This window comes from Klebsiella sp. GB_Kp056 (assembly GCF_040064755.1).
Taxonomy (GTDB): Bacteria; Pseudomonadota; Gammaproteobacteria; order Enterobacterales; family Enterobacteriaceae; genus Klebsiella; species Klebsiella quasipneumoniae.
The window spans coordinates 1-57,671 of record NZ_JBEAJA010000044.1; the positions used below are offsets into that span (position 1 = coordinate 1).

General features: G+C 52.1%; 43 protein-coding genes and 2 pseudogenes. 16 read left to right on the forward strand and 29 right to left on the reverse strand.

Going from position 1 to position 57,671, the window contains the following annotated elements; translation table 11 throughout:
- The 17 genes from ABLV52_RS10420 to ABLV52_RS10500 all read right to left on the reverse strand — a co-directional run.
- Positions 1–73, reverse strand: a 73-nt coding sequence (locus tag ABLV52_RS10420) for a sugar phosphate nucleotidyltransferase (protein ID WP_142245722.1), incomplete at its 3' end; no start/stop codon positions are given.
- A gap of 242 nt (positions 74–315) precedes the next feature.
- A complete protein-coding gene (gene gndA, locus ABLV52_RS10425) occupies positions 316–1,722 on the reverse strand; it encodes an NADP-dependent phosphogluconate dehydrogenase (protein WP_000043543.1) in 1,407 nt (468 codons plus the stop codon).
- A 175-nt stretch (positions 1,723–1,897) separates the two neighbouring features.
- Positions 1,898–3,295 carry an undecaprenyl-phosphate glucose phosphotransferase gene (gene wcaJ / locus ABLV52_RS10430; RefSeq protein WP_064765262.1) on the reverse strand — a complete coding sequence of 466 codons (1,398 nt, stop codon included), beginning with the start codon at positions 3,293–3,295 and terminating at the stop codon, positions 1,898–1,900.
- An 80-nt stretch (positions 3,296–3,375) separates the two neighbouring features.
- Positions 3,376–4,398, reverse strand: a complete 1,023-nt coding sequence (locus ABLV52_RS10435; protein WP_064765263.1) for a glycosyltransferase — start codon at positions 4,396–4,398, stop codon at positions 3,376–3,378.
- A gap of 17 nt (positions 4,399–4,415) precedes the next feature.
- The gene (glf, locus tag ABLV52_RS10440) at positions 4,416–5,516 is read right to left on the reverse strand and encodes a UDP-galactopyranose mutase (RefSeq protein ID WP_106504661.1); all 1,101 of its coding nucleotides are present in this window, start codon (positions 5,514–5,516) and stop codon (positions 4,416–4,418) included.
- Between the two features lie 14 nt (positions 5,517–5,530).
- Complete coding sequence (locus ABLV52_RS10445; protein WP_064765264.1) at positions 5,531–6,334, reverse strand: DUF4422 domain-containing protein; 804 nt, start codon at positions 6,332–6,334, stop codon at positions 5,531–5,533.
- On the reverse strand, positions 6,327–7,352 hold the full coding sequence (locus ABLV52_RS10450; protein ID WP_348890341.1) for a glycosyltransferase: 1,026 nt from the start codon (positions 7,350–7,352) through the stop codon (positions 6,327–6,329). The genes ABLV52_RS10445 and ABLV52_RS10450 overlap by 8 nt, the downstream gene beginning before the upstream one ends.
- A gap of 23 nt (positions 7,353–7,375) precedes the next feature.
- The gene (locus ABLV52_RS10455) at positions 7,376–8,338 is read right to left on the reverse strand and encodes a glycosyltransferase family 2 protein (RefSeq protein ID WP_348890342.1); all 963 of its coding nucleotides are present in this window, start codon (positions 8,336–8,338) and stop codon (positions 7,376–7,378) included.
- A gap of 31 nt (positions 8,339–8,369) precedes the next feature.
- Positions 8,370–9,587: a hypothetical protein gene (locus tag ABLV52_RS10460; protein WP_106504659.1), complete on the reverse strand. Its 1,218-nt coding sequence runs from the start codon at positions 9,585–9,587 to the stop codon at positions 8,370–8,372.
- 31 nt (positions 9,588–9,618) lie between these two features.
- Positions 9,619–10,596: a hypothetical protein gene (locus ABLV52_RS10465; protein ID WP_064762412.1), complete on the reverse strand. Its 978-nt coding sequence runs from the start codon at positions 10,594–10,596 to the stop codon at positions 9,619–9,621.
- A 21-nt stretch (positions 10,597–10,617) separates the two neighbouring features.
- Positions 10,618–11,496, reverse strand: coding sequence for a polysaccharide pyruvyl transferase family protein (locus ABLV52_RS10470; RefSeq protein WP_348890343.1), 879 nt, complete (start codon positions 11,494–11,496; stop codon positions 10,618–10,620).
- 7 nt (positions 11,497–11,503) lie between these two features.
- Positions 11,504–13,024: a hypothetical protein gene (locus ABLV52_RS10475; protein WP_106504657.1), complete on the reverse strand. Its 1,521-nt coding sequence runs from the start codon at positions 13,022–13,024 to the stop codon at positions 11,504–11,506.
- Positions 13,025–13,045: 21 nt separating this feature from the next.
- On the reverse strand, positions 13,046–14,074 hold the full coding sequence (locus tag ABLV52_RS10480) for an alginate lyase family protein (protein ID WP_072240814.1): 1,029 nt from the start codon (positions 14,072–14,074) through the stop codon (positions 13,046–13,048).
- A gap of 107 nt (positions 14,075–14,181) precedes the next feature.
- Positions 14,182–16,356, reverse strand: coding sequence for a polysaccharide biosynthesis tyrosine autokinase (locus ABLV52_RS10485; protein WP_117132536.1), 2,175 nt, complete (start codon positions 16,354–16,356; stop codon positions 14,182–14,184).
- A gap of 17 nt (positions 16,357–16,373) precedes the next feature.
- Entirely contained in the window at positions 16,374–16,808 is a 435-nt protein-coding gene (locus ABLV52_RS10490) for a protein-tyrosine-phosphatase (RefSeq protein WP_057109526.1), read from the reverse strand.
- A gap of 1 nt (position 16,809) precedes the next feature.
- The gene (locus ABLV52_RS10495; protein WP_117132537.1) at positions 16,810–17,946 is read right to left on the reverse strand and encodes a polysaccharide export protein; all 1,137 of its coding nucleotides are present in this window, start codon (positions 17,944–17,946) and stop codon (positions 16,810–16,812) included.
- Between the two features lie 145 nt (positions 17,947–18,091).
- Entirely contained in the window at positions 18,092–19,525 is a 1,434-nt protein-coding gene (locus tag ABLV52_RS10500) for a capsule assembly Wzi family protein (protein WP_348890344.1), read from the reverse strand.
- 287 nt (positions 19,526–19,812) lie between these two features.
- Between ABLV52_RS10500 and ABLV52_RS10505 the strand changes: the two are divergent.
- Positions 19,813–19,939: pseudogene (locus ABLV52_RS10505) on the forward strand (hypothetical protein).
- A 541-nt stretch (positions 19,940–20,480) separates the two neighbouring features.
- Here ABLV52_RS10505 and ABLV52_RS10510 read toward each other — a convergent pair.
- The gene (locus ABLV52_RS10510) at positions 20,481–21,110 is read right to left on the reverse strand and encodes a phosphatase PAP2 family protein (protein ID WP_348890345.1); all 630 of its coding nucleotides are present in this window, start codon (positions 21,108–21,110) and stop codon (positions 20,481–20,483) included.
- Between the two features lie 360 nt (positions 21,111–21,470).
- A pseudogene (gene galF, locus ABLV52_RS10515) lies at positions 21,471–22,399 on the reverse strand (GalU regulator GalF).
- Between the two features lie 757 nt (positions 22,400–23,156).
- Here galF and ABLV52_RS10520 point away from each other — a divergent pair.
- A complete protein-coding gene (locus ABLV52_RS10520) occupies positions 23,157–24,740 on the forward strand; it encodes a TerC family protein (RefSeq protein ID WP_348890346.1) in 1,584 nt (527 codons plus the stop codon).
- Positions 24,741–24,971: 231 nt separating this feature from the next.
- Here ABLV52_RS10520 and asmA read toward each other — a convergent pair whose 3' ends face one another.
- The 4 genes from asmA to alkA form a co-directional block, all read right to left on the reverse strand.
- The gene (gene asmA, locus ABLV52_RS10525) at positions 24,972–26,819 is read right to left on the reverse strand and encodes an outer membrane assembly protein AsmA (protein WP_101995039.1); all 1,848 of its coding nucleotides are present in this window, start codon (positions 26,817–26,819) and stop codon (positions 24,972–24,974) included.
- Between the two features lie 30 nt (positions 26,820–26,849).
- Complete coding sequence (gene dcd, locus ABLV52_RS10530; protein ID WP_004151145.1) at positions 26,850–27,431, reverse strand: dCTP deaminase; 582 nt, start codon at positions 27,429–27,431, stop codon at positions 26,850–26,852.
- Positions 27,432–27,521: 90 nt separating this feature from the next.
- Entirely contained in the window at positions 27,522–28,163 is a 642-nt protein-coding gene (gene udk, locus ABLV52_RS10535; protein ID WP_002912442.1) for a uridine kinase, read from the reverse strand.
- Positions 28,164–28,277: 114 nt separating this feature from the next.
- Positions 28,278–29,126: a DNA-3-methyladenine glycosylase 2 gene (alkA, locus tag ABLV52_RS10540; RefSeq protein ID WP_348890347.1), complete on the reverse strand. Its 849-nt coding sequence runs from the start codon at positions 29,124–29,126 to the stop codon at positions 28,278–28,280.
- Positions 29,127–29,263: 137 nt separating this feature from the next.
- On the opposite strand from alkA, the gene yegD reads away from it, so the two are divergent.
- From yegD to ABLV52_RS10565, 5 genes are all read left to right on the forward strand, one after another.
- On the forward strand, positions 29,264–30,616 hold the full coding sequence (yegD, locus tag ABLV52_RS10545) for a molecular chaperone (RefSeq protein WP_023290387.1): 1,353 nt from the start codon (positions 29,264–29,266) through the stop codon (positions 30,614–30,616).
- A 289-nt stretch (positions 30,617–30,905) separates the two neighbouring features.
- Positions 30,906–32,762, forward strand: a complete 1,857-nt coding sequence (locus ABLV52_RS10550) for a sensor histidine kinase (RefSeq protein ID WP_348890359.1) — start codon at positions 30,906–30,908, stop codon at positions 32,760–32,762.
- A gap of 14 nt (positions 32,763–32,776) precedes the next feature.
- The gene (locus ABLV52_RS10555) at positions 32,777–33,481 is read left to right on the forward strand and encodes a response regulator transcription factor (RefSeq protein WP_109547121.1); all 705 of its coding nucleotides are present in this window, start codon (positions 32,777–32,779) and stop codon (positions 33,479–33,481) included.
- Between the two features lie 237 nt (positions 33,482–33,718).
- Positions 33,719–33,859 carry a small membrane protein gene (locus tag ABLV52_RS10560; RefSeq protein ID WP_032453469.1) on the forward strand — a complete coding sequence of 47 codons (141 nt, stop codon included), beginning with the start codon at positions 33,719–33,721 and terminating at the stop codon, positions 33,857–33,859.
- Between the two features lie 116 nt (positions 33,860–33,975).
- The gene (locus ABLV52_RS10565; RefSeq protein ID WP_348890348.1) at positions 33,976–34,587 is read left to right on the forward strand and encodes a transcriptional regulator; all 612 of its coding nucleotides are present in this window, start codon (positions 33,976–33,978) and stop codon (positions 34,585–34,587) included.
- A gap of 274 nt (positions 34,588–34,861) precedes the next feature.
- Here the strand turns inward: ABLV52_RS10565 and ABLV52_RS10570 are convergent, their stop codons facing one another.
- On the reverse strand, positions 34,862–36,136 hold the full coding sequence (locus ABLV52_RS10570) for a dicarboxylate/amino acid:cation symporter (RefSeq protein ID WP_032453470.1): 1,275 nt from the start codon (positions 36,134–36,136) through the stop codon (positions 34,862–34,864).
- A 300-nt stretch (positions 36,137–36,436) separates the two neighbouring features.
- On the opposite strand from ABLV52_RS10570, the gene ABLV52_RS10575 reads away from it, so the two are divergent.
- From ABLV52_RS10575 to yegS, 8 genes are all read left to right on the forward strand, one after another.
- On the forward strand, positions 36,437–37,675 hold the full coding sequence (locus ABLV52_RS10575; RefSeq protein ID WP_348890349.1) for an MdtA/MuxA family multidrug efflux RND transporter periplasmic adaptor subunit: 1,239 nt from the start codon (positions 36,437–36,439) through the stop codon (positions 37,673–37,675).
- On the forward strand, positions 37,675–40,797 hold the full coding sequence (locus ABLV52_RS10580; RefSeq protein ID WP_050533161.1) for an MdtB/MuxB family multidrug efflux RND transporter permease subunit: 3,123 nt from the start codon (positions 37,675–37,677) through the stop codon (positions 40,795–40,797). The genes ABLV52_RS10575 and ABLV52_RS10580 overlap by 1 nt, the downstream gene beginning before the upstream one ends.
- Entirely contained in the window at positions 40,798–43,875 is a 3,078-nt protein-coding gene (mdtC, locus tag ABLV52_RS10585) for a multidrug efflux RND transporter permease subunit MdtC (protein ID WP_032453476.1), read from the forward strand.
- 1 nt (position 43,876) lies between these two features.
- Positions 43,877–45,292 (forward strand): MFS transporter, encoded by a 1,416-nt coding sequence (locus tag ABLV52_RS10590; RefSeq protein ID WP_086076036.1) that lies wholly within the window; start codon positions 43,877–43,879, stop codon positions 45,290–45,292.
- A complete protein-coding gene (gene baeS / locus ABLV52_RS10595; RefSeq protein WP_348890350.1) occupies positions 45,289–46,785 on the forward strand; it encodes a two-component system sensor histidine kinase BaeS in 1,497 nt (498 codons plus the stop codon). Before ABLV52_RS10590 ends, baeS begins: the two co-directional genes overlap by 4 nt.
- Positions 46,782–47,504: a two-component system response regulator BaeR gene (gene baeR / locus ABLV52_RS10600; RefSeq protein ID WP_023290397.1), complete on the forward strand. Its 723-nt coding sequence runs from the start codon at positions 46,782–46,784 to the stop codon at positions 47,502–47,504. The genes baeS and baeR overlap by 4 nt, the downstream gene beginning before the upstream one ends.
- Positions 47,505–47,824: 320 nt before the next feature.
- Entirely contained in the window at positions 47,825–49,186 is a 1,362-nt protein-coding gene (yegQ, locus tag ABLV52_RS10605; RefSeq protein ID WP_048983268.1) for a tRNA 5-hydroxyuridine modification protein YegQ, read from the forward strand.
- Between the two features lie 242 nt (positions 49,187–49,428).
- A complete protein-coding gene (gene yegS, locus ABLV52_RS10610; protein WP_072413722.1) occupies positions 49,429–50,325 on the forward strand; it encodes a lipid kinase YegS in 897 nt (298 codons plus the stop codon).
- A gap of 275 nt (positions 50,326–50,600) precedes the next feature.
- Here the strand turns inward: yegS and ABLV52_RS10615 are convergent, their stop codons facing one another.
- From ABLV52_RS10615 to dalD, 4 genes are all read right to left on the reverse strand, one after another.
- Positions 50,601–51,263, reverse strand: a complete 663-nt coding sequence (locus ABLV52_RS10615) for an HAD-IA family hydrolase (protein ID WP_348890351.1) — start codon at positions 51,261–51,263, stop codon at positions 50,601–50,603.
- A gap of 48 nt (positions 51,264–51,311) precedes the next feature.
- Complete coding sequence (dalT, locus tag ABLV52_RS10620; protein WP_032453479.1) at positions 51,312–52,589, reverse strand: D-arabinitol transporter; 1,278 nt, start codon at positions 52,587–52,589, stop codon at positions 51,312–51,314.
- Positions 52,590–52,658: 69 nt separating this feature from the next.
- Complete coding sequence (gene xylB, locus ABLV52_RS10625; RefSeq protein WP_348890352.1) at positions 52,659–54,122, reverse strand: xylulokinase; 1,464 nt, start codon at positions 54,120–54,122, stop codon at positions 52,659–52,661.
- A 9-nt stretch (positions 54,123–54,131) separates the two neighbouring features.
- Positions 54,132–55,499 carry a D-arabinitol 4-dehydrogenase gene (gene dalD / locus ABLV52_RS10630; protein ID WP_348890353.1) on the reverse strand — a complete coding sequence of 456 codons (1,368 nt, stop codon included), beginning with the start codon at positions 55,497–55,499 and terminating at the stop codon, positions 54,132–54,134.
- A 206-nt stretch (positions 55,500–55,705) separates the two neighbouring features.
- Between dalD and ABLV52_RS10635 the strand changes: the two genes are divergently transcribed.
- The gene (locus ABLV52_RS10635; protein WP_237902537.1) at positions 55,706–56,647 is read left to right on the forward strand and encodes a sugar-binding domain-containing protein; all 942 of its coding nucleotides are present in this window, start codon (positions 55,706–55,708) and stop codon (positions 56,645–56,647) included.
- A 21-nt stretch (positions 56,648–56,668) separates the two neighbouring features.
- Here ABLV52_RS10635 and ABLV52_RS10640 read toward each other — a convergent pair whose 3' ends face one another.
- Entirely contained in the window at positions 56,669–57,670 is a 1,002-nt protein-coding gene (locus ABLV52_RS10640; RefSeq protein ID WP_023290405.1) for a LacI family DNA-binding transcriptional regulator, read from the reverse strand.
- Position 57,671: the final 1 nt, after the last annotated feature.

A 57,671-nucleotide genomic window follows, 5' to 3' on the forward strand; every position in this document is an offset into this window, starting at 1 on the left:
TCGGGTAAAGCTCGCGAGACATCGGCCAGAGACGACTGCCGGTACCACCAGCCATGATCACAGGAAGCAACATATTAATATCCTTTAATTAAAACCCTGTTATTAAACACCCAGATATATTCTGAGGCCAGAAGCAGCTTATTATAGGTGTACAAAAGTATAAATATGGCAAATTCTTAAAAGATAAGCATTTGGTTTATTAGAGCTGGATAAATAACGCAGGCGTGCAAATAAGATGACTTTGATCAGATTATTGTAGAATAAGTAACAATAGATAACAGTCAGGCCAAATGGCCTGACTGTGGCATATAAAGATTATTCCAACCACTCGGTATGGAATACACCTTCTTTATCAGTACGCTTATAGGTGTGCGCACCAAAGTAATCACGCTGAGCCTGAATCAGGTTAGCGGGCAGAACTGCGGAACGGTAGCTGTCGTAGTAGGCAATTGCAGCAGAGAAAGTCGGTACCGGAATACCATTCTGTACGGCATACGCCACTACATCACGCAGCGCCTGCTGATAGTCATCAGCGATCTGTTTGAAGTACGGCGCCAGCAGGAGGTTAGCAATGCCCGCGTTTTGCGCATAAGCATCGGTGATCTTCTGCAGGAACTGCGCACGAATGATGCAGCCAGCGCGGAAAATCTTAGCGATCTCGCCGTAGTTCAGATCCCAGTTGTATTCATCAGAAGCAGCTCGCAGCTGGGAGAAGCCCTGAGCATAGGAAACGATTTTACCGAGGTACAACGCGCGACGCACTTTTTCGATAAATTCCGCTTTATCGCCGGCCGGTTGAGCCTGCGGACCACTCAGCACTTTCGAAGCAGCTACACGCTGGTCTTTAAGCGAAGAGATGTAACGAGCAAATACGGACTCGGTGATCAGAGACAGAGGTTCGCCGAGATCCAGTGAGCTTTGACTGGTCCACTTACCGGTACCTTTGTTTGCAGCTTCATCAAGAATGACATCAACGAGGTACTTACCTTCTTCATCCTTCTTGGTGAAGATATCTTTGGTAATATCGATCAGGTAGCTGCTCAGTTCACCTTCGTTCCATTCGGTGAAGGTTTGTGCCAGCTCTTCATTGGAGAGCGCCAGACCGCCTTTCAACAGCGCATAGGCTTCGGCAATCAGCTGCATATCACCATACTCGATGCCGTTATGAACCATCTTCACATAATGACCAGCGCCATCAGCACCGATATAGGTGACACAAGGCTCACCGTCTTCAGCAACCGCCGCGATCTGTTTCAGAATCGGAGCAACAAGTTCATAGGCTTCTTTTTGGCCACCAGGCATGATGGAAGGCCCTTTCAGAGCCCCCTCTTCACCACCGGAAACACCGGTGCCGATAAAGTTAAAACCTTCGGCAGACAGTTCACGGTTACGACGGATGGTGTCCTGGAAGAAGGTGTTGCCGCCATCAATGATGATGTCGCCTTTGTCGAGGTAAGGCTTCAGGGAATCGATGGCGCTGTCGGTGCCAGCCCCGGCCTTCACCATCAACAGGATACGACGTGGTGTTTCGAGGGATTCAACAAACTCTTGTACTGTGTAGTAAGGAACCAGCTTCTTGCCTGGATTTTCGGCAATCACTTCTTCGGTCTTTTCACGGGAGCGGTTGAAAACGGAGACGGTATAACCACGGCTTTCGATGTTGAGCGCTAGGTTGCGCCCCATCACGGCCATACCGACAACCCCGATCTGTTGCTTGGACATTACATACTCCTGTCAGGTGTGGTCACTGCGACATATTCGCAGCTTAAATGCGATGATAATGTTAGCTTAAAGAGAGTCTGTATGATAGCGAAAACAAGTTAGAAACATGAATGTAACAAGCGAAATAACCATACATTAAATGGACGAATAGAAAAACAAAGTAAAGAGCATTATGCTAATAAGCCGACTTATTGACAAATCCTTTAAAGATTGTGAGAAATATTATTTTCAAGTCAAGCCAAACACTCCATCCTCTAATGTATAAAAGGTCATATTCAATCCTCTTCTCCATTTTCTCAAGTGTATCGGTTTCGCCGCGCCATCCATTTATTTGAGCTAGACCAGTAATTCCTGGTTTCACCTTGTGCCTTAACATATATCCTTGAATAAGAGATCTGTATTGTTCATTATGAGCGACAGCATGAGGACGCGGGCCAACCACTGACATTTGTCCAAATAACACGTTGAAAAATTGCGGTAGCTCATCAAGCGAAGTGCTACGTAGAAATTTACCAACTTTTGTCACCCTAACATCATCTTTTTTGGCTTGAATTACTTTATCATCATTCTCCATGACCTTCATTGTTCTGAATTTCCAAACCCGTATTGGTTTACCATCCATTCCATATCTGATTTGACGAAAAATAACTGGACCAGGGGAAGTAAATTTTACAATACATGCTATTAACAACAAAACAGGGGAAATCAAGGTTAGAATAATCAAAGAAACAATGATATCTTCCAGCCTCTTGAAGATCATATTAATACCGTTTAAGGGTGTGTCAAACAATGGAACGACAGGGACACCGTTAATCTCTTCAGTACGTGATTGTAATATATTAAAGGTAAATATATCGGGTATGAGAAGGACAGAACAAGTTGTATCAGTTAGTTGACTTACTACAGTCTTTATAATCGCCTCATCTTTCATATTTAGGGCAATATAGACACGATCAATTTTTCCCTCTTTAGCATCCGAAATCAACTTTGAGAAATCACCACAATAAGGTATGTCATCACTATTTCCCAGAACAGTATCATCATAAATACCTTTAACGACAAAACCTAACCAAGGCTCTTCAACAAACCCTTTCAACAAACCTATTCCAGCAGGAGTTGATCCAGCCACTGCAACAACTCGAGTGTTATATCCTAATTTCCGTAGGAGGCCGGCACTTAATCGAATACCAGTCCGGCATAATACAAAGCCAAAAGTAACTAATAAATACCATTCAAGAAATATTTTGAAAGGATAAGTGAAATCAGGTATAAAAGAAAACAAACCCACAGTAAAAAGTAAGCTTAAAGACCAATTCTTTATTATAAGTATCAATTCCGCTGATATTTTAACCCCACGCCAAGATCTGTAAAAATCTGTAATCCCACCGATCATTTGAAAAACAACCAATACAGCCAAAGCTAGCAAGCTATATTTATAATCGAATAATAAATCATTATAGATACAAACGACATATAAGCTTACAAATAAAATTGTAATATCCGAAAATCGCTGCACCATAGATATTAGAGAGGCATTAGCATTTGCTCTAGCCCTGTGAGAAAAAGTAAGCATAATATATTCACTCTTATAGAATATGAATTACCGCTTTATTAAAACATAAAGATAGAAAATTAAGATAAAATAGGATGGAATCATTGTTTAATTTTGTAAATTAATTTCAAGGCGCCATACAATCTTAATTTTAACAATATAACAAATACTTTCTCTGATGCAGTTAAGTAAGAGAAATCCACTCTTTTGAGCGCACCAGCATATGGTTGTCTAGACATCAAATTACTCAGCGTATCGGTTTCTCTTTGTTTTGTAAAATCAGCATGACAAAAATAATACAATAAATAAGAATTTATACTGGTTAAAGTTTTAGCATCTAAAGCTTTTTTATATCGTTCATTTCCACTCATGCATTTCTCTATAAAGCATTCGACTTCTTCAAAATATCTTTCAAAATGATTTATTATTTTTTTATTGTATTTAAAGCTAGCAGAATTATTTTCCATCCTATAATTGTATTTATTATCCCCAGTGTAAACAATGTGATTTGCATAATAGTAAGCATAGAGACAAAAAATATTATCTTGCATCCTAACCATACCAGGTACGAATTTCAGTTTATATTTATTTATAAAGTCATGTTTAAATAACTTCCCCCAAGGAACACCAGGACCTATTAACTGTGGGTAATAGCCAGCAATAACTTTGCTTACGAGCTGCCCGAGTAGTAAATTTTTATTTTCAATATGTCCTATTGAATTATCAGGAAGGAATTTATTTTCTCGCTTTTCCCCATTAGAAAAAACATTACAATCACATATAACAATCTCAGTGTTTGATGAAATATTATTATACAATGATGATAAATAATCAGGTTCAAGCCAATCATCAGGGTCGACAAAAGCAATCCATTCACCACGAGCAATAGCAAGCCCGCTATTACGGGCTACAGAAACACCACTATTAGGTTGATCGATAACAATAATTCTATTATCGGTATGTGAAAACTTTGTGCATACCTCCAGACAATTATTGGTCGAACCATCATTAACCAATATAATTTCTATATCATCTAAAGTCTGGCGGCAAACCGATTGGATACAATTTTCAAGATATTCTTCTTTTATATTGTATATCGGTAAAATAACACTGATGATCGGCATATTCAACTCCCTATTGCCTATTTAATATTTTTATTTGCACAACTTAATGCTTCAGCAATTACATTATGCATATCGAAATATTTATACATTCCTAAGCGCCCGCCAAAAATAACTTTATCTTCTTGCTGTGATAACAACACATATTTCTGATATAAGTCATTATTCTTATTATCGTTGATTGGATAATAAGGTTCATCACCTTTACACCAATCAGATGGATATTCATAGGTAATAATTGTATTTTCTTGCTCACCAAACTCAAAATGCTTATGCTCAATAATCCTCGTGTATGGTATTTTATATTCTGTATAATTTACTACAGCATTTCCTTGGAAATTATCAATGTCTAGTTCTTTGGTTTCAAATTTAAGACTTCTATATTCCAGTGTTCCATAGCAATAATCATAATACTGATCAATCATTCCGGTGAATATAATCTTATCAGCTATTGATAAATAATATTCTTTTCTTTCAAAAAAATCGGTATCCAGGAGAACTTCAATACCATCTAGCATTTTATCAACAATCTGAGTATACCCGCCGACAGGTATCCCTTGGTATTTATCGCGAAAGTAATTATTATCATACGTAAAACGAACAGGTAATCTTTTTATAATAAATGCGGGAATCTCCGTGGCTTGTCTTCCCCATTGTTTTTCAGTATATCCCTTTATGAGCTTCTCATAAATATCCCGACCAACAAGTGAAATAGCCTGTTCTTCTAAATTTTGAGGGTTGGTAATATTTTCATTAATTACCTGTTCTGCAATTTTTTCTTTCGCTTGTTCTGGTGTAACCACTCCCCATAATTTATTGAAAGTGTTCATGTTGAATGGAAGATTATAAATTTCATTTTCGAACTTTGCTATAGGGGAATTAGTATATCTATTAAATTCAGCGAACTGTTGAACATAGTCCCAAATGAACTTATCATTTGTATGAAAGATATGTGCACCATATTTATGGACATTGATACCATTTACTTCTTCAGTGTAAATATTACCAGCAATATGGGAGCGTTTATCAATGACAAGACATTTTTTCCCTTTCTTTTTTGCTTCATATGCGAACGTAGCACCAAAAAGTCCTGCACCAACGATTATGTAGTCATATTTCATGTCTTACTCCTCATTTAAAAACTGCCTTCGTATTTTTTATTAGAGAATTTTGCTCTTAAAAAAGACATTCCCTTTTTCAACCAATTTATTTTATCCATATGGATATGGTTGAGTTCTTTGATTTTCAAACTAGGATTTTTAAGCTTATAATTATCCAGCCAAACATTAAAAAGTATTTCGCTTACTCTACCATAAAACCGTCTGTGAAAGGTGGTTAGCGAAGTTGAATCTATCAATGCTTCCAATTCAAGCAAAATAGGGAAAAGCCACCTACAATACTCATCCACCAAATCTTTTCGCATGATAAACATATTAAACATGTAACCAGACGTTTTATTTACAATTTTATCATATGAATCAATATAATCAGGATAATTTGACTTTATAATATTCCTTGTATAATCCAAGTGTTCTTTATAATGTGTGTGCTTATAATGGGAATAAAGAGTCTCAATGTAATACTTCCTCTTCTTAGGAACTAAAACATCATAGCGAGGTATTAAACTTAATAATTCAAGTTCGGTTAGAATGTTTTCGAATTTATTTTTTGAATTCTTTTTTGAATTCGAAAAATGTCGCCTGTAATGTACGAGTCCAATGTAATCTTCAGATAAATTTTTCCAAGCCCAATATAACCCAGTGAGTTCACAATATGATGCATTTTTGAAGGAAATATTATCTCCGGTATCATCACCATTAATTCCTAAATCTTTTTTATCTACCTTGCCAACATGCAGTGGTAGGTAAATTTTATCATTCGGGAAATGATATTGCTTATGCGTTGCAATTATTATCTTTGCACTTACATTGTTACCCATGTTTTAATTTCTCTTCGATTGATGAATTGATCAGGCCAGAAATATTACTCGCAAAGTCATCCCAAGAATGCTTATGAACAAAAATTTGAACTGCTTTTTTATTAATCTCAGAAAATCGCTTTTTGATATCTGGAAGCTCATCTAAATTATCATAAACGAAGCAAATCCCATCATTTGCAAGATCCTTGAACGCCCCTTTAGAAGGACCAATAATGTTAGCCCCTAACGAAAGACTATCCATCAGTGCGCCTGAACTTGAAACAGAAGATGATGTATATGGAAATAATACAAATTGTGATGCACTAATTTGTTCAGCTAACTCGTGGAACTCAATTTTACGGTTTTCGAAAATTGTATTTTTGGATGTATATTTCTTTATTTCCTCTTCATATATTTTATTCTTACACAAACCGACAATTTTGATACGCCAACCTTCAGTAATTGTTTTATTGTGATTACAAAATTGTAAAAATTCCAAAACTCCTTTATAAGGTTCTATAGAGCCCCATATAAGAAAATCGAATTTATTAGATGTATGAACCGATTTTTTGTTTTCTAACATAATTGGTTCTATCGGATGATGTAAAAAGTAGATCTTAGCTTTAGTAAATTGAGAAATATAATCCTGTGCTTCAGATGAATGCACCAAAATCAAGTCTGAATACTTACACATCAGATTGTTTATTTTATTCGTGAGAACATTTTCTCCTTTATGAGGGTGAATGTTATGAAGTACCCACACAATGCATACATGACGCAAAACTAATATCTTCAGTATTATCTTAAATAAAACATACTGTAAGTAAGCTAACTTTTTAAAAGCTATATTATCCACCCAGTTTAAAATAACTACATCACTTGAAAAAGAAGCAAAAAATAAATCCAATAATCCAACAACATTTGCAGGTTTAGAATTCACTGTATAATATTTACTAAGACTATTTATAAAATTTTTTGAGTAAGGGTTATTAACACCCTTTGTTTTACGAAATAGCGGGGGGTAAAAATAAGCCTTCATTGTAAATTCTCAATAAGTTAAATTTAGAAATATTCGCTTGCTTTTATTTTTTTATAAGCCAAAATACATAAATAGATATACTCCTGCAAACTCACATTATATTTTTTCCTTTCCTTAGACCAATGTATTGCGTCTTTTATAAAACTACCTTTTCTTATTCCGCTGTAAGAAATTGTCTCAATAATCTTCTTCTTCTTGAATTTATTTAGCTTGGACTTAATTTCTTCAAATAACACTGTATCTGTAGTGGTTCTTGGTTTGTAATTTTCAAGAAACGACTGGTACCATGCGTATTCGTTTAGTACAGCTTTCAGTTTTAACTGAACAGAGCCTGATGATGTTATATTAATAGCACTTCTTCGATAATGTAATAAGGGACTGTTCGTGTGAACAATTCCTTTCTCAGTCATTGCAATATAACTTGTTATATCATCCGATGCCCAAGCCAGTTTGTTTTTATAAAAACCATTATTATTATCTAAAAATTGTTTTTTATAAACAAAATCTGATATAAATTGATTTCTGAATCCATGTAGACGATGCCACATATTCTCAATAACGCTTTCATTACTAGGTAATTTTTGAGTCAATGTTGTAGGAATTGACTTCTCATTAATAATCAAACTTCGGCAATGGTAGACATTCATATCTGGATGCGAAGAGATTATATCATTGAATTCAGATAGGTAATCTTGATCTAGTTTATCATCGTCACCCATAAGTATAAAATATTCACCATTTGCATACGAAAGACATTTATTCCAATTATCAATTACATTTTCAGCACCACAATTTTTTTCATTTTTATAATATCGAATACGTGTATCATTATAATTAGATATTATTGAATCCAAATTTTCTGGAGATGCATCGTTAACAATAATAAGCTCAAAGTCCTTAAAGGTTTGACTAAGGATACTATCAATGCATTCTTTTAAGAAAGAGGCTTTATAGGCAGGAATACCTATAGTAAATTTTGGATTCATTTAGTAATAACTCCTATAATAACTTAAATGGCTAATTAATTTGTTTTTCGATAAATTTCTTCTGAAGATTACATCTTTCTAAGACATATAAACAAATGCAAAGTGGAAGTACGTCTTGGAAAACCCATGACGCAGTAACATTTGCTAATGCTAGATAAATTACGAAAAGCTTCGCATACATGTATTCTTTATCCACATTTTGAAATGCTGCTCTAGTGAATATAATAAGATATAAAAGAATCCCAGAAATACCAAAACGTACGAAGATCTCAGCGTAACCAACATCACTCATGAAATAAGCAAATTGCTCGCGAATGTTAATTTCTTTCAAACCATAAGAGGAGGTGAAATGAGGAACGCCATTACCAAAAATATCCGTGATAATATTTTTAGAGTAATGAGTAAGAAAATATTCATACTCAAGTAGACGGATATTTTTATCCCCGGTGCTTTGCGAAGACGCTTGCTCTGTTGATAAATTCACCATCTTCCCTATGATTGAATCTTCATTTACCTTAATAAAACTATCACTGAATAAAAGGAATATTGCCCCTAAACACAATACAAATAACGCGATTTTACTTCTTCTAAGAATATAAATCGAGGATACTAAGAAAGAAAAAATTATAATTTGTCGTGTGACTTGGAATATGATAAATACAAAAAGCACTCCAAATAAAAGCGCCCATTTATTTTTTTTTGTTTCAATATATTTACTTACTGCAACAAAAAAACCCAAAATCAAAAATCCACGTCCTGGCAAAGCTAACCTAAATATCCCTCTGCTGTTGTCCATTGTAGTTTCAGCGTCAATAGCATATATAATTTGAGGTGCCTTATGCATTCCATAAAGCCAAAGGAGTATGAAGATAATACAGTAGAACCAGATGAGTCTCTCTATAGTAGCAATATCAGGTTTTTCCTTCATTAGTAAGAAGAAAAAAACAACACCAAAATAGGTTGCGCTTGATCTATAGCTCAAAATAATATCTTGTCCCCAAAATAAAAGTGCGCATGCTATAGATATCCACATTGTTATAAACAAAAATCTTAGTGGGACCTCGTATTTTGAATTCTTTTTTATCCGGAATAAATTAGGAAAAACATAAATTATCACAAAAGTTAATATTATAAAATACAATAACTTAGCGACTTGTTTATCTATCCAAATTATATTAAAAAGTTGATAAAGACAAACAGGAAAAGCAAATATTAGTATTAGCCCTAGTGTTCTTTTATTCAGAGTCATTCTTTTCTGCCAGATAATAGTGTTTATGATGTTACCAATAGCATCCTTTTTCTATTGAATCAAAACCTTTGATTTTTGATTGTTGCTGTGGTCTCACCCACGCATCATTATAGTATTTGGATATATAGGGTAAATCATCCCATCTTTTCCCCTTTATTCCGAACAATATTTGAGTCCAACCAGCTAAGTGAATTGCCTGCTTTCCCATTCCTTTAATAAAGGCCGCGAGGGGCATACCATAAGCACCGCATCCTATTAAAGCGATATCAAATTCTATCGTTCGAATATCAGTTTGCATTTTATCTAGCGCTTCCATCCATGACAAATATTCAGTTTGTTGCCCTAACATAGAGACAACAGGCTTATATGTGATAAGATCAAAGTCAGGTAAAACCTCTTTATCTTTCCATAATAACTCTTTTTTTCCGTATTGACTTTTAATCTCCGCATCAAAGGGATGAATAACTAATACTTTCTTCCCCTTAAGAGCTGCTGTCCACGGCTTATCATATAAAAAAGGTGCGTAGTATCCGTCTAAATTTACTCTCACTATATTTTTAGAATAAAAATCGGAGAAAAAATTTTCTTTTTCAATGTAACTTCCTAATACATCAATGTTTTTTATAGCATCTAAATTTATCTGATAAAATTCAGATAGTTTTTCGTTATCGTTAGGAAAAAAACCAGCATTATTGCAAAGCGCATCAAGTTTTATTGGCCACCACAAATTTGGTATTTTCCCTTTAATGAATAAAAGTTTATCTGATAAATTATATTTTTTTTTGTGTTGCAATTGATGTGAAACTAAAGCATTCAATTCAATAGTGCCAAATTTAGATACCATCAGAGGTTTGTTGCTTCGAATTAATTCATAAATAAATTCATTAGCTTCGCCATCTCGTTTCGTTACGTAATTTTCAAAAACTTGAGTAACTGGAGAAAGTCCATTAGCTTTGAAGTATATTTTACGCATAACAAGCAAGATTAAACGTTCAAGATTACTATACATGTTCACGCTCATTTATAAAAATTACTGATAATAGGGTAAGACATCAAAAGGGGCTACTTCAAGTAATCTCTTCTGCATATATTTAAGATCAATGGTTGGAAGATGTATATCTTTATGTAATTCAAAAAAATCAACATGATTTTCAACAATTTCATCAAAATTAGTGAACCCGTTATATAATTTAATACCTACCGAATCAAAATAATCCTTGAATTTGAAACCATCTGTATCTATATCGTTATGTTTAATCCAAATAGTTGGAATTCCATATGCGTGACCAACAATAACTCCATGTAAAGAAGTAGAAATTATTTGTTCGCAAGACAACATTTGATTCAATACATCTTCAATATTGGACGTTTTAAGATCTATCACATGTACTTTTTTATTTGAGCCGTACATCTGCTTAAAAAAGGCGTAATCTTTAAGATGAGGAATGATGCCAAGCGCATACTTTTTAGTTATTTTTTTTTGTGGGTATACTATAGGTAATAGTAATGCTGGGTCACCCCAAACATCGCAATATTCGAAGCCTTCTGAATGTAGTTTTTCCGCCGAATATCTCCCTCTTACAGCATATAGAATACCGCCTTTTGCTCGCTCATGTTGATTCATATAACCTGTACCCCAAATATGGAATCTTGGACGTGAACGATTTAGCAAAGAACCTATGCCTAATACCACATTTTCATTCTCATCAAATGCTCTTAATCGGTTAAAATCATATGCTTTAAATTTGAGAATGGACTTTATAAACAGTTTAAATTCCTTTTTATAATTAGGCTTTTCAAAGTTCCTATATACGACCTTTTTACCTGTTAATTTTTCTAATAAATATGGATTAAGTGCATCGCCGAAATTATCAATATAGCACCAATGTACTTTAATACTTTCCTTCATAAAACCCTCATGCTATTTTTTTGTTAAGTAAATTTAAAATGTATTTTTTTTCTTCAGCATTCAAACCAAAGAAATAAATCGTAACAATGGTTGATATAACACATGACGAGCATGTGATTAAAAATATAATAACTTCTTTCAACCCAACGCTGTTACAATAAAAACGAATAATTAACGGAGTGATACTACTTAATATCGAAATTATTATACTATTGAATAAAACTTTATTTAAATAAGAGGTAATTTTAACACCTAACAATACCTGAAACATAATAAGTCTTATTAAGACACATATAACCGAAAGAAAGCTGGTTACCACAACTGTAATTTCTGGTGATAACCCTAGCTTTAACAATACAAATGAAATAGGCACAGCTAACAGTAAGACCACCCCAACTGAAATTTGATACGCTTTTATTCTTCCTGTAGCCTGAATTGCTGATGTCACTGTACCTGATATTGTTTCAATAAGTATATTAATAATCACTAATTGCGTAAACACAACAGCATGCGGTGGTACTTTTATTAACCAAAGTTTGAGCAGTGTCTCAGTTTGTAACAAGACAGGCAAAGCAATAAAGAACATAAAATAATAAGTAATTCTTGAGCTTAAAAAAACCAACTTCTCTAGTTCGCTTTTTTTGTTAGCAGCATGATATTTTATTATTTGTGGTGCTGATGCCATTTGTATGTTGCCTACAAAAGCAGTAACTTGAGTTTTAATTTGAAAGGCGATTCCACGAGCAGCATTCACCACAGGACCAAAAAATATATTTAGCAAAATATTTATACCTTGGTCCAAACCAATATTTGCCAAGGTTGTAAAGGAATTCCATCCTGCATAAGAAGATAGTTCAGTATATATTTTCTTATCTTTTACTATTATGAATTTGGATTCGTTAAAGTTTCTTCTACAATATAAATAATAGACAATAGTAATAATGAACACTACAAGTAACATTATTACAGAATATAATTTCAGCTTATCCCACTCTAAAAAGGAGAGTAAGAAAACTCCACCAAGCTTTAAAAAAGCTTCAATTATACTTGTTGTGGCGAAAAAACTCATTTTCTCATGAGCAATAATTAGTGAATTATATGGTATTCTAATTATCGTGAATATAAAAGATATTATTGATGCATGATAGACAAATAACGCGGCATCAATCCTTTCAACCGGGATGTTCATTTTATTACGGATGAACCACAACCCTACCGTCTCTGCTAATACACTTATTAATATACAAAAGAAAACATATATTGTTAATGTTACAGAAAAAAGCTGTTTTAACCTATCAGAATTATTGCGTCCAATCTCATAAGAAAAAAAACGTTGAGAAGCGCCCGCCATAGTATTACTGATAAAAGCGAACATCAAAACAATGCCACCAACAACATTATAAATACCAAAATCGCTTACACCAAGGGTATTAAGCACAACTCTCGATGTATATAAACTCACAAAAAGCATAACTAACATTCTGACATACAGCATGCCAGCGTTACGCATAACTTTATTATTACTCATAAACAACCTTAGAAATAGATATTATAAAGTTTTACATGAGACCGCTAATGGTTCAGGCATTGCTTTTAACTTTTTTGCTAATGGAAGATAATTTTCATCTAAGGCTGAAGCCACCCAAAATAATGATGCAGCCCGAACAGGATTAAAGGCTCCCTTGAAATCTTTCATTCCAATAGATCGTCTAACTTTATCAAATTCAGACTTGGTATTATTGAATTCATTATGTGTTTTTAGTCCATTCATGTATGGAACTAACCAATCAATCCCTTTTTTTAGCGATGAACCACTAGGGCTTACATACCCAAACCAATCATACCCATTATTTTTTGCCACTATGGCAGCCTGGGAAAGCGGAAGGAGATCAAAAACAGCATAACTTATTGCATCTCTCTCTGAAAAATCATACACCTCACCACTAGGCTTTATATTTTTTAAAATTTGCTCTTGGAAAATTTCTGTTGCCTTAGAAAATAACTCTTTATCATTAGTTGCACTGGCAAGCATAGTTATTATTTTTATCCGATGGCTTTGCCAGTTGTCCGGGGTTAACCCCTTTACTGAATTTCCCTTTCGAATTATATAATTGATATAATCATTAGCCCATTCTTTAAAAAAAGATGTTACCATTTTGTTTTCGTTTTCATTCAACTTCGGTTTAATAATCGTATATGTGTCAATTAACGCATCAAATGGGGTCTCATCAATAGGGTTTAATGATGGTTTATACTTTTCTAGCCAAGCTAAAAGATATTTTTTAGAAAATAGCAAATACTTTTCATCGTTACTCTCACTCCATAACAATGCCGCATTACGCATCATTTTAAATTGATTATAAGCATCAAACGCCTTAATAACATTAGGTTGCCCTGGCAAGGAGTGTTCAATATGAACTATGGCCATTGCATTCGGTTTGTTATTAATATTTATTACTTGTGATATATTACCTAGATATGTTCTTGCTTGTTCTGGTATGACAAAACATTTTTGAGCAGCACTTGTACTGTTTATATGACAGGTTAGAGCTAACAATACCGGGGCTACCATTTTCATACTTTTAAAAATCATCGATCTGTTTTCACCCCATATGAAATTAACTGATATGATACAACAAAGAAGCTGGTATACCCGATATATCAGCTTCTTTTATTTCTCAATCGTTACTTTTTATCATCTTTATTATAAGAATAGCCGTAATAACTATAGCCGTAGCTATAATAACTGCTGGCTTTCTTCACAACACCATTCATAATGCAACCTTTTACTTTTACTCCACTTTGCTCAAATCGCTTAACGCTTACTTCTATTTCTTTTGGTGTATTCATTTCAAATCGTGCAACTAATAGAGTAGTGCCAGAGTAATTACCAATTATTGCTGCATCGGTAACGGCAAGTATTGGTGGCGTATCGATAATGACTAGATCATATTCATTATTAGCCCATTCCAATAATTTTCCAAATCTCTCATGCATGAGCAGCTCGGCTGGATTCGGTGGGATATTTCCCCTTGAGATAAAATCAAATCCGGCAACTGGAAGTTTTTTTATAGCTTTTGTAATCTCAGTTTTTCCCGCAAGTAAATCAGAAAGTCCATTGTCATTTGATACTTCAAAAAGCTTGTGCGTATATCCTTTACGTAAATCGGCATCAATAAACAATACTCTCTTATTGCTTTGTGCGATTATCGCTGAAAGATTGGTGCTGACAAACGTTTTCCCCGCATTTGGGCTTGCACCTGAAATCATCAATATATTATTTCTTGCTTCCATCATTGCGAAATGTAAACTAGTCCGCAAACCACGGATCGCTTCTATTGCAAGATCTGCCGGGTTTTCGATCGCTAGTAAACCATCGCGATATTCATTAACGCCTTTACTTTTATTTCTTTTAAAACTTTGATTCGATTTTTTAGAAAAAGTTTCCGATACTGGAATGCTCGCGTAAACGTTCACACCTAAGTCCTCAAGTTGTTCAGGCGATTCAATCCCTCTCCTTAAGAAAACTTGAAGAATGACTATTGCTACTGAAACCCCTCCACCAAGAATTATACCTAACAATACAATGATAATTTTTTTAGGCTTTATTGGTTTCGGTTCAGTAACAGCATTATCAATGATTCTAACGTTACCTATTGCACTAGATTTTGCGATATTTAACTCTTGCTGACGGTTTAGCAATTGCATGTAGACTGCACGACCAGACTCAACATCTCTACTTAAACGTAGAATTTCCTGCTGAGTTTCCGGCATCGCGGTTACTCGTTTATTTAATTTTGCCTTTTCATCTTGTAAAGTTTTTCTTTTTTCCATCAATGCCTTATAGGTAGGATGCTCCTTTGTATATAGCTGAGAAATTTCTGATTCTCGAAATGTTAACTCGTTCAGTTGGTTATCAACATTTACGATCTGGTCTAAAACAGATTTAGCTTCTAGCGAGAGATCTACTGAATCATTTTGCCTTCTAAACAAATTTAATTTATCTTCGGCTGCATCTAACTCACTTCGAACTTGAGGAAGCTGTCGATTTAAAAAATCTAAACTTTTTTCATCTTGTGCAGCTTGGCGTGATATATTTTGTGCAAGATAGTTATTTGTTATACTGTCAATGATTTTTTCTATCAGCTTTGGATTATCTCCTGTTAGAGAAAGAGTAAGGATTCCCGTATCTTTTCCTTGATCAGCAACAGTTAATATATCTTGCAAATCAGAAATAGCTTTCAGTTTAGAAACATATGATACCGAAAAAATTGTTCCTTTAGGTGCGGTTATGCTATCAACTTTTATCGAAATATCTTTCGCATCGACGAGTTCGCCAACTACACCATCAATTGAAAACGAATCTGATTTGAGTGAATAGTGCATATCATCTTTGACGATAAGTTTTATTTCAGGATTATCATCATCAGTTACCGGTAAATATAACCTAGAAATATTAACCTCTGAAGGTTTTTCTCCAGTTAGCCGGGCCCAACCTCTACCAAATATAGGGAAATAATCCTGTTTAACTCTTGTTTGTAAATTTAAATCATCTACTGTTTTCCCTAATATCATTCTTGACTGTAAAAGAGCAATCTCTGGTGCAGATTGTGGCTGGCTGTCAGGTAACATCTGACTTAAATTACTTAATATTGCATTCGCTTGTTTCTGTTCAACTTGGACTAAAGCATCTGCCTGATATATTGGGGTGGCAAATAAAGCATATACTAATGCTAACAAAGTAAATAGTGCTGTTACGGAAATAATTAGTTTTCGATGATCAATGAGTTCGCCAACTAATCGCCCTAAATCAATTTCATCAGAGTCTTTTTTCATACTTTTATTAATCACAGATGACATGCATTAATTCCTAATGATTAAACGTCCAACTTTCTTACCCAAAGTTGACCCGCTTCTTCAATTAATTGGAAGACAGACTTGAAAGCTTCGTCGCTTTTTCGGTATGGATCAGGAATATCACGTTGATTTAGCCAATGACCAAAAAGCATTGTCTTACCTCTAGCCTCAGGTGATATTTGACCGATTTTTTCAAGATGATATTTTTCCATTACAAGAATCAAATCATATTGTCTACCTAAAGAGGACGTATATTGACGCCCTTTATGGTCCGCAAGTGAGATCCCATGTTCAGCTGCTACTTTTATAGCACTATAATCTGCCTCATGATCAACTAACGCACTAGTTCCAGCTGATTCTATCCTTTTATTAGGAAGCAGTTTTTGTAAATACCGTTCACCTATAGGAGAGCGGCATATATTACCCGTACATACCACTAATATAGACTCAAACATATTATGGCCAATCCTTAATAAATTTCGCAGTTTCCGTCATGTCATGAACACCAGTAATAGTCGGTACAAGCTGAGAAATTACGCGATTCCAACGTACCAAAGGAGCAGTCGTGACATAAACGATATCGTATGGCTGTAATTGAAATTCGGTTCCCAGTACCATTGCCGAAGCATCTTGCGCGTTAAGCTGATAGATATTAGCTATTTTACCTTGCTTATCACCCTTCAACTGACGAATGACAAATACACCAGTTGCGTCACTAAATGCCTGCGACATACCTTCGGCATTTCCTAAAGCTTCAGCTACAGTCATACCACTGCGGTCCATTTTTAAAGTGCTTTGTTTGCCCACTTCACCCATGACAAATACTTTCAAATCATCATTGCGTGGTACAAATAGTATATCCCCTGGATACAGTAAATGATTCTGGGTCAAGTCCCCCTTCTGCATTAATGCATACAATGAGACTTTTGTATCTTTACCGTTATGAGTTAATACAACATTTCGCCAATCGGCATCTGGAGCCAGCCCTCCAGCGTTATTAATCGCGTCCATAACTGTAAGCGGAATATTCGTTATTGGCTGCTGTCCAGATTTTGCAACTTCACCAGTAACATAGGCTTTTTGTGAACGAAATGCAGCAACACTAACATCCACCTGAGGACTTTCAATATAGGTGGTCAACCGGCTTGCGATATCCTGGCGTACCTGGCTCAGTGTTTTCCCCGCCACCTGCACCTTACCGATATATGGGTAGAAAATGGTGCCATCCGAGTTGACCCAGTTACCAGTGTCGCTGGCGCTACGGTATTGCCCTGCAGGCGTTGTCAGCTCCGGGTGATCCCAAACAGTAACCATCAATACATCGCCAACACCAATGCGATATTCATAACTGCGCAGTAAATTATCCAATTGTGGGTTTGGACGAGCAAGAACGGTCTCTGGGCGAAGCTGATCGATCAGCCCCGGAGTCATAGGATACACATTGACCAGTTTATCCAGATCGTAGTCACTGTCCGGAAGCTCAACCACATTCTTACGCAGGCTATTTAATCCTTGTCCTGGAATAATGGTACAACCCGATAAAAACCCAATTGCCAACGCTAATGCCGAAAATCTAACAAGTTTTTTCTTCATAATGTCACATCATCAGTAAAACAAGATTTGCCAATTCCTGAGCAGCTGTCATCGCCGTTGCTTCCGTGCCGGCTTTTGGAGAGAAAAAAGCTGACTGCATCCTGCAGCGCTACCACTCCCTCTCCCCTGTTTTCAGCATTCAGCCTTATAAACTAAACGGTATCTCTATCCCTGCACTGGCCCCAACGTCGTCGCTGTCACTGTTGTTAGCGTTGGTGTACCACAGGGAGGTATTCAGACGTACCGACTGATAAACGTCTCCACTCCAACCAAGCTGAACACCTTTAAGCGTGTCAGAATGAGGAAATGCTTTGTTAATTGTTTGCTCTTTAGGATTGACTTTGGCATAAACCAGACGTGTGCTCCAGCGTTGGTTATCCTCAGTAATCAGTTCAACCTTGCCAGCGAACAATTGACCATCCCCCCCCATCGCATCACCCAGCGGATACCCTTGTTGGTAGTAACCGTCTTTATAGATGTGGTGGGTATAGCTGTAATTGGTCCGGCTCATATTTGTACGCGTATCATGCGCTTCCAGGTACCAGTTTACGGCATCTTTTCCCCAGCCGTGGTGCCCTTCAATCCCGCCGAGGAACATATTTGCCGATGGCAGGTAACCAGCCTCATCTTCACCGATCATTTGCCCGTAGAAACTGACCGGCCAGCCGAGAGTTGGTTCGAGTTTAAATTTAAAATCAAATCCTGCCAGCTGGTTCCCCGGCTCATTATCGGTACCGGTATTATCCTGCCCAGTAAAACCATCCCAGAAGCTGCTAAAGGATTGCGGTCGCCCTTCCCCTCCCCACTGCATTATCCGCGATGCGCCTAATTCCAATGACTGGAACGGCGTAAAGGTGAAACGACCGCCGATAATTTTAGTGTGTGGGACAGCAGTGTACTGATTCATTTGGCTGGCAGAGATCTGGTACTGCCATGGGCCCACCCAGCGCAGCCACCATGTTTCCGGCGCCGCCTGCTCTGCCCGCTGCATCAGGAAGCCGGTCATCGGCCGCATGGCATCCCCGCGGATCAGGCTGCCTTCATACCCCGGACCCCACCACTGCGGCACCTGGCCAAAGGAGAGCCACTGGTTCCAGAATTTCACCGCGCCATAGGCGCCGTTGGCGTTGAAGCGCGATCCGTTGCTGATACGCTCTCCCCCTTCGACGTTGCCCTGGAGGTGGACATCCCACCACTCGCCGCTGTTATTGAACGCCAGACCTAACGAGTTATCTGCCGGCTGCGTCTGACCAAACCCCTGCGGGGTGCCCGGCTGGTCGGTCGAGGTGTAGCCGGTGACCCGGAAATCGGCTTTTAAAGCAGACAGTCTCTGGTTGATACGAGCCAGAACCACTTGCTCAGAAGAATAGGACGGTTTGGCCTTTTTTAGCGCCCGGGCGATCTCTTCCTGACTCAGCGGCCAAGTCGACAGGCTCAGATGGATGACCCCGCGATCGGAAAGCCAGGCAAGGTCGTTACGCAGATCGTTATCATTTACCACTAACCCGGCCGCGAAAGCCTGGGCTCCCAGTGAGGAAAGTAAACCCAGCGTCACGGCAATGCGCGCAATTTTTATCATTGTACAAGATCCATTTTCAGCCCCGCTGTCGTATCTCAATGAGAATGAGGGGAATAGCAAGATAGAAAGCGCTCGCGGCACCAGCTGACTTCACTGTGCAACACCGGCGAGGCAAGTACAGTTACCCTAAGCTGCTCGTAACCATTATCACATCCACCCAGCTCACAATGTAGGCGAATTTCACCCTACAGGCTATCGATGAGATGGGAAAATTAATGTCCAGGTGATATCAGCAGCCGCTCCTGACCAACTTCTGAGGATATCCGTGGAAAATGGATAGATAGCTGATGAGGGTATTCATCATGACAGGGTCGATTTTTACAGCAATTGAACAGGAGCTATTGTACAGCAGCAAACGGCTTCAGCGACGCTACCGCCCCTGGCTTAACAGCTACCAGCGCACTGACTACCTGAACGACTTATTTTATCGACCTGCGGATGAATAATTGGTCAGGCCTTTATTTTTGCGGCGTTAAGTCTACGGGATTTCGGTCACAATTGGGAGTCTTAGTGCCGAATATCTGCCAATTAATCCTATCCGCTGTTTTATTGGCGAAAAATAGGGGTTCGCCAATAAGATTATTTACTGCTCTCACCTATCGAACATCTACACGACATCACTGCGCCGACACATGCACAGCTAACCATCTGAAAAAAAGACATTTTTTCATGACAATTGTGTCATTCTAAAATCAGATGATGTCGTCATAGTCAACTACAATTTCTAATAGTTTCCAGTGTCTGGATATACATTAAATCTGCAAAAGGTACTTTCTTAACGCCTTTAAGAAACGTCTTATCACGGCTATATCCAGGCAAATATGCAATAGCAATGTAGTAGCACTTCATTATTTCATAAATATGAATTATCAATTGCCCGGCATATAGTAGATTATTTTCTTATTTGACTAATTAACCAGCGAAAACTTAATTTCCCCTGTAAAACAAATGGCAATTACCAGGCCTGCTTGTGCAGATCGTTGCGGGTAAAGGGCTTGTCCAACGGACCAATTGTAGTGGCGATCTGCCCCAGCAGGGACTGGGTCGGCGCTTTATTGCCGCTATGCAACAGGATAAGCGGGACCATCACCAAACATGCAAGTCCTCCCCAGGGAATATACATATATTCGGAATGATTAGTGCGCTTTTGTAGTAGTAAGAATAGTGCGCTGCCGGCAGCACCCAGCAGCAGGCCAGCGATCACTTCCGAGACGGAATGCGCATGGATGACCAGCCGTGAATACCCCACCACTGCGGCTAAAACATAGCCTGTGGCGACCGCTGCTCTTTGCACACCCGCGGAGAAACGGGCGCTAAGCAGCCCTAAGAAGATAGGCCAGAAGGCTGCGGAGAGCGCTGAGTGGCCGCTGAAGCCGGTGTAATCCAGCTCGCGAATACCCAGTCCCCAGCCCATAAAGGCCAGTTTGGAGGCGCAGACGATGGCGCCGGTGATGCCGAACAGCAAACTCCACTGCCACGCCAGCAACCGCGACGTTTTACGCAGCATCAGGACAATAAACAGCGCCGCTGCGCTGGGCAGCAAAACGGTGCTATCGCCAAAAAATGAGATGAGTTGCCAGTTCATATACCTGTGATCCTTCGATGATGTCCACTGCCGTGCTCAGGGATTATCCATAATGTCTGTACCAGCTCGCATGCCAATTCATTTCACATTTTTATGCATGCAAGTGAGATGTTTAAAGCGGAAACATGATCGCAGTCAAGTTTTATTTTTGGCTGACGTTGACCGCTTTCCCTGCACTTTAGGAATTGTCGCACTAAGTGACTATTCATAAAGCATTATTGCCGCTACTCCGACCATTGCACCACAGAGGCCAGAGACAAACTACCAGAAGTCTCCGAAGCCATACGTTTCTTTACAATCGTTATAACATTCACGTTATGAATAAATTCTGCATAACGTTATGAGCGGCAGGACGGATGTTCAGAGCCTGCCGCTCAGTCTCAGGCTGGCGCTCAGGCCAGCAGTTTTTTAATGCTTTCGCGGAATTTGGTGCCTTCTTTCAGGTTACGCATTCCGTAGGTGACGAAGGCCTGCATATAGCCCATTTTCTTACCGCAGTCATAGCTTTCACCAGTCATCAGCATCGCGTCGACGGACTGCTTCTTCGCCAGCTCGGCAATGGCGTCGGTCAGCTGGATACGCCCCCAGGCGCCCGGCTCGGTGCGCTCCAGTTCGGCCCAGATATCTGCCGACAGTACGTAGCGGCCCACCGCCATCAGGTCGGAGTCCAGAGTCTGCGGTTCGTCCGGTTTTTCAATAAACTCGACGATACGTGCGACCTGCCCTTCCGCCACCATCGGCTCTTTGGTCTGGATCACGGAGTATTCGGAGAGATCCCCCGGCATGCGTTTCGCCAGCACCTGGCTGCGGCCGGTCTCGTTAAAGCGGGCGACCATGGCGGCGAGGTTATAGCGCAGCGGGTCAGCGGTGCCGCCATCGAGAATGATATCCGGCAGCACCACCACAAACGGGTTATCCCCGACGACCGGGCGGGCGCAGAGGATGGAGTGACCCAGACCCAGCGGCTGCGCCTGGCGCACGTTCATGATGGTTACGCCCGGCGGGCAAATGGCCTGGACTTCCGCCAACAGCTGGCGCTTCACGCGTTGCTCAAGCAGGGCTTCCAGCTCGTAGGAGGTATCAAAGTGGTTTTCCACCGCGTTCTTCGAGGAGTGCGTCACCAGAACAATCTCTTTGATCCCGGCGGCGACGATTTCGTCAACAATGTACTGAATCATTGGCTTATCAACGATCGGCAGCATCTCCTTTGGAATTGCCTTTGTGGCCGGCAGCATATGCATGCCTAGTCCTGCGACCGGAATAACCGCTTTCAAATTCGCCATATTCATCTTCACCTGTTTGGTTGCAAAACACACGGTTTTGCAAAATTGTACATGTCACAAATCCATTGAAACTGATAATACACGGATACTGCCCGGGCATCTGCCCGCCAAATTCTTAAATTCACTGTCACGTAAAAGAATACACATAACTCCCTTTTACCAACAGTTAGAAGTGAGAATAATCTTATTCTCGATCAGGTTATTCAGCGGCGCGTTTCTCTGCGCCGTGCAAAGTGGCCGAAATCCCCGTCCACAGGGCGCGCCAGCACGCCAGGGCTGCCGTGCCGCACCTATGCCCGCAAAGAATAGGTATAGATAATAAATTTATCCATGCAATATATTTCAGCATTTACCGCTGGACAGGTCGCTATACAAGCCATAATCGGCGGAATAAAACCAGGAGCCGCCCTATTCTGCGCCCCCTTTATGAGCTGAATTATGCCGATTTTGCGAGGAATTTCGCTCTTCCCCCATGGCGTGGGCATCACCTCTCGCTGCGATGAGCGGTGGCACAGCGCCGCTTTTGCGCCCTGGCGGAAACCCAGCGGCAGACGTTCTGATATTGGCCCGCTTATTCCAGACAACCGCCATAGTGTTATTTTTTCACTGTTCTTTACCGGAACATAATTCTTATCGGTTCGCTTAATCTGCTGGAAATATATCCACCCATGGCAGGGCGTTATCCGCGTCGTTATTGCATTTTATACCCATCTTATCCATGATCGGGGTAACACATACCGCAGTCGTACAGGTTTTAATACATATGGAATGGATTGCCGATCCGTCAATCTGGGCAGGTCTCGTCACGCTGGTGGTTATCGAACTGGTGTTGGGTATCGATAACCTGGTTTTCATCGCTATCCTCGCCGAAAAGCTGCCGCCCGCCCAGCGCGACCGCGCTCGTATCACCGGTCTGCTGCTGGCAATGGTCATGCGTCTGCTGCTGCTGGCCTCTATCTCCTGGCTGGTGACCCTGACCAAACCGCTGATTGTTTTTCACGACTTCAGCTTCAGCGCCCGCGATTTAATTATGCTGTTCGGCGGCTTATTCCTGCTGTTTAAAGCTACAGTCGAACTCAACGAACGGCTGGAGGGGAAGGACAGCGATAATCCCACCCAGCGCAGAGGGGCGAAATTCTGGGCCGTGGTGGCGCAGATCGTGGTGCTCGACGCTATCTTCTCGCTCGACTCGGTGATCACCGCGGTCGGCATGGTCGACCACCTGGCGGTGATGATGGCCGCGGTGATCATCGCCATCAGCCTGATGCTGATGGCCAGCAAGGCGCTGACGCGCTTCGTTAACAGCCACCCGACCATTGTCATCCTCTGTCTGAGCTTCCTGCTGATGATCGGCTTCAGTCTGATTGCTGAAGGCTTCAGCTTTATTATCCCGAAAGGCTATTTATATGCGGCAATTGGCTTCTCGGTGATGATTGAAGCCCTTAACCAGCTGGCGCTGTTTAACCGCCGTCGCTTTCTCTCCGCCAATATGACGCTGCGTCAGCGCACTACCGAGGCGGTAATGAATCTTTTGAGCGGGCAGAAAGAAAAAGCTGAACTGGATGCTGACACGGCGTCGCTGGTCGCCGATCAGGATCATCATCCGCTGTTTAATCCGCAGGAACGGTTGATGATTGAGCGGGTGCTGAACCTGAATCAGCGCACCGTCAGCAGTATTATGACCTCCCGCCATGATATCGAGCGCATCGATCTCAGCGCGCCGGAGGAAGAGATCCGCAGCCTGGTGGAAAAAAATCAGCACACCCGCCTGGTGGTCACCGGCGGAAAGGATAATGAAGACCTGCTGGGGGTGGTGCATGTTATCGACCTGCTCCAGCAGTCCCTGCGCCAGGAGCCGCTGGATCTGCAGGCGCTGGTGCGCCAGCCGCTGGTCTTTCCGGAGGGGTTACCGCTCCTCTCCGCCCTTGAGCAGTTTCGTCAGGCCCGTACCCATTTTGCCTTTGTGGTGGATGAGTTTGGCTCCGTCGAGGGGATTGTGACCCTGAGCGACGTGATGGAGACCATTGCCGGCAATCTGCCCAACGAGGTGGAGGAGATCGACGCCCGGCACGATATTCAGCACCATCCGGACGGTTCGTGGACGGTTAACGGCCATATGCCGCTGGAGGATCTGGTGCAGTATGTTCCGCTGCCGCTGGATGATAAACGTGAGTACCACACTGTTGCCGGTCTGCTGATGGAGTATCTGCAGCATGTGCCGCAGGTGGGAGAAACCATTGAGATTGACGGTTATACCCTACGCACGCTGCAGGTCGACAGCCATCGGGTGCAAAAGGTGCAGATCGTTCCGCCGGCAAAGCAGGATGAGCTGGATTATGAGGTGTAATCGTCAGGCATAAAACGGCCCGGGGTATCCCGGGCGGTGAGACGGCTAATCAAACCCATGCCTGATGGCGCTTCGCTTATCAGGCCTATGGGATGGCGACACAAACCGGGGGATTCCCCCTACCGCACAACCCAGGCGGGGTCAGGCGTAGCCGCCGCCCGGCATCAATGTGACATCACACTTTGACGACACGCTCACAGCCCGGTAGTCCCGGGCTGCTGGTCTGGACGATTACAGCTTATCGAGCAGCTTTTTAGCGTCTTTGCTCTCTTTGCTGCCTTTATTACGTTCGACCCAGTCGTTGAGGCGCTGCTTCGCTTCATCCTGCAGCTGTTTACGCAGGATCTGGTCCACCTGCAGGCTGTAGCTCAGCGACTGCCAGTCGCCGTAGATGCGCAGCGGGATGGCGGTCTGCTTCAGGCGGTCGATAAGCTTGCCCTCACCTTTCCAGCCGCCGAGCACGCGCACGTTAAAGCGCATATCGCAGTTCTCTTTCTGCAGATCGAGCTGTCCTTCGCCGGTCATCGCCATCACGTCGGACTGCCCCTGCACGCGGTTCAGCGTCACCAGCCCGTTATCCAGCGTCAGCTGGCTGCTCACGGCATCCAGCCGGGTGGCGTTGTCGTAATTTTCCTGTGCCCGGACGTTGGTGCTGCGCTCCACGGCCTGCTGCACCAGCTGCTGGAAGTTAAGCCCTTCGGTACGGGTATCCGTCATCTGGATCTGCGCCTGGCCCTGCCAGCGACGGCGGAAATCATCCGCGTCAATGCGCGCTCCGGAAAACTCGCCGGTCAGCGACAGCTTGCCGGTCAGGCTTAAGGAATAGTTGAAGGCTTTGATCAGCGAACCGATCTCCACGTTCTGCAGCGCCGGCTGGAACGTCGCCTGCGGCGTGTCGCCGCGGGCATCAAGGGTGCCGGGGAGGGAAAGCTGGCCGCCGTCGAGATTACCCTGCATTTTGCTGACCGTCAGCAGCCCCTGCTGATTGCTGATCTCGCTCTGCACCTGGGTGAAGTTCAGGCCGCGCCACTGCAGCTGGTCGGCGCTCAGGGCCATCCGGCCGGTAAAGCCGCGCAGGCTCTGGTAATCTTCGCGCTCATCGCTGTCGGCGATCACCGGACGCAGCGGGCGCGTCTGGCTCTGGCCCTGCTGGCTGGCGCTGCTGTCGGTCGCCGGCGAAGAGGACGCCAGCAGACTGTCGAGATTCAGGGTGGTGGCGTGCAGATCCAATGACCAGTCCGGGCGCTCTCCCAGCACCACGCTGCCGTTGCCGGTGAGGGTGCTGCCGCTGGCCATCAGGTTCAGATTATCAAAGCGCAGGGTCTTGCTATCTTCCTGCCAGCTGGCCTGCAGGCTCCCCTGACCATTGATGCCGTCGGGGGGCAGCTCGGCGCCGCGCAGCTGCCAGCTGAGCTGGCTAAAGTCGGCTTTTAACGAATGCGGATAGTCGCCGCCCTGCACGGTGGCGGAGAAGTTCAGCGCCAGGTCGCGCTGGTCGCGGTTGACGCGGCCGGAGAAATCGACGGTGGCCCGGTGGTTCTCATCCTGCTCCATCTGCAGGCGGATATCGCGCACCGTCACCTGCTCGCCGTTTTCATGCTGGAAGAAGAGCACGCTGTCGGCCACCTGCAGCTGGCGCACGTCGTAGGACCATCCGCGGTCCTCCGGGGCCAGCGGCAGGGTGTTGTCATGCGGCACCACCGGCGCCGCGCTGTCGCGAACCGCCTCGGTTTTCGGGGTCAGCTGGATCACCGCCCCCTTGAGCATCACCTGCTTCACCTGCAGCTGGTGCGAAAGCAGCGGCAGCAGCGCCACGTCGAGGCGCATGTTGTCGGCGCGGATCACCGGCTCTTCAGCGCCTCTGGCGGTCAGCGTCATGCGCCCGCTGAGAATGCTGAGCTGCGGCCAGACGTGCCAGCGCAGCGGGCCATCGAGTTCAAGCTGATAACCGCTGCGCTCTGCCACCTCATGCACCATATAGGCGCGAAAATCGTTGGGATTGACCAGCAATACCAACGAGGTAAGCCCGGCGACAATGACCGCCAGCAGGATCATCAGCGTTGTCAGTATTCGTCTCATGGCACCCTCAGCAACACCCCGTTGACGTTATCAATCCTTGTCGATTCGGCTCGCCACCGCGCCCTGCTGGTCGCGATATTTGGCGTCTTCACGGCGGTTATATGGCCGGGCCGCCGGGCCCGATAATGGTTCAAAGCTCAGCGCGCCGATGGGCATCCCCGGGCGCAGCGCCAGCGGCAGCTTGCCGGAGTTGTAGAATTCCAGCACGATGCAGCCGGACCAGCCCGGGTCGATGCGGTGCGCGGTCACGTGCACCATCAGCCCCAGGCGCGCCAGCGAGGAGCGCCCGTCAAGCCAGCCCACCAGGTCGGCAGGCAGGGTGACCGACTCATAGGTCACCGCCAGCGCCAGTTCGCCCGGATGCAGGAAAAAGGCCTCCCCTTCCGGCAGAACGATCTCTTCGCTCATCACGCGGTCCAGCGCGGCGCTCACCTCCGCCTTCGGGCCGCTTAAATCGATAAACGGCGCCGTGTGGCCGCGGAAGGTGCGGAATTTATTACCCAGCCGTACATCAACCGTCGCGCCATTAATACGCTCAACGGGCGGGCGCGGATTGATGGCCAGTCGCCCTTCATCCAACCAGGCTTCAATATCTCGGTCACACAGACGCATGGGCTTTCTCCTTATAAGGCTGCTTCCCGCACGCTTCGCGGCGGAGAGGGCAACAGGGCTACTCTTTGCACGTTACACAATTCGGCCAGGTTATTCAAAGAACTGACTGATTTTGGCCTTCAGAATATCAATCGCGATGCGGTTTTTGCCGCCACGCGGCACGATGATGTCGGCATACTGCTTCGACGGCTCAATAAACTGCAGGAACATCGGACGCACGGTCTTCTGATACTGGGCCATCACCGAGTCCATGGAGCGGCCGCGCTCGTTAACGTCGCGCTTAATGCGGCGCATCAGGCAAATATCGAGCGGGGTGTCGACGAAAATAGAGAAGTTGAGCTCGTTACGCAGGCGCGCATCGGTCAGCAGCAGGATCCCTTCGAGAATAATCACCTTCTTCGGCTCGACGTGAATGGTGTTCGGCGTGCGGGTATGCTCGACGTAGCTGTAGACCGGCAGTTCAATCGGCTGGCCGCTTTTCAGCATCTGCAGGTGCTGGAACAACAGACTGTGGTCCATTGAGCTCGGGTGGTCATAGTTAGTTTTGACGCGCTCTTCCATCGACAGATGGCTTTGATCTTTGTAATAGCTGTCTTCCGGAATGACGCCAATATGTTCGTCGCCAACTTGTTCACGCAATTCGCGATAGAGAGTACTGGCAATAAGACTTTTGCCAGAAGCCGATGCGCCGGCGATGCCTACAATGACGCACTGATGGGACATATCAGTCATAAATTTTTGCGACCTGATTAACCTGGATAGAGATGGAGGGTGGCGGCGGACCGCCAAACGCGGCAATTATAGGGATTTCAGCGCCCCGATACCAGTGGTATGCGCCCCGGACGGCTATTCCGCCGCCGGCGCCCAGTCATCGGTATACCAGATATGCAACAGCGCATAAGATCGCATCGGCTGCCAGCGGCGAGCATAGCGGGCGATGGCGGCCGGGGTCATTCCCGGAAAGCGCTGTTTAATCAGGTAGTCGTCCGGCAAAAAGATATCCTTCGCCTGCCAGCCGCGCAGGGCAAAATAACTGGCCGTCCAGCGGCCAATCCCGGGCAAAGTCTGCAATTGACGCAGCCCGGCGTCGATATCCGCCGGCGCGGTCAGGGGCAGCTCGCCGCTGAGCGCCGCCCGGGCGAGGTGGATCAGCGCCTCCGCGCGGCGAAGCGGCATCCCCAGCGCCTTCAGCGCCTGCGGATCGGCCCGGGAAAGCGCCTCCGGCGTGGGGAATAGAACATAGCCGGGGGCGTCCGCCAGCGGTTCGCCCCAGCCGGCCGCCACTTTGGCGGTGAGCCGGGCGGCCATCGCCACGCTCACCAGCTGGCCGAGCACCGCGCGCACCGCCTGTTCGAAAGCGTCCAGCGCCCCGGGCAGGCGCAGCCCCGGCCGCGCCTGCGCCAGGTCGCCCAGCGTGCGAGCGACCTGCTGCGGGTCGCAGGTCAGATCAAACAGCTGGCCAATTCGCGCATAGCAGATCTCCGCCACCGGCTGCAGCCCCGGGGAGAGCGTCACCCGCAGGCCCTGCGCCTCCTCGTCCGGCGCCAGATGAATCAGCCCGCCGTGGCCTGCTACGCGAAAGCTGCGGCTGAAGCCTCCGTCATGAAAACGCTCGACGCCGGCGACTGCGCGCGCCTGCAGAAAACCAACCATCCACCCCCAGTCGTAGGGCGGGGTCCAGGGTAACAGCACCATAAGCTCTCCTTTATATAGCGTTTCAATGATAGTCGCCCTTCACCGTCAGCGCCTTGCTTTTAAATTCCGGTTGTCGGCATGACGGCGATCCGCTAAAGTCGCCCCCCTTCTTCACCGGCATGGGGATTTTGCAGACGATGTTTATTGGTTTTGACTACGGCACCGCCAACTGTTCGGTGGCCGTGATGCGGGAAAACAAGCCCCAGCTGTTGACGCTGGAAAACGGCAGCGCGCTGCTGCCCTCCATGCTCTGCGCGCCGACGCGCGAAGCGGTCAGCGAGTGGCTCTATCGCCATCACGAGGTGCCGACCCACAGCGACGAAAACCAGGCGCTACTGCGCCGGGCCATCGCCGCCAACCGCGACGAAGACATTGAGGTGCTGCGCAACAGCGTGCAGTTCGGCCTCGCCTCCCTGCATCAGTATGTTGAAGATCCGGAAGAGGTCTACTTCGTCAAATCGCCAAAGTCCTTCCTCGGCGCCAGCGGCCTCAAGCCGCAGCAGGTGGCCCTGTTTGAAGACCTGGTCTGCGCCATGATGTTGCACATCAAGCTGCAGGCGGAAAGCCAGCTGCCCGAGCAGATCGACCAGGCGGTGATAGGCCGGCCGATCAACTTCCAGGGCCTCGGCGGCGACGAAGCCAACGCCCAGGCGCAGGGGATCCTTGAGCGGGCCGCACTTCGCGCCGGTTTCCGCGATGTGGTCTTCCAGTTTGAACCGGTGGCCGCCGGGCTGGATTTCGAAGCCACCCTCAGTGAAGAGAAGCGGGTGCTGGTCGTCGATATCGGCGGCGGGACCACCGACTGCTCCCTGCTGCTGATGGGCCCGCAGTGGCGGGAGCGCGCCGACCGCCAGCAGAGCCTGCTCGGCCACAGCGGCTGCCGCATCGGCGGTAACGACCTCGATATTGCCCTGGCCTTCAAATGCCTGATGCCCCTGCTCGGCATGGGTGGCGAAACGGAGAAAGGCACCGCGCTGCCGATCCTTCCGTGGTGGAACGCGGTGGCGATCAACGACGTCCCGGCGCAGAGCGACTTCTACAGCACCGCCAATGGCCGTCTGCTTAACGACCTGCTGCGCAGCGCCCGGGATGCCGATAAAGTGGCCCTGCTGCTGAAGGTCTGGCGTCAGCGCCTGAGCTATCGCCTGGTGCGCAGCGCCGAAGAGAGCAAAATCGCCCTCTCCAGCGCGGACAGCGTCGAGACCGCGCTGCCGTTTATTCAGGACGAGCTGGCCACCGCCATCGCCCGGCAGGGGCTGGAAGCGGCGCTGGATCAGCCGCTGAGCCGCATTATGGAACAGGTGCAGCTTGCCCTCGACAGCAGCCAGACCACCCCGGACGTGATCTATCTGACCGGCGGTAGCGCCCGCTCACCGCTGATCAAAAAGGCGCTGGCGGCCAAGCTCCCGGGTATTCCGCTGGCCGGTGGCGATGATTTTGGCTCAGTAACCGCCGGGCTGGCCCGCTGGGCGCAGGTGGTTTTCCGCTAGCCCTTGCCCGGCGCTGCCGCGCAGCAGGTCTGTCCTGATCGCGGCGCTGCAGATTACGCTGGAATATTCCTGGTCTCCCACGCAAAATGGCCTGTTCGTCCGGACAGGCCTGTCCACTTTCCTCCGCTTCCGGGGGCGTATTATCCATACCGTAGCCAGTCGTCTGCGGTCAGTAATCTTTGCATGCCGCAAGGGGGCGTGATTGAAAAGGGTGTCTGCGATCTTCGCAGCGGTCCGGCGTTGCCGGCCGCGGTTCCTGGCAGGCTGGCTGGTCAGCTGCGGATTGCTCTTGCTGCTGATCGCCCCGCAGGCGCAGTCGGCGCCCCGACAACTGGGAACAGATATCCCCGTCGAATGGTACGCGGACGACAGCGGCCAGATGACCATCGATCGCTTTGCCGACCTGCCCGTGGACCAGCTCGCCACCACCCGGCAAATCCCCTCCTTCGGCTATTCACGCAAAACCCTGTGGCTGCGCAGCGAGCTGCCGGGTGATTGGTTTGCCGGCGAGTCGCGCTGGCTGCAGATTGGTCCCTCTTTCGTCGACCACCTGACTCTCTATTACCGGCCACTGGGCAGCGACGCGCCGTGGACCGCGCGGACCTTTGGCGACCGTGACCTGGCCCGGGAGAGCGATCTCCACTATCGGGAAAGCGTGCTGATCCTCCCTCCGCCGCCCACCGCCGCCGGCTATGAGATGGTCTTTCGCCTGCAGAGCACCAGCACCCTGATCCTGCTGGCCTCCCTCTCTTCTCCGCAGGCCTATCTGCAGCGGGCCACCGCCGATACCGCCTTCTGGAGCTTCTATTTTGGCCTCGCGGCGGTCGCCACCGGCGTGGCGCTATGGCTGGCCCTGGCCCTGCGCCGGCGTCTGCTGTGGGGCATCTGCTTCTTCTCGCTCAATTATCCGCTGGTAGCCGCCCTGCACGGCTTCCCGGAGTGGTTCTTCGGCCGCGCCGCGCTGCCCTTCCAGGACTTTATGATCAGCAGCCTCTCCCTGTTCAGCTATGCCACCGCCCTGTGGCTGCACAGCGAGATATTTGATTTGAAGAAAAATATGCCGCGGCTTTACCGGCTGCTGATCGCCGCCGTGGCGCTCAACCTGCTGCTGCAGGTCAGCATTCCGCTGGGGTTTTACGGCCTCGCCATGCAGATTGAAGGGGTGATCTTTATCATTATCACTCCGGTGCTGCTGTTCACCTCCTGGTGGCTGTGGCGCAAAAAAGCTATCGACCGCAACACCCTCCTGCTGGGGCTCCTGCCGCCGTTCTATGTCGCCGCCGCGGTGCTGGTGCAGCTGTCGATCCACGGTATTATCCCGTTTCATATGGCGATCTATTCCCTCTGGCAGTATGCGCTGATCGTCCACATCATTACGGTGCTGATCATTGCCATCCTGCGGGTACGGGCTGAAAACCGCCAGCTGGAGCAGAAGCAGCGCCTGGCGCGCGAGCTGCAGATCGAGCGCGAGGCCAGCTTCCACCAGCGGCAGTTTATGGGCATGGTGGCGCATGAATTCCGCACCCCGCTGGCGGTGATCCAGGCCGCGCTGGAGAATCTCCGCCTCTCGGCGGCGTCGGACAGCCAGGAGGCGCGCTTCGATCGCATCGGCCGCGCCGCCACCCGTCTGGTGCAGCTCACCGATAACTGCCTCGCCGACGCCCGCCTCGCTTCCCACGATCTGCACGTCGACCGCCAGCAGACCGCCCTGCTGACGGTGATCACTATGGCGGCCTCGGTAGTGGCTATCTCCCATGACCATTACCTGAACATTCGCCATCACGGCGCGGTGGAAAGCCCGCAGCTACAGGCCGACGCCGGCCTGCTGTGCATCGCCATCGCCAACCTGCTGGATAACGCGGTCAAGTATTCGCCGCCGGGCGAAATCACCATCGATATTCACGCCGATGCCGGACAAACAGAGCTGCGCATTCGCGACTACGGTCCTGGCCTCCCCGCCGGGCAGGCGGAACTGATCTTTGAGCGCTATCGGCGCGGAGAACATACATCGCCAGTGCCGGGCGGCACCGGTCTCGGACTGTATGTTGCGCGCCAGATCGTGCAGGCTCATGATGGCAAACTGTGGCTGGCCGAGCATGGCCCGGACGGCTGCACCTTTATTCTCACCCTCCCCACGGTTGCTTAAGAGGAGAACGACGCATGGCTTTACGGCTGGCGATAATTGAAGATAACCCCGATCTGCTGGATGAACTGCTGGCCTGGCTGGGCTATCGCGGCTTCGAGGTCTGGGGGACGTGCAGCGCCGAAGCCTTCTGGCGGCAGCTGCACAGCCATCCGGTGGACATCGTGCTGATAGATATCGGTCTGCCCGGCGAGGATGGCTTCAGCGTGCTGAGCTACCTGCATGAGCTGGGCCACTACGGTCTGGTGGTGGTCAGCGCCCGCGGCCAGCAGCAGGATAAACTGCAGGCGCTGAGCCTCGGGGCGGATGCTTACCTGATCAAGCCGGTTAACTTCGCCCACCTCGCGGAGACCCTGACCGCCCTCGGCGCCCGCCTGCGGCAGGATCGCCCGGCGGCCTCCCCGCCGCCGGAGACGGCCAGCGCCGTCTCTCCCCCCGCCACCGGGCTGTGGCGTCTGCACGAAGATAAACTGATCTCACCCGACGCCCGGACGCTGGAGTTAACCCAGCAGGAATATCGCCTGGTGGAACTCTTAATGCGCAATCGCAACGAAGTGTGCAGCAAGCTGGATCTCCATGCCTGCCTGTTCGCCCATGAAAGCGAGCCTGACCTGCACCGCATCGACGTGGTGGTTAGCCGCCTGCGCCACAAGGCTCGCCAGCAGGGGATCCACCTGCCCGTACGCGCCATCTTTGGCAAGGGGCTGGCCTTTATCTCCTGATGGACGGGGCATGTCGGCGGCCGTGCTGGATATGAATGACTCGCAAGTGTTAATTTTTCTCATTTTCTGAGAGAAATGAGAGGAATGAGACTGACGATGACCTTAAGAACTTTCTTATAGTGCTACCACATAAGGATGATGACGTATGATTTTCAGCGGACAGAAAAACATATAACAAAACGTATTAGCCGTTCGCGGCAAATTATGACACCATGCAACACAACCAAGGTAAAAACGATGGCCATGCAAACGTGGTTAGTTTTATTGCTATGCATTTTTTTCTTCAGCATCTCTGTATACAGTTTTATTTCCTATCTGAAAGACAGGAAACGGGTAAAATTTACCTTTAACGATAAGCGTTCGACGCGTCGTAAATAATTCACTTTAGAATAATAAAAACATATTGCAGGTACTTTAATACAGTCAACACACCGCATACGCCCGGAGGATGTGTCACAGCATGGCGTTATGTTTTTGCGTAAGGAAATAACGCCATGAGAAACATTAATGTCACCATCAATACCCGTAACACCTTTGTCCGTGAATCGCTGGTCGCCATGGTCAATGACCTCACCCGGGGCGATCAGCGGGCACGCTTTTCCTGGCGGAATAATGACCTGTCAGGGGAAGACATCATCATTTGCGAAGTGATCCCCGGCGAAATCTACCTGTGCAATACGCTGATTAAAAACAGGAAAAAAGGCAGTTCGCTGATTATCCTCCACAGCTACGACCAGCTGCCGGAAGAGGATTTCATGATTAACTGCCTGAAAGGGGTCATTTTTGTCTCGCTCAAGACGGCCAGTATTCCGCAACTGCTGACGATTATTAAAAGCGAGCTCCAGCATTGTATGGCGCCTTCGGCCACCGACGACGCGGGCCGGGAGCTCAGCTGCGCCTGCTGCCCGCATCGCGTGCTGTCGCGCTCCCAGACCGCCGTGGTGCACGGTATTCTCGAAGGTCTCGATATGAGTAAAATCGCCGCCCTGCAGCGCGTCAGCCCCCGCACCGCCGCTTATCATAAGAATAAGATTATGGAAAAATACAGCCTGAATAATAACCACGACTTTTTCCAGTTTATGAATCTGTTACGTGAGCGCTGGTAGGCAAATAGCGTGCAGAAGAAAATAAGATTTTCACCTGGCTATATTGTCGGAAATCTGAAAATAGCCGCTGAATGCTAAAAAAGCGCCAGCGCTGCCAGACATAACGTTAAACTCTGACGCTTCCTCGGTATAAAGACGTTACCGCGCGCCTTTATATAAGAAAAAAGACTATTTACGAGGAAAACTGATACTTCGTCACATTGCCCCTGACGTGCCTGTCAGGGGTCTTTTTTTCCATGTGGAATGGCGCCCTCTGCGCGAGGGCGCGGCAGGATCAGGCTTCCACTTTCTCCGCTTCCCAGTCCGGCTGCGCTTCCTCGTCGGTGAGCAGACCTTCATTTTTCGACAGCATGGCGGTGGCGATGCCATTGCCCAGCACGTTGATGGCGGAGCGACCCATATCGAGGAAGTGGTCGATGCCCATCAGCAGCAGGATCCCGGCAACCGGAATATGGAAGCTGGGAATGGTGGCCGCCAGCACCACCAGCGCCGAGCGCGGCACCCCGGCGATGCCTTTTGAGGCCAGCATCAGGGTCAGCATCATGACCGTCATCTCGCTGAAGCTCAGCGACACGTTATAGGCCTGAGCGATAAACATCGCGGCGAAGGAGCAGTAAACCATCGAGCCGACGAGGTTAAATGAGTAACCAATCGGCAGGACGAACGAGACGATATTTCGCGAACAGCCAAACTTCACCAGCCGCTCGAGGGTCTTCGGATAGGCCGCTTCCGAGCTGCTGGTGGTAAAAGCCACCAGCACCGGATCTTTCAGCATGTTCAGCAGGCGGAAGACCTCTTTCTTGAGCACCATATAGCCGACGGCAATCAGCACCGCGCTGGTCAGCAGCACCGCCAGGTAATAACCGCCAATGAACGAAGCGTAGTTGAGCAAAATTCCCAGCCCCTGCGAGGCAATCACCGACGAGATGGCGGCGAAGATGGCCAGCGGCGCAACGTACATCACATAGCCCGTCACCTTCAGCATAATGTGCGACACCACGTTAAGAGCCGCCACCAGCGGCGCATTAAACTTCTCCCCCAGCGACGCGCCGGCGATGCCAAAGAACATCGAGAACACCACGATCTGCAGGATCTCGTTGTTGGCCATCGCCTCGGTGATGCTGGTGGGTATGGTATGCGACAGGAACCCTTTCAGGGTCATGCCGCTGACCGCCAGGCCGGTATCCACCGCCTCTTTCGGTACCGTCAGGTTTAGCCCGGCGCCCGGGTGCTGGAAGGTGACGATCACCAGCCCGACGAGAATGGACAATACCGACGAGGTGATAAACCACACCATCGCCTTACCGCCCACCCGGCCAATGGTCGCCGTCTCGCCGAGGCGCATAATACCGACCGTCAGGGTGCTGAACACCAACGGCGCGATGACCATTTTGATTAAGCGCAGAAACAGATCGGTCAGCAGCGTGATGTTGTCTGCCCATGCGGAGATGGTGGTCGGCGTCGCGTAGGCATGGATAGCCGCGCCGGAGAGGATCCCCATCAGCATAAAAATGACGATGAAGAGCGTGAGTTTGTTTGCGTTTGCCACAGCAATGACCCCTGATTATTCAACACGTTGATTTTTAAGTGCATATTTTATTATTATGGAAATGCACTGATTTATTCACCGCATAAATCTAATTAAAGCCCTTGCGGATACAACTATTTTTTACTTTTTTAAACTAAAAGTTGATATCACCCCGGAAATCGGCGGCGAGACCGCCCGCCATCGCCGCCGTTATCCAGACATTTCTCAACCTTCTTTTCATAATTCCTCCATTTTTACGGCCCCTTCTCTCACTAAACTAGTATCATTCAGCGAAACGCTTCAGGATGAGACCGTAAACTAATGAAAGGCAGTAACATACGTCGTTGGGGCGCCGCGCTGGCGGTAGTGATTATCGCCGGGACCGCCTACTGGTTCTGGCACGATCGTGGAACGAGCGGCAGCGGGACGCCCGCCGCCGAGCAGGGTCCGCAGGGGCCGGGCGGCGCGCGCCATGGTCGCTTTGGCGGCGCGCTGGCGCCGGTGCAGGCCGCCACCGCGACCGAACAAGCGGTGCCGCGCTATCTTACCGGGCTGGGTACCGTGACGGCGGCCAATACCGTTACCGTCCGCAGCCGGGTCGACGGCCAGCTGCTGAGCCTTCACTTCCAGGAGGGGCAGCAGGTCAAAGCCGGCGATCTGCTGGCGCAGATCGACCCCAGCCAGTTTAAGGTGGCCCTCGCCCAGGCGCAGGGTCAGCTGGCGAAAGATAACGCCACCCTGGCCAACGCCCGCCGCGATCTGGCCCGTTACCAGCAGCTGGTGAAAACCAACCTCGTCTCCCGCCAGGAGCTCGACACCCAGCAGTCGCTGGTGGTGGAATCCGCCGGCACCGTGAAGGCCGATGAAGCGGCCGTCGCCAGCGCCCAGCTGCAGCTCGACTGGACGCGCATCACCGCGCCGATTGACGGCCGCGTCGGCTTAAAGCAGGTGGATATCGGCAACCAGATTTCCAGCGGGGATACCACCGGGATTGTGGTTCTCACCCAGACGCACCCGATCGACGTGGTCTTTACCCTGCCGGAAAGCACCATCGCCACGGTGGTGCAGGCGCAGAAAGCGGGCAAAGCGCTCAGCGTCGAAGCCTGGGACCGCACCAATAAGCAGAAAATCAGCGTCGGGGAGCTGCTGAGCCTCGACAACCAGATCGATGCGACCACCGGGACCATCAAGCTGAAGGCGCGGTTTAGCAATCTGGACGACGCCCTGTTCCCCAACCAGTTCGTTAACGCCCGCCTGCTGGTGGATACCCAGCAGAACGCGGTGGTGATCCCTGCCGCCGCCCTGCAGATGGGCAACGAAGGGCATTTTGTATGGGTGCTGAACGATGAGAATAAGGTCAGCAAACACAGCGTCACTCCGGGGATTCAGGACAGCCAGAAAGTGGTGATCAGCGCCGGGCTTTCCGCCGGGGATCGCGTGGTCACCGACGGGATTGACCGCCTGACCGAAGGGGCGAAAGTGGAAGTTGTCACCGCCAGCAGCGGCGAGCAGGCGCAGCCCGCCCCGCGCCAGAGCGGTAAACACGGAGCGCGTTCCTGATGCAGGTGTTACCCCCAGGCCGCACCGGCGGCCCGTCCCGGCTATTTATTATGCGTCCGGTGGCCACCACGCTGCTGATGGTGGCGATCCTGCTGGCCGGGATTATCGGCTACCGTTTTCTGCCGGTCTCCGCCCTGCCGGAGGTCGATTACCCGACCATCCAGGTGGTCACCCTCTATCCGGGCGCCAGCCCGGACGTGGTGACCTCCGCCATCACCGCCCCGCTGGAGCGCCAGTTCGGCCAGATGTCCGGCCTTAAGCAGATGTCCTCCCAAAGCTCCGGCGGCGCCTCGGTCGTCACGCTCCAGTTCCAGCTGACCCTGCCGCTGGACGTCGCCGAGCAGGAAGTGCAGGCGGCCATTAACGCCGCCACCAACCTGCTGCCGAGCGATCTGCCCAACCCGCCGGTCTACAGCAAGGTTAACCCGGCGGATCCGCCGATCATGACCCTCGCCGTCACCTCCTCGGCCATTCCGATGACCCAGGTGGAGGATATGGTGGAGACCCGGGTGGCGCAGAAGATTTCTCAGGTTTCCGGCGTCGGTCTGGTGACCCTCGCCGGCGGCCAGCGCCCGGCGGTGCGGGTCAAGCTGAACGCCCAGGCCATCGCCGCCCTCGGCCTGACCAGCGAAACCGTGCGCACCGCCATCACCAGCGCCAACGTCAACTCGGCGAAAGGCAGCCTCGACGGCCCGGCCCGCGCGGTGACGCTTTCCGCTAACGATCAGATGCAGTCCGCTGAGGATTACCGCCGGCTGATTATCGCTTATCAGAACGGGGCGCCGATCCGCCTTGGCGACGTCGCCAGCGTCGAACAAGGCGCAGAGAACAGCTGGCTGGGGGCGTGGGCCAACCAGCAGCGGGCCATCGTGATGAACGTCCAGCGTCAGCCGGGGGCCAACATTATTGACACCGCCGACAGCATTCGCCAGATGCTGCCGCAGCTCACCGAGAGCCTGCCAAAATCGGTGAAGGTGCAGGTTCTTTCCGACCGGACCACCAATATTCGCGCCTCGGTGCGCGACACGCAGTTTGAGCTGATGCTGGCCATCGCCCTGGTGGTGATGATCATCTATCTGTTCCTGCGCAACGTCCCGGCGACCATTATTCCCGGCGTCGCGGTGCCGCTGTCGCTGGTGGGCACCTTCGCGGTGATGGTGTTCCTCGACTTCTCCATCAACAACCTGACGCTGATGGCCCTGACCATCGCCACCGGCTTTGTGGTGGATGACGCCATCGTGGTGATCGAGAACATCTCGCGCTATATCGAAAAAGGCGAGAAACCGCTGGCCGCCGCGCTGAAAGGCGCAGGGGAAATTGGCTTCACCATTATCTCCCTCACCTTCTCGCTGATCGCGGTGCTGATCCCGCTGCTGTTTATGGGCGATATCGTCGGCCGCCTGTTCCGTGAATTCGCTGTAACCCTTGCCGTCGCTATTCTTATCTCGGCGGTGGTCTCCCTGACCCTGACGCCGATGATGTGTGCCCGCATGTTAAGCCACGAATCGCTGCGCAAGCAGAACCGCTTCTCGCGGGCCAGCGAGCGCTTCTTCGACCGGGTGATCGCCGTCTATGGCCGCTGGCTGAGCCGGGTGCTGAACCATCCGTGGCTGACGCTCGGCGTCGCCCTGAGCACCCTGGCGCTGTCGATCCTGCTGTGGATCTTTATTCCCAAAGGCTTCTTCCCGATTCAGGATAACGGCATTATCCAGGGCACCCTCCAGGCGCCGCAGTCGGTCTCCTTCGCCAGCATGGCCCAGCGCCAGCAGCAGGTTTCCGACATTATCCTCAAGGATCCGGCGGTGGAGAGCCTGACCTCGTTTGTCGGCGTCGACGGCACCAACCCGGCGCTGAACAGCGCCCGCCTGCAGATCAACCTCAAGCCGCTGGATGAACGCGACGACCGCGTTCAGACGGTGATTAGCCGTCTGCAGCAGGCGGTGGCCGGCGTCCCCGGCGTGGCGCTCTATCTGCAGCCGACCCAGGATCTGACCATCGACACCACGGTGAGCCGCACCCAGTACCAGTTCACACTGCAGGCGAACTCCCTCGAGGCGTTGAGCACCTGGGTGCCGCCGCTGCTCAGCCGCCTGCAGGCTCAGCCGCAGCTGGCCGACGTCAGCAGCGACTGGCAGGACAAAGGCCTGGCCGCCTACATCAAGGTGGACCGGGACAGCGCCAGCCGCCTCGGCATCTCGATGGCGGACGTCGATAACGCGCTGTACAACGCCTTCGGCCAGCGGCTGATCTCCACCATTTACACCCAGGCGAATCAGTATCGCGTGGTGCTTGAGCAGGATACCGAAGCGACGCCGGGCCTGGCGGCGCTGGATAATATCCGCCTGACCAGCAGCGACGGCGGCATTGTGCCGCTGACCGCCATCGCCACGGTGGAGCAGCGCTTTACCCCGCTGTCGGTGAACCACCTCGATCAGTTCCCGGTGACCACCATCTCGTTTAACGTGCCGGACAACTATTCGCTCGGCGAAGCGGTAGAGGCGATCCTCGCCGCCGAACAGTCGCTGGATTTCCCGACCGATATCCGCACCCAGTTCCAGGGCAGCTCGCTGGCCTTCCAGTCGGCGCTCGGCAGCACCGTCTGGCTGGTCGTGGCCGCGGTAGTGGCGATGTATATCGTGCTGGGGGTACTGTATGAGAGCTTTATCCATCCGATCACCATTCTCTCCACCCTGCCCACCGCCGGGGTCGGGGCGCTGCTGGCGCTGTGGCTGGCGGGCAGCGAGCTGGACGTGATCGCCATCATCGGCATTATTCTGCTGATCGGCATCGTGAAGAAGAACGCCATCATGATGATCGACTTCGCGCTGGCCGCCGAGCGCGAGCAGGGCATGCCGCCGCGGGAGGCGATCTATCAGGCCTGTCTGCTGCGTTTTCGCCCGATCCTGATGACCACCCTCGCCGCCCTGCTCGGCGCCCTGCCGCTGATGCTGAGCACCGGCGTCGGCGCCGAGCTGCGGCGTCCGCTGGGGATCGGCATGGTCGGCGGTCTGATGCTCAGCCAGGTGCTGACCCTGTTCACCACCCCGGTGATCTACCTGCTGTTCGACCGCCTGTCGCTGTATCTGAAGCGTCGCTTCCCGCGTCAGGAAGAGGAGGCGTAAGTGAAGTTTTTCGCCCTCTTCATTTACCGCCCGGTGGCGACGATCCTCATCTCGCTGGCCATCACCCTGTGCGGCATTCTCGGCTTCCGGCTGCTGCCGGTGGCCCCGCTGCCGCAGGTGGATTTCCCGGTGATCATGGTCAGCGCCTCGCTGCCGGGAGCCTCGCCGGAGACCATGGCTTCGTCGGTGGCCACCCCGCTGGAGCGCTCCCTGGGGCGGATTGCCGGGGTCAATGAGATGACCTCCTCCAGCTCGCTGGGCAGCACCCGCATCATTCTCGAGTTTAACTTCGACCGCGATATCAACGGCGCGGCGCGCGACGTCCAGGCGGCGATCAACGCCGCGCAAAGCCTGCTGCCGAGCGGGATGCCCAGCCGGCCGACCTACCGCAAAGCCAACCCGTCGGATGCGCCGATCATGATCCTGACGCTGACCTCGGACACCTACTCCCAGGGTGAGCTGTATGATTTCGCCTCCACCCAGCTGGCGCAGACCATCGCGCAGATCGACGGCGTCGGCGATGTCGACGTCGGCGGCAGCTCCCTGCCGGCGGTGCGCGTCGACCTCAACCCGCAGGCGCTGTTTAACCAGGGCGTGTCGCTGGACGCGGTGCGCACCGCCATCAGCGACGCTAACGTGCGCAAACCGCAGGGAGCGCTGGAGGACAGCGCCCACCGCTGGCAGGTGCAGACCAACGATGAGCTGAAGACCGCCGCCGACTATCAGCCGCTGATCGTCCACTACCAGAACGGCGCCGCGGTGCGGCTGGGGGATGTCGCCACCGTCTCGGATTCGGTGCAGGACGTGCGCAACGCCGGGATGACCAACGCCAAACCGGCGATCCTGCTGATGATCCGCAAACTGCCGGAAGCCAATATCATCCAGACGGTGGACAGCATCCGCGCCCGCCTGCCGGAGCTGCAGCAGACCATTCCGGCGGCCATCGATCTGCAGATCGCCCAGGACCGCTCGCCGACTATTCGCGCCTCGCTGGAGGAGGTGGAGCAGACGCTGGTGATCTCGGTGGCGCTGGTGATCCTGGTGGTCTTCCTCTTCCTGCGCTCCGGGCGCGCGACGCTGATCCCGGCGGTGGCGGTTCCGGTTTCCTTAATCGGTACCTTCGCCGCCATGTACCTGTGCGGCTTCAGCCTTAACAACCTGTCGCTGATGGCGCTGACCATTGCCACCGGCTTCGTGGTGGATGACGCCATCGTGGTGCTGGAGAATATCTCCCGCCATCTGGAGGCGGGGATGAAACCGCTGCAGGCGGCGCTGCAGGGGAGCCGCGAGGTCGGCTTTACCGTCCTGTCGATGAGCCTGTCGCTGGTGGCGGTGTTTTTGCCGCTGCTGCTGATGGGCGGCCTGCCCGGCCGCCTGCTGCGCGAGTTCGCCGTCACCCTGTCGGTGGCGATCGGCATCTCGCTGGCGGTCTCCCTCACCCTGACGCCGATGATGTGCGGCTGGCTGCTGAAAAGCGGCAAACCCCACCAGCCGACGCGCAACCGCGGCTTTGGCCGCCTGCTGGTGGCCATGCAGGGCGGCTATGGTAAGTCGTTAAAATGGGTGCTGAAGCACAGCCGCCTGACCGGCCTGGTGGTGCTGGGCACCATCGCCCTCAGCGTCTGGCTCTATATCTCGATCCCGAAAACCTTCTTCCCGGAGCAGGACACCGGGGTGCTGATGGGCGGCATTCAGGCCGACCAGAGCATCTCCTTCCAGGCGATGCGCGGCAAGCTGCAGGACTTTATGCAGATCATTCGCGAAGATCCGGCGGTGGATAACGTCACCGGGTTTACCGGCGGCTCGCGGGTCAACAGCGGGATGATGTTTATCACCCTCAAGCCGCGCGACCAGCGCCACGAGACGGCGCAGCAGGTGATCGACCGGCTGCGCAAAAAGCTGGCCAACGAGCCCGGGGCCAATCTGTTCCTGATGGCGGTGCAGGATATCCGCGTCGGCGGCCGGCAGTCGAACGCCAGCTATCAGTACACCCTGCTGTCCGATGACCTGTCGGCACTGCGCGAATGGGAGCCGAAGATCCGCAAAGCGCTGGCGGCGCTGCCTGAGCTGGCGGACGTCAACTCGGATCAGCAGGATAATGGCGCCGAAATGGACCTGGTCTATGACCGGGATACCATGTCGCGCCTTGGCATCAGCGTTCAGGACGCCAACAACCTGCTGAACAACGCCTTCGGCCAGCGGCAGATCTCCACCATCTACCAGCCGCTGAACCAGTATAAAGTGGTGATGCAGGTCGACCCGGCCTATACCCAGGACGTCAGCGCCCTGGATAAGATGTTTGTCATCAACAGCGAGGGCAAGCCGATCCCGCTGGCCTACTTCGCCAAATGGCAGCCGGCCAACGCCCCGCTGTCGGTGAACCACCAGGGGCTGTCGGCGGCGTCCACTATCTCCTTTAACCTGCCCACCGGCCGCTCGCTGTCAGAAGCCAGCGAGGCGATTAACCGCGCGATGACCCAGCTCGGGGTGCCGTCCACCGTACGCGGCTCCTTTGCCGGTACCGCTCAGGTGTTCCAGCAGACCATGAACGCGCAGGTGATCCTGATCCTCGCGGCCATCGCCACGGTCTATATCGTGCTGGGGATGCTCTACGAGAGCTATGTGCATCCGTTGACCATCCTTTCGACGCTGCCCTCCGCCGGGGTGGGCGCGCTGCTGGCGCTGGAGATTTTCGATGCCCCGTTCAGCCTCATCGCCCTTATCGGGATCATGTTATTAATTGGCATCGTGAAGAAAAACGCCATCATGATGGTTGATTTTGCCCTTGAGGCGCAGCGCACCGGCAACCTGACGCCGGAAGAGGCGATTTTCCAGGCCTGCCTGCTGCGTTTCCGGCCGATTATGATGACCACCCTCGCCGCGCTGTTCGGCGCCCTGCCGCTGGTGCTCTCCGGCGGCGACGGCTCCGAGCTGCGCCAGCCGCTGGGGATCACCATCGTCGGCGGTCTGGTGATGAGCCAGCTGTTAACGCTCTACACCACGCCGGTGGTCTATCTTTTCTTTGACCGTTTGCGGCTGCGTTTTTCGCGTCATTCCACTCAACCGGTAAGCGAATAAGATGACAGACCTCCCGGCCAGCGTGCGCTGGCAGCTATGGATAGTGGCGTTCGGCTTCTTTATGCAGTCGCTGGACACCACCATCGTCAACACCGCCCTCCCCTCGATGGCCAAAAGCCTCGGGGAGAGTCCGCTGCATATGCATATGATCATCGTCTCCTATGTCCTGACGGTGGCGGTGATGCTCCCGGCCAGCGGCTGGCTGGCCGACCGGGTCGGAGTGCGCAATATTTTCTTTACCGCCATCGTGCTGTTTACCGCCGGATCGCTGTTTTGCGCCCAGGCCAGCACCCTCGACCAGCTGGTGATGGCCCGGGTGCTGCAGGGTGTCGGCGGCGCAATGATGGTGCCGGTCGGCCGCCTGACGGTGATGAAGATCGTCCCGCGCGATCAGTACATGGCGGCGATGACCTTCGTTACCCTGCCGGGGCAGGTCGGCCCCCTGCTCGGCCCGGCGCTGGGCGGGGTGCTGGTTGAGTACGCTTCCTGGCACTGGATCTTCCTTATTAACATCCCGGTGGGGATCGTCGGGGCCATCGCCACCCTCTGCCTGATGCCCAACTACACCATGCAGACCCGGCGCTTCGATCTCGCCGGCTTTGTGCTGCTGGCGGCCGGGATGGCGACCCTGACTCTGGCCCTGGACGGCCAAAAAGGGCTCGGCATTTCCCCCGCCTGGCTGGCGGGACTGGTGGCCATCGGCCTCGCCGCCCTGCTGCTGTACCTGTGGCATGCCCGCGGTAACGCCCGGGCGCTGTTCAGCCTCAACCTGTTTCGCAACCGCACCTTCTCCCTTGGCCTCGGCGGCAGCTTCGCCGGGCGCATCGGCAGCGGCATGCTGCCGTTTATGACCCCGGTGTTTCTGCAGATCGGCCTCGGCTTTAGCCCCTTCCACGCCGGGCTGATGATGATCCCGATGGTGCTCGGCAGCATGGGGATGAAGCGGATCGTGGTCCAGGTGGTCAACCGCTTCGGCTATCGTCGGGTGCTGGTCGCCAGCACTCTGGGGCTGGCGGCGGTCAGCCTGCTGTTTATGTTTAGCGCCCTGGCGGGCTGGTATTATGTGCTGCCGCTGATCCTGTTTCTGCAGGGGATGATCAACGCCAGCCGCTTCTCCTCGATGAATACCCTGACCCTGAAAGATCTCCCCGACGATCTGGCCAGCAGCGGCAACAGTCTGCTGTCGATGGTGATGCAGTTGTCGATGAGTATTGGCGTGACCATCGCCGGGCTGCTGCTGGGGCTGTATGGCCAGCAGCATCTGAGCCTCGACGCCGCCGGCACCCATCAGGTCTTTCTCTATACCTATCTGAGCATGGCGGCGATCATCGCCCTGCCAGCGCTCATCTTTTCCCGGGTACCGGATGACGTCGGCAGTAATACCGTCATTCGTCGACGCAACAGGAGTGGATCGTGAAATTTTGGCGCCCGGGCATTACCGGCAAGCTGTTCCTCGCTATTTTCGCCACCTGCATCGTGCTGCTGATCAGCATGCACTGGGCGGTGCGCATCAGTTTCGAACGCGGGTTTATCGATTACATCAAGCGCGGCAATGAGCAGCGGTTAACCATGCTCAGCGACGCGCTGAGCGAGCAGTATGCCCAGCACGGCAGCTGGGCGTTTCTGCGCAACAACGACCGCTTTATCTTCCAGCTGCTGCGCACCTTCGAACGGGATAATGACGACCGCTCGCCGCCGGGGCACGCCATGAAGCCGGGGGCGATGGACGCGCCGGACGCCGGTCCGGACGGGCCGCCGCCGGATGGCCCCCCTGACGGCCCGCGCCCGAGGCCGGAAATGCCGCCCCACGGCTGGCGCACCATGTTCTGGGTGGTCGATCAGTCTGGCCGCGTGCTGGTGGGCCCCCGCGAGCGCGTGCCGGAGGACGGCAGCCAGCGCAGCATTTTGGTCAACGGCGTGGAGGTAGGCAGAGTGATCGCCTCGCCGGTGGAAAGGCTAACCCGCAATACCGACATTAACTTCGACCGGCAGCAGAAGCGCACCAGCTGGCTGATCGTTGCCCTTGCCACCCTGCTTGCCGCGCTGGCCACCTTCCCGCTGGCCCGCGGCCTGCTGGCGCCGGTGAAGCGGCTGGTGGAAGGCACCCATAAGCTGGCGGCGGGCGACTTTTCCACCCGCGTGACGGTGACCGGCGGCGATGAGCTCGGCCGCCTGGCGCAGGATTTTAACCAGCTCGCCAGCACCCTGGAGCGCAACCAGCAGATGCGTCGCGATCTGATGGCCGACATCTCCCATGAACTGCGTACCCCGCTGGCGGTGCTGCGCGGCGAACTGGAGGCGATTCAGGACGGGGTCCGGCGCTTCACTCCTGAGTCCATTCCCTCCCTGCAGGCCGAGGTCGCCACCCTCACCAAGCTGGTGGACGACCTTCACCAGCTGTCGATGTCCGATGAGGGCGCGCTGGCCTACCAGAAAACCTCGCTGGATATCATCACCCTGCTGGAGGTGGCCGCAGGCGCGTTTCGCGAGCGCTTCGCCGGCCGGCAGCTGAGCATTCAGGTGTCGCTCCCGGAGCAGGCGATGATCTTCGGCGACCGCGACCGCCTGATGCAGCTCTTCAACAATCTGCTGGAGAACAGCCTGCGCTATACCGACAGCGGCGGCAGCCTGCACATTACCGCCCGCCGCAGCGGACGGATGCTGGTGATCGACTTCGCCGACAGCGCCCCCGGGGTCAGCGACGAGCAGCTGGCCCGCCTGTGCGAACGCTTTTATCGGGCGGAAGGATCGCGCAACCGCGCCAGCGGCGGCTCCGGCCTCGGGCTGGCGATTTGCCTCAATATCGTAGCGACCCACGGCGGCACCCTGCGCGCCGACCATTCGCCTTTTGGCGGGGTTAGCATTAAAGTTGAGTTACCTCTGGAACATGATTTACCGAGAGACGTATGACTGAATTGCCTGTAGATGAAAACACCCCGCGCATTCTGATCGTGGAAGATGAACCCAAGCTCGGCCAGCTGCTGATTGATTATCTGCAGGCCGCCGGCTATGCCCCTACGCTGATTAACCATGGCGACAAGGTCCTGCCCTACGTTCGGCAGACCCCGCCGGATCTGATCCTGCTGGATCTGATGCTGCCCGGCACCGACGGCCTGACGCTATGCCGTGAAATCCGCCGCTTCTCCGACGTTCCGGTGGTGATGGTGACGGCGAAAATCGAAGAGATCGACCGCCTGCTGGGGCTGGAGATCGGCGCCGACGACTATATCTGCAAGCCCTACAGCCCGCGGGAAGTGGTCGCCCGGGTGAAAACCATTCTCCGCCGCTGCAAGCCGCAGCGCGACCTGCAGGCGCTGGACGCCCAGAGCCCGCTGATTGTCGACGAGGGGCGTTTTCAGGCCTCATGGCGCGACAAGCTGCTGGACCTCACCCCCGCCGAGTTCCGGCTGCTGAAAACCCTCTCCCAGGAGCCGGGGAAGGTCTTCTCCCGCGAACAGTTGCTCAACCATCTGTATGACGACTATCGGGTAGTGACCGACCGCACCATCGACAGCCACATCAAGAACCTGCGGCGCAAACTGGAGGCGCTGGACGCCGAACAGTCGTTTATCCGCGCCGTATACGGGGTTGGCTACCGCTGGGAAGCGGACGCCTGCCGGCTGGCGTAGTTAGCCTTTTCCCGGCTCGCGCTGCGCTTAGCCGGGCTACACGTTCACCGCCGTCTGCAATCCGTAGCCCGGGTAAGGCGTTTACGCCGCAACCCGGGGGAATTCCATAGAGCCTATCCCACCAGGCGTTATTAGTGCTGTCAGTATGAGCACTGCCCAGGTTCAAAATGGCAAACAAATTAGCCATGCTGAAAGATACCCATCTGATATTTACTCCCCTTCGCCGCGGCGCTACAATGCCCGCCCTTAATGTGGGGACACTCCCCCAACTCGCCGCACCGGGTGCGGCGAATCTGACCTGTCATCAGAACGAGAACACCATGTTTAAACCAGAACTCCTTTCCCCGGCGGGAACGCTGAAGAATATGCGTTACGCTTTCGCCTATGGCGCCGATGCCGTTTATGCCGGCCAGCCGCGCTACTCGCTGCGCGTGCGTAACAACGAATTCAATCACGAAAATCTGCAGCTCGGCATCAATGAAGCCCACGCGCTGGGTAAAAAATTCTATGTGGTGGTCAACATCGCCCCGCATAACGCCAAGCTGAAAACGTTTATTCGCGATCTGAAGCCGGTGGTGGAGATGGGTCCGGACGCGCTGATCATGTCCGATCCGGGTTTAATCATGCTGGTGCGGGAAAACTTTCCGGCTATGCCGATCCATCTTTCGGTGCAGGCCAACGCCGTCAACTGGGCGACGGTCAAATTCTGGCAGCAGATGGGGCTGACCCGCGTGATCCTGTCGCGTGAACTGTCGCTGGATGAAATCGAAGAAATTCGCCGCCAGGTGCCGGAGATGGAAATTGAGATTTTCGTCCACGGCGCGCTGTGCATGGCCTACTCCGGCCGCTGCCTGCTCTCCGGGTATATCAACAAGCGCGACCCGAACCAGGGCACCTGCACCAACGCCTGCCGCTGGGAATATAACGTGGCGGAAGGCAAAGAGGACGACGTCGGCAACATCGTCCACAAATATGAGCCGATCCCGGTGCAGACCGTGGAGCCAACCCTCGGCATCGGCGCGCCGACCGATAAAGTCTTTATGATCGAGGAAGCCAAACGCCCGGGCGAGTACATGACCGCCTTCGAGGACGAGCACGGCACCTACATCATGAACTCGAAAGATCTGCGGGCTATCGCCCACGTTGAGCGTCTGACCCAGATGGGCGTTCACTCGCTGAAGATCGAAGGCCGCACTAAATCCTTCTATTACTGCGCGCGCACCGCTCAGGTTTACCGCAAGGCGATCGACGACGCTGCCGCCGGCAAACCGTTCGATACCAGCCTGCTGGAAACGCTGGAAGGGCTGGCCCATCGCGGGTACACCGAAGGCTTCCTGCGCCGCCATACCCATGACGATTATCAGAACTACGAGTACGGCTACTCCCTCTCCGAGCGCCAGCAGTTTGTCGGCGAATTTACCGGGGAGCGTAACGGCCCGTTGGCGGCAGTGGCGGTCAAAAATAAATTCAGCGTTGGCGACAGTCTGGAACTGATGACCCCGCAGGGTAACGTCAACTTCACCCTCGAGCAGATGGAAAATGGCAAAGGCGAAGCCATGCCGGTGGCCCCGGGCGACGGCTATACCGTATGGTTGCCTGTGCCGGATGACCTGCCCCTGCAGTATGCGCTGCTGATGCGCAACTTTACTGGTCAGACAACCAGAAATCCGCACGGTAACTAGTTAATTTGCGTTATTTTTTCACGATGTAAGGATATTAGAATCGGATCACATACCGTTTCGATCGAAACAGGTATCATCCATTTCGCTGAAAAACATAACCCATAAATGCTAGTTGTACCAGGAACCACCTCCTTAGCCTGCGTAATCTCCCTTACGCGGGCTTATTTTTTTGTCTCTCCTCCGGCCTTCGCTGGCGTCATGCGGTACACTTTATGCAACATTGAGCAATAAAGGTTCCCTTGATGATGTCTACGTTTACTGCCAGCTTACTGATCCTTAACGGCAAAGGTGCCAATGAACCGCAGCTACGCGAGGCGGTTAACCTGTTGCGTGACGAAGGGATCGATATTCACGTCCGCGTCACCTGGGAAAAGGGCGATGCCGTACGGTTTATCGATGAAGCCCTGCAGCTGAACGTTGAAACGGTGATCGCCGGCGGCGGCGACGGCACCATTAATGAAGTGGCGACGGCGCTGGTGGAGCGCGGCAGCAGGATAGCGCTGGGGATTTTACCGCTGGGCACGGCCAACGACTTCGCCACCAGCGTCGGTATTCCGCAGGATCTGGCCAGCGCCCTGAAGCTGGCGATCGTCGGCCGCGATGTGCCGATAGATATCGCCCGGGTTAATGATAAGACCGGCTTTATTAATATGGCGACCGGCGGGTTCGGCACCCGGATCACCACCGAAACGCCGGAAAAGCTCAAAGCCGCGCTCGGCGGTGTCTCTTATTTAATCCACGGCCTGATGCGCATGGATACCCTGAAGCCGGACCGCTGCGAGATCCGCGGGGAGAACTTTCACTGGCAGGGCGATGCGCTGGTCATCGGCATCGGCAACGGCCGCCAGGCGGGCGGCGGCCAGCAGCTGTGTCCGGAGGCGTTGATTAACGATGGCCTGCTGCATCTGCGCATTTTCACCGGCGAAGAGCTGATCCCTGCCCTCTTCAGCACCCTGGCGAATCCGGAAAACTCGCCGAATATTGTCGACGGCGTCTCCTCGTGGTTTGAGATCACCGCCCCTCATGAGATGACGTTTAACCTCGACGGCGAGCCGCTGACCGGCAAAACTTTCCGCATGGAGCTGTTACCGGCGGCCCTGCGCTGCCGGCTGCCGCCCGACTGCCCGCTGTTGCGCTGAGGCGGACAGGCGCCCATCGCCCGGCGGCGCTGCGCTTGCCGGGCCTGCGGTCCGCAGATCTCATGCAGCACGGACAAGCGCCGCGCCATCCGGTAAGTCAATGTAGGCCGGGTCAGCCGGGTGGGTCAGGCGTCAGCCGCCACCCGGCAAAACACCGGTTCGGCACAGCTCCCCTGCCTCCGAGGGTGTTAAAGCTATAAATGGGGCGTGAGCGCAGAGAAGAGATTAACCGACCAGCTACATCCCGGGAATGTCTGCGCCCACAAATGGTTGACTTAAACCGCCGCCTCTGGCTCGGCGGTGAGGGCTTCCAGCAGTTCAGGCAGCGCCCGGTAACGGCCCACGGCGGCCTGAAAACGCGCGTGCTGGCTATCTTCGGCAATCACCACCGTAGGAATACCCGCGGCCTGAGCCGCGCAAAAGCCGCTGAAGCTGTCTTCGATCACCAGGCACCGGCTGGCGTCGAGATTAAGCTTATCCAACGTCGTCAGATACACCGCCGGATGCGGTTTGCCCTGCGCTTCATCATCCGCGCTGGAGATCACGTCAAAAAAGTGCCACAGCGAGAGCTTGTTCAGCACGGCGGTGATAACCTGGCGGGACGAGGAGGTGGCGAGGGCAATTTTATAACCGGCATGGCGAAAATAGCGTAACGCCTCATGCACCCCGCGCATCGGCTCGCCTTCGGCGGCGATCAGTCCGGTAATGCGCTGCAATATGGCGTCTTCCAGCAGCGACGGGGCAACATTAAGCTGAAAATAGCGGCACCAGGTGCCGGCGATCTCATCGAGGCGCTTGCCTTTGGTCAGGGTTTCGCACTCCTCGACGCTCGCCGTTGCCCCCCACTGCGCGAGGGCCTCGATTTGCGCCTGCCGCCACAGGCTTTCGGAATCAATAATCACGCCATCCATGTCAAAAATCACTGCCTGAATACTCATCATTCACTTCATTAAGGCTGGCATGCCTGGCATGCCAGCCGCATCACCTTAAGAGAACTCCACCTGCTCGCTGGCCGGCGCTTCCTTGTGGGAAAATCCCGGCTGCTCGACGCGGATAAACGCACAGAGGAAAAAGGCCACCACGTACAATGCGGTATAGGCGATGACGACCCCAATGGTGCTGAAGAACGGCAGCAGCACCACGGCGATCGCCGGGGCGAGAAAGTTCGACATCCCCGCCGACAGGTTATACACCGAAATCGCCGCGCCTTTGTGCTTCGGCTCCAGCGCCGGGAACACGGCGGCCAGCGGCACGAAGGCGGCGACAAAGATCCCCAGGGCGATGGCCGGGATCAGCGCCATCGCAAAGCTGTGGCCAAAGTGCTGAGGGATGTAGTAAAACGCCAGGCTGGAGAGCGCCATCCCGATGCAGCCGAACCAGCGCACCACCTTCATCCAGCCCAGTTTTTCGCCCAGAATGCCCCACAGCACGTTAGAGAAAATGGTGGTGAAGAAGAAGACCGCCCACACCTGGAGCCATTCCGAGGTGCTAAAGCCCAGCTCATCGACGAACATCATCGGCATAATCACCGCAAAGCCGAACAGCGAGAGGGTATTGATGATCCTGACCATGCTCGACAGCAGAATATTGCGGTTGGTATAGAGTAGCGTCGCGGCGCGGCCCAGCTCGGCAAACTTCTCGCGGGTGGTCAGGTTCTGCATATGCTGCGGCGTTTTAATATGGCGCAGGGAAGCCAGAGCAATCACGCCCCCGGTAACGCAGAAGGCCAGCGCCAGCCACAGGGTGCCCATTTCGCCAATGTGCGGAATGGTGAAACTCGGAATATAGCTGCCGAAGACGCCGATGCCGATGGAATAGACCGCCCAGAACCAGCCGATGGCCGAGCTGGCGTTGTCGCTTTTGACGTTATGGACAATCGCCACGATAAACGAGTAGAGGAATAGCGGATACGCGAAGCCGCGAATGCCGTAGAAAACCAGGATCAGCGCATAGTTGGCGTGACCGAGACCGAAAACGAGGAACAGCACGTGGAATACGCACCACAGCACGAAGCCAATCATCATGGTTTTCAGCGGCGTAATAATTTCCGCCACCACGCCGGAGATCCATGCCGACAGCGCGGCGGCCAGGCCGTAGAGGGTAAAGGCAAAGGAGGCCTCCGCCGGGGAGAATCCGAGCGCTTTGATATAGTGCGAGAGAAAGGCTAATTCAAAACCGTCGCCGGTCATAAATACGGCAATGGCGATGTATCCCCAGAGCAGGTTCAGGGGTAAACCGAGCCACTGTTTATTATTGATAGACATAATGACCTCGTTTTCAGGGTACAGGAGGCCGCTCCGGTCAGTTCACCGGAGCGGTTATGTTGATAAAAATTAATGCTGCCGATAATGCAGATCGTTTAAATACAGGGCCTTAAACTGCGCGTAGCGTTGCATCAGGATGTGGTGGCGAACGGGATCCGCACGCCAGGTCTGCCAGACTTCCGGTTTTTCACATACCGCGGCAACCGGTTTGCCCGCCGCCAGGCAGGCCAGCCGCGCCGCGCCCAGCGCGCCGCCGGTCTCTCCGCCTTTGTGGGTCACCACCGGCATAGCGAGAATATCGGCCAGCAGCTGGGCCCAGAACGGACTGCGGGCGCCCCCGCCCACCAGCGAGCACTGCGCGATCGGCGTCCCGCTCTCTTTCAATACCTGCAGGCCGTCGTTGATGCCAAAGCTCACCCCCTCCAGCACCGCGTAGCCGAGCTGGGCGCGCAGGCTGGAGTGGGTCATACCCCAGAAGATGCCGCGAGCGTCAGGATCGTTATGCGGGGTACGTTCCCCGGAGAGATAGGGCAGGAAGAATGGCGCGTTGGCTTTCTCCTCCTCGCTTAGCTCGGCAATCTCCGCCAGCAGCGCCACCTCCGTGGTGCCGGTCAGGCGGCAGAACCACTGCAAACAGCTGGCGGCGCTGAGCATCACGCTCATCTGATGCCACAGGTTCGGCAGAACGTGACAAAACGCATGGACCGCCGACTGCGGCGCCGGACGATAGGCGTCGGTCACCACAAACAGCACCCCTGAGGTGCCGAGCGAAATAAACGCGTCCCCCGGCGAGACCGCGCCGACGCCAATGGCGCTGACCGCGTTATCGCCGCCGCCCCCGGCCACCACCACCGAGGCGTTCAGCCCCCAGCGTTCGGCCACCTGCGGGTCAAGGGTGGCGGAAACCTCGCAGCCTTCCACCAGCGTCGGCATCTGGCTGCGCGACAGACCGCACTTGTCCAGCAGCGCATCGGACCAGTCGCGCTTCGCCACGTCCAGCCACAGCGTCCCGGCGGCGTCCGACATATCGGAGACTTTCTTCCCGGTCATCCGGTAGCGCAGATAATCCTTCGGCAGCAGCACCGTGGCGGTGCGCTGAAAGTTTTGCGGCTCGTGACGACGCACCCACAGCAGCTTCGGCGCGGTAAAGCCCGGCATCGCCAGGTTGCCCGCCACCTGATGCAACTCCGGCGCCATCTCCTCCAGCTCCGCGCACTCTGCGGCGCAGCGGGTGTCGTTCCACAGAATGGCCGGACGGATCGTCTCCCCCTTTTCATCCAGCAACACCGCGCCGTGCATCTGTCCGGAGAGGCCAATCGCCTTGACGGCCGGCCAGTGCTGGGCGCATTTTTCCCGCAGCGTGGCCATCAGATACTCCGTCGCCTCCCACCATAACTCCGGTGATTGTTCTGACCAGTGCGGATGAGGCCGCTGAATGCTCAGCGGCGCGCTATGGCTGGCGATAACCTGATTGTTCTCATCAATGACCAGCGCTTTGACTTCCGATGTGCCAAGATCGATACCCAGATACATAGCCACCTCTTATTTAATCAGCGTGTAAACGGCGGCGACTTTCTCGCGCATCAGCGCCAGGAAATCCGCGTTGTCGGCCAGGTCACCAAACAGGGCTTTATCACGGGCGAAGACAGCCAGCGGATCCTGAGCCTCATACATCTCATGCACCGCCTGCTCATCCAGGATGCCATCCTGGTACTGATACGGCAGGGTTCCCTTATGCCACTGCTCCATAAAGACGAAGAACAGCGCCGGCAGCATGGCGGTCGCTTCCGGGCGGACGCCGCGCTGATAGCACTCCTGCAGGGTTGGGGCGATCATCGCCGGAATTTTCGAGAAGCCGTCGGCGGCGACGCGCTGGTTGGTGTCCTGGATATGCGGGTTGGTAAAGCGCTTGAGCACCACATCGCGGTAGGTCGGCAAATCAATACCGTTATCGCCCAGGCATGGGATCACATCTTCCGTGACGTAGCGGTCGGCAATGGCGTAGATAACATCGGTGAGCGTGCTTTCGTGAATATACTGCTGGCCGATTAAGGTCCCCGCCCACGCAATGCAGCTGTGGGACGCGTTCAGGATGCGGATTTTCGCCTCTTCATACGGGATAACCGACTCGACCATCTCCACGCCGACCGCTTCCAGGTTCGGGCGGGCATCGCGGAAGTTGTTCTCTACCACCCACTGGATAAAGGTCTCGCCCATGACCGGCGCCTTATCGTCAAAGCCGGTTTGCGCTTTGATACGGGCCGGCAGATCGGCCGCCGGACGCGGGGTGATGCGGTCCACCATGGTGTTCGGACAGGTGGTATTGGCCGCCATCCAGTCAATCACCGCCTGTTTGCCGGTGAGTTGCAGGAACTCCACCATCCCGTCGTGGAAGCGCTCGCCGTTATGACGCACGTTGTCGCAGTTGAGCAGGGTCAGCGGCCCGGCGTTGTCCGCCATGCGCTTTTCCAGAATTCGCGCGAGGGTGCCGTAAACAGTTTTGCATTCGCCTTTCAGGTCAGCCTGCAGGTCGGGGTTGCTGGTTTCCAGCTGATGGCGGGTATTCAGGTAGTACCCCCCTTCCGTCACGGTAAAGGCGATAACTTTGGTTTGCGGGTTGGCCCCTTCGTTAATCAGCGGCTGCATCCCGGCCTGCCACGGCAGCAGTTTCTGAATTGAGGTGATCTCTTCATATTCACGCGCCCCTTCCGGGCTGACGGTCTCCAGGACGTAACGTCCGCCCTGCGCCGCCAGCGCCTGCACCACCTGCTCGGCGTCGTTGCGAATATTGCCCGCCGCGATGCGCCAGCGCTTATCGCCGGAAGCGATCAGACGATGCAGATACCACGCCTGATGCGCGCGATGAAAAGAACCCAGACCGATATGAAGCCATGTGAATTGATTGTTCATGTTCTGCTCTCCTTGAGTGGATGGCGCCACTGTAATTGATCATTTGACCAAAATAAGAGCTACGGATCACAAAAGAGCAATTACCCAATTAAATTACAAATGACCAGCAAAGAGCAAAAGCTTGCCAGTTATGGCAACCACGGCGAGAATGCGGATATTCGCCGGGCCAATTGCGTGCCCTGGCCAGCAACTTAGGGCGGGAAACCATGAGTAAAGAAGACGATATCCGGTTAGATCAGAAGGTGCGTGCCGCATGGATGTACTACATCGCCGGCCAGAATCAGAGCGAGATCGCCAGCCAGTTGGGCACCTCCAGACCGGTGGTGCAACGGCTGATCGCCGCCGCGAAAGAAGAAGGGATTGTGTCGATTAATCTGCACCATCCGGTGGCGAACTGCCTCGATTATGCGCAGTTGTTGCAGGAAAAGTACCGGCTTATCGAATGCAATGTGGTCCCCGCCTTTAGCGAAGAGAGTACCCTCGACAGCGTATCGTTTGGCTGCTATCAGCTGATGGCTCGCTATCTGCAGGATGATAAAGAGAAAATCATCGGCCTGGGCTCGGGCCTGACCCTGAAAAAAGCGCTGCAGCGCATCGATTTCGACAGCCTGAATACCCGCTGCGTGGCGCTGATCAGCGCCATGGACGCCGACGGGCAGTGCAACTATTACGATGACGTGCCCCTGCTGCTCACCCGCAAAATTAAGGCCAAGTACTATCAGTGGCCTGCGCCGCGCTACGCGCAGACCGCGGATGAGTATGAGATGTGGTGCACCAATCGCTTATTTCGCAGCGTCTCTGGCGTCGCCCGGGAGGCGGACGTCATTTTTGTCGGCATTGGTCCGCTGGGCACGCAAAGTCCCATCTTTAAAGACGGCTTTATCAATCAGGCGCAGATGGATGATCTGACCGCCCGCGGCGGCATCGGGGAGATCCTCGGGCGGTTTATCGATGCAGAAGGCGAGGTGGTAGACAGCGAGATCAACCGCATGATCACCAGCTATGATATCCGCCAGAACCACTGCCCGCGGATTGCCGCGGCCTGTGGAGAATACAAACGACCGGCGATCCTGGCCGCCCTTAAAGGCGGCTGGATCAACGGTCTGGTGACCGATGAACATACCGCGCGCTGGCTGCTGACGCGCTAACGGCAATCAGCAGACGGCGACTCAGCTACTGCTCATCAATCGCGGCGGAATTTCAATCCGCTGCTGGCTGGCTTCGCCGGCGTCAATAATCGAAAAAACAGCGTTCAGCATCGCCGGTACGTCCTGCTGCACCATGTCGATATCGTGCCCCAGCAGATAGACAAACGGATCCCAGTCGAAGCAGCCCATCGGCGGCTGCTCGCTGCCGGTCAGCCCCACCTGCGACAGCCAGCGCACAACCCCTTCGAGGGATATCGTCGAGTTAACAAATATCCCCTGCAATAGCGTCTTCGCGCTGCCAAACCGCTCCTGCAGGCAGGCCTCAACGTGACCTTTCGAATAGCCGGGAGCCAGAATATTCGCCTGCGGCACGCGCAGCCCCTGCTCGTGATGCGCATCGTGAAAGCCCCGTAAGCGCTCGCTGGTGTTATGGTCGTTGCTGCGCCCGCCGATGAAGGTCAGCGGCGCCAGCTCTCCCCGACGGCGGGCGCTATTAGCGAGGATCTTGTGGGTCAGCGCTTTCGCGCCGCCGTAGTTATCTGAAATCACCGACGGAGAGAGAGACCCCGGCAGGTCGAGATTGATCGTGGGCACGCCCGCCTGCTGGCACAGCGCGGAAATTTTATCCGGATTGGTCGCCCCGGTCGCGATCACCCAGTCAACCTGCCAGGAGAGCATCGCTTTTACCGCTTCGAGCTCCAGATCCGGGCTTCGGCGCGTACAGGTGATAATCGGCAGCAGGCCACGCTCGCGGGCCATCTCCTCAAAGCGTTCGGCGACAGAGCCGAAGTAGCGGTTATCGTATTTGGGGATAATCATGCCAATGACGTGTGATTTTTTACTGCGCAGCATGCTGGCCTGGCGGTTAATCGCATAGCCCTGCTCCTCAGCAATCCGTGTCACCTTTTCGGCAAGCTTTGCGCTGATGCGGCGTTTTTTCCAGTTGCCGTTGAGGATTGCGCTCACCGCGCTCGCCGAAACGCCGGAAAGCTCCGCCAGGTCGTAAATCGTTATCTTCTTCATT

Excerpts from the sequence above, each read along its gene's own strand:
- ABLV52_RS10455 (WP_348890342.1), bottom strand. The coding sequence starts at position 8,338 with ATGAATCCAAAATTTACTATAGGTATTCCTGCCTATAAAGCCTCTTTC.
- dcd (WP_004151145.1), bottom strand. The coding sequence starts at position 27,431 with ATGCGTCTGTGTGACCGAGATATTGAAGCCTGGTTGGATGAAGGGCGA.
- ABLV52_RS10560 (WP_032453469.1), top strand. The coding sequence starts at position 33,719 with ATGGCCATGCAAACGTGGTTAGTTTTATTGCTATGCATTTTTTTCTTC.
- asmA (WP_101995039.1), bottom strand. The coding sequence starts at position 26,819 with ATGAGACGAATACTGACAACGCTGATGATCCTGCTGGCGGTCATTGTC.
- ABLV52_RS10485 (WP_117132536.1), bottom strand. The coding sequence starts at position 16,356 with ATGTCATCTGTGATTAATAAAAGTATGAAAAAAGACTCTGATGAAATT.
- ABLV52_RS10590 (WP_086076036.1), top strand. The coding sequence starts at position 43,877 with ATGACAGACCTCCCGGCCAGCGTGCGCTGGCAGCTATGGATAGTGGCG.
- ABLV52_RS10565 (WP_348890348.1), top strand. The coding sequence starts at position 33,976 with ATGAGAAACATTAATGTCACCATCAATACCCGTAACACCTTTGTCCGT.
- ABLV52_RS10495 (WP_117132537.1), bottom strand. The coding sequence starts at position 17,946 with ATGAAGAAAAAACTTGTTAGATTTTCGGCATTAGCGTTGGCAATTGGG.
- ABLV52_RS10460 (WP_106504659.1), bottom strand. The coding sequence starts at position 9,587 with ATGACTCTGAATAAAAGAACACTAGGGCTAATACTAATATTTGCTTTT.
- ABLV52_RS10490 (WP_057109526.1), bottom strand. The coding sequence starts at position 16,808 with ATGTTTGAGTCTATATTAGTGGTATGTACGGGTAATATATGCCGCTCT.
- ABLV52_RS10615 (WP_348890351.1), bottom strand. The coding sequence starts at position 51,263 with ATGAGTATTCAGGCAGTGATTTTTGACATGGATGGCGTGATTATTGAT.
- yegQ (WP_048983268.1), top strand. The coding sequence starts at position 47,825 with ATGTTTAAACCAGAACTCCTTTCCCCGGCGGGAACGCTGAAGAATATG.
- ABLV52_RS10555 (WP_109547121.1), top strand. The coding sequence starts at position 32,777 with ATGGCTTTACGGCTGGCGATAATTGAAGATAACCCCGATCTGCTGGAT.
- yegS (WP_072413722.1), top strand. The coding sequence starts at position 49,429 with ATGATGTCTACGTTTACTGCCAGCTTACTGATCCTTAACGGCAAAGGT.
- ABLV52_RS10580 (WP_050533161.1), top strand. The coding sequence starts at position 37,675 with ATGCAGGTGTTACCCCCAGGCCGCACCGGCGGCCCGTCCCGGCTATTT.
- glf (WP_106504661.1), bottom strand. The coding sequence starts at position 5,516 with ATGAAATATGACTACATAATCGTTGGTGCAGGACTTTTTGGTGCTACG.
- gndA (WP_000043543.1), bottom strand. The coding sequence starts at position 1,722 with ATGTCCAAGCAACAGATCGGGGTTGTCGGTATGGCCGTGATGGGGCGC.
- ABLV52_RS10500 (WP_348890344.1), bottom strand. The coding sequence starts at position 19,525 with ATGATAAAAATTGCGCGCATTGCCGTGACGCTGGGTTTACTTTCCTCA.
- ABLV52_RS10435 (WP_064765263.1), bottom strand. The coding sequence starts at position 4,398 with ATGCCGATCATCAGTGTTATTTTACCGATATACAATATAAAAGAAGAA.
- dalT (WP_032453479.1), bottom strand. The coding sequence starts at position 52,589 with ATGTCTATCAATAATAAACAGTGGCTCGGTTTACCCCTGAACCTGCTC.
- xylB (WP_348890352.1), bottom strand. The coding sequence starts at position 54,122 with ATGTATCTGGGTATCGATCTTGGCACATCGGAAGTCAAAGCGCTGGTC.
- ABLV52_RS10475 (WP_106504657.1), bottom strand. The coding sequence starts at position 13,024 with ATGAGTAATAATAAAGTTATGCGTAACGCTGGCATGCTGTATGTCAGA.
- ABLV52_RS10575 (WP_348890349.1), top strand. The coding sequence starts at position 36,437 with ATGAAAGGCAGTAACATACGTCGTTGGGGCGCCGCGCTGGCGGTAGTG.
- baeR (WP_023290397.1), top strand. The coding sequence starts at position 46,782 with ATGACTGAATTGCCTGTAGATGAAAACACCCCGCGCATTCTGATCGTG.
- ABLV52_RS10445 (WP_064765264.1), bottom strand. The coding sequence starts at position 6,334 with ATGGGTAACAATGTAAGTGCAAAGATAATAATTGCAACGCATAAGCAA.
- ABLV52_RS10635 (WP_237902537.1), top strand. The coding sequence starts at position 55,706 with ATGAGTAAAGAAGACGATATCCGGTTAGATCAGAAGGTGCGTGCCGCA.
- ABLV52_RS10450 (WP_348890341.1), bottom strand. The coding sequence starts at position 7,352 with ATGAAGGCTTATTTTTACCCCCCGCTATTTCGTAAAACAAAGGGTGTT.
- ABLV52_RS10470 (WP_348890343.1), bottom strand. The coding sequence starts at position 11,496 with ATGAAGGAAAGTATTAAAGTACATTGGTGCTATATTGATAATTTCGGC.
- ABLV52_RS10520 (WP_348890346.1), top strand. The coding sequence starts at position 23,157 with ATGGAATGGATTGCCGATCCGTCAATCTGGGCAGGTCTCGTCACGCTG.
- wcaJ (WP_064765262.1), bottom strand. The coding sequence starts at position 3,295 with ATGCTTACTTTTTCTCACAGGGCTAGAGCAAATGCTAATGCCTCTCTA.
- ABLV52_RS10465 (WP_064762412.1), bottom strand. The coding sequence starts at position 10,596 with ATGTATAGTAATCTTGAACGTTTAATCTTGCTTGTTATGCGTAAAATA.
- alkA (WP_348890347.1), bottom strand. The coding sequence starts at position 29,126 with ATGGTGCTGTTACCCTGGACCCCGCCCTACGACTGGGGGTGGATGGTT.
- dalD (WP_348890353.1), bottom strand. The coding sequence starts at position 55,499 with ATGAACAATCAATTCACATGGCTTCATATCGGTCTGGGTTCTTTTCAT.
- yegD (WP_023290387.1), top strand. The coding sequence starts at position 29,264 with ATGTTTATTGGTTTTGACTACGGCACCGCCAACTGTTCGGTGGCCGTG.
- ABLV52_RS10510 (WP_348890345.1), bottom strand. The coding sequence starts at position 21,110 with ATGAACTGGCAACTCATCTCATTTTTTGGCGATAGCACCGTTTTGCTG.
- ABLV52_RS10480 (WP_072240814.1), bottom strand. The coding sequence starts at position 14,074 with ATGAAAATGGTAGCCCCGGTATTGTTAGCTCTAACCTGTCATATAAAC.
- ABLV52_RS10640 (WP_023290405.1), bottom strand. The coding sequence starts at position 57,670 with ATGAAGAAGATAACGATTTACGACCTGGCGGAGCTTTCCGGCGTTTCG.
- udk (WP_002912442.1), bottom strand. The coding sequence starts at position 28,163 with ATGACTGATATGTCCCATCAGTGCGTCATTGTAGGCATCGCCGGCGCA.